The organism is Thermogemmatispora onikobensis, assembly GCF_001748285.1.
In the GTDB taxonomy this organism is placed as follows: Bacteria; Chloroflexota; Ktedonobacteria; order Ktedonobacterales; family Ktedonobacteraceae; genus Thermogemmatispora; species Thermogemmatispora onikobensis.
This window is the reverse complement of the sequence record NZ_BDGT01000049.1, coordinates 1-52,654: the sequence shown is the minus strand read 5'-3', so window position 1 is coordinate 52,654 and position 52,654 is coordinate 1. Positions and strand designations below refer to the sequence as shown.

Here is a 52,654-nt window from a genome sequence, read left to right as displayed (position 1 = left end):
TCTCTTATCTATCTCAGCTCTGCCAGATTACGCTGTCTACGGCCCCTCTCGGCAAAATTGAGACAAGAATTGCTGCAGTTGTTAAGTGTGCTTCGAGAAGAGTGTATTGTTTGACTTATCGTACAAGACGAGGGGCCTACTGGTCGTCTTAGCTGGTAGGCCCCTCTCTTTGTTGGTATATCGCTGATCATCTCCTTCAGTGGGGGAAGATCAACCAAAGCCTGTTGGGAGTCATTCGATCACTTAGCGTAAGCGACGCGCCAGCCAGTAGCCGATCGCAGCGCCAGCGCTGGCCCCCATGCCAGCCAGCAGTGCGCGCTGGCGCCGTCTACGCTGACGAGCTACCGCTACCGCGGCGAGCTGGCGGTAAAGACCAGCGGCTCGATATGCCTGGTCGAGTAGCTCAACTGGGTGCAGAACCTGCATTTTCAAACCACGCTCGCGAATACCTAGCGCAATCTGCATCATGCAGCCAGGGTTACCGGTAACTACCGCCTCTGCTCCCGTGGCTGCGATATTGTTCATTTTTCTCTCCAGCAGCTTGCTAGCCAGATCCTGGTTCGTGATATTGTAGATACCCGCGCTGCCGCAGCACCAATCGGCCTCTTTCAGCTCCGCCAGTCGCAGCCCCGGAATGCTCTGCAACAGGCGGCGCGGCTGCTGCTTAATCTTTTGACCGTGGATGAGGTGGCAGGCATCATGGTAGGTGACAGTGAGCGGTACCTCGCCCATCTCCCGATTGAGATCGATCGAGGTCAAAAACTCACTGATGTCTTTTACCTTAGCGCTAAAAGCGGCAGCGCGCTCGGCATAGAGAGGATCATCTGCCAGCAAGTGACCATATTCCTTCAGATTGGAGCCACAGCCTGCCGAGTTAATGATGATCGCATCGCACTGATAAGCCTCGAAAACATCGATATTGTAGCGCGCCAACTCCCGCCCACGTCTTGCTTCACCGGCGTGGACATGTAAAGCGCCACAGCAGCGCTGCTGGGGTGGCGTAATGACCTCGCAGCCGTTAGCAGCCAACACGCGGATAGTAGCCTCATTCACATCGCGGAATACCTGATCCATAATGCAACCGCTGATGAAACCGACGCGATAGCGGCGCTGGCCCAGGGCCGGTGTAACCTCTGGCAGGGGACGAGAGAAAAGAGGGCCGCGCGCCGGAGCCATTAAGGCTTCCGGGGTCTTCAGCCGACCCCGAAAGGGCGTCGGTAGCGCATTCACCATGTCCAGTAAGCCAGTAGCATGGACCAGGGCCTGTAGACCACTGCGCTGGTAAAGCTTAAGAGCAGCGAAGAAGAGCGTCGTCATCAAACGCGAAGGTAACAATACATCGAAGAAAGCCTGACGCAGGAAGCGGGTAGTACCTGACTCCAGGACTGCTGTGGCAGTCCTCGCGGCTGGTAGACCTGCCGGCTCCTGCTCGACTCGCTCGATCTCTAGCTGAATCTGCTCGCGCGCAGCCTCGATGAGCTTCCCGAACTGCACGCCAGAAGGACAGGCGGTCTCACAGGCACGGCAGCCCAGGCAGCAGTACATATGCTCCACAAACTCTGGACTGATGGCAATCCGGCCCTCTGCCACCGCCTGCATCTGATAGATGCGCCCACGCGGCGAATCCATCTCAACCCCGAGCAGCGCATAGGTGGGACAGGTGGGCAGGCAGAAGCCGCAGTGGATGCACTGGCGCATTAATTGATAGGTATGCGTATGACGGCGAAGTGGGCCTTCAGTAGGCGCAGTGACAGCCAGCGTCGTTTCCAGCGCCGTGGAGTGACTGGACATAGTTTCCTCCCAGAGTAGTTTTGCTTGCAGAGGACCGACCGATGAAGATGGTTATAGGGTCGGGAGCACTTCTTCCGTGGCAGGGGCGCCTCTCCTCCTTGATAGGGCGGCCAGCCCTGCCGTCTTTCGGCCTCGGTAAAGGTTGTATCTACTGCTCTCAGGCTAACCGGCCCAGCAGGGCCAAGTCGAGTCAAGAGCGGAAGACCACATTGCGCGTCCTAGACTCGGCTCGCGATAGCCGACGACCCGCGAAAAGTCGGCTCTGACGAGGGGAGGCGGCCACAACAGTGACCTCCTGGCGATTGTGAAAGAGCTGACGAGCCTTCACAATCGCGTATGTCTCCTGCAGAATTCCCAGCGCCTCGCGCAGGACGGGTAGCGGCTGGATGCGCTTCGTGGCATGGGGCAGCTTGAGCACGCTGAGGACAAAGCCATCTCCTCTGAGCAGTTCTGCGGCTCGTACCAGTAGACGAGCTGCATCGCGAGCATCCATCCGCATATCATTGGTAATGACAGCGAAGCGCTGCGATCGATGTAGAGCCTCAGCGAGATAAACCTCGGCGGAGCAACGCTTATGCTCAAGGCGCGACCGAGCCTCCTCGCGCAGAGCCGGGGCAAGCATGGCGGGATCAACGGCCACCACGTGCAAGCCAGCCTGAAGCAGAAGGCGAGTCCAACCGCCAGGAGCGGCCCCCAAGTCGAGGGCCTCGCCCTCCGTTGGCAACGTCAGGTTAAAAACCTCGAGCGCCTCTAACAGCTTCAATTCCGCACGACTGATCTGCTCAGGCAAGCGCGCGAAATGTCGCTCACCTCCGGGCCACGAACTGAGATTCTCCTCCGCCAGTGAGATCCCGACGAAGCCCCGTTCAGCGGTCAAGGCTATTGACAGCACGATACGAGGCTTACGAATGGACTCAATGGCTCTCGTTTCCTCGCTGATCACGCTTGCCAGCTTCTGATTAAGCTGACCACTGGTATAGGCGAATGGACGGACTGGCGACTGTTTGGCGGGAGGCAGCAGGCGCGCCTGGACCGCGAAGTACTGTCCTGGTCCCAGCCAGGCGAACTCCGGCAAAGCGGCCAGAGCCAGAGCAAGGCGGGCGCAATCGTCTTCTATCGCCCCCCTCAGTTCAACAACGGCCTGTGCTGGTGCCAGATGGCGCACAAACACGGGCGGATGCTCCATTGCCTGACGCAATAATCTCCGCGTCTCGGGAACAGCGCACAAAGCAATTCCTGGACCCAGCTCCTCCTCCACTGTCAGCGCGCTACAGAGCGACTCCAGCTCTGCCAAGGCAGGCTGAAGGAACTCCGGCTGAGCCGTGGCAATCACCCGCTCCCCATCGTCAACATAAGCGCTGAAAAGTATTGCCTTCACTGCTGGCTAGAGACCTCCCACAAAGCGACCCTTGACAAAGACTCCGCTAGGATCGAAGCGCTGCTTCAGCCGCTGCATCAGCGGGAAATCAGAGCCGACTGGTCCCCAGACATCGATCTGGCGCTTTAAGGCTGTTGAAGCGCGTTCGATGACCAGGCTCCCTTTGCCCTCCTGAGCCTGCTGCCGTAAAAGTCTGAGTGCTTCTAGCAGTTCGCTGCTCACCTCCAGGGGGCGCAGTTCGAGATAAACGATGCCGCTGCCAGCATGGGCCACAGCAGCCATTTCCAGATTCAGGCGCCGACAGAGCTGCTCAGCGAACTCCAGGTAAGGGGCAATGGCAGTAATCAGCATGGTTGCCTTACAGGTCAACTCGCCGCTTGTCTGGACCCGCACGGCTTCCCAAAACGCCTCTTGCTCCGCTCCCTGCAAATCCTCTCCCATCAGAGCCCCATGCTGGCGAGCCAACAGGCGTGTCTCATCCATTTGACGATGAATAGCGCTGAGACTCCCCTCAAAATCGAAAGCCAGCGTATAACCGTTGGCTGGCAAGGCAAGGCCGGCCCTGGCTGCAATTGCCCTGGCGGCGTTCCCATCCAGCAGCTCAATGGCTGTTGGAGTCAAGACAGAGCCGAGCACTGCGCACACCAGGCGCATCGCATCGGCTACGGCTGGGAAGGTGAGCAAGAGCGTGCGCTCTGCCGCCGGCAAAGGATGGAGCTTCAAATTTGCCTCAACGATGAGCGCCAGCGTTCCCAGCGAGCCAATATAGAGCTTATTCAGATCATAGCCTGCCACATTTTTCACAACCCGGCCCCCACTACGGGCGATTTCACCATCGGCCTGGATGGTGCGCAACCCAATGACCAGGTCGCGAGCGGTCCCGTAGCGAAAGCGACGGGGGCCACTAGCATTGGTAGCCAGAATGCCGCCGATGGTGGCCTGCTCGGCGTGAGGGGGGTCCAAAGCCAAACGCTGACCACGGGTGGCCAATTGACTCTGGAGGGCTGCCAGCGTTATCCCGGCTTCGGTCTGGCAAGTCAGATCGGCGGCCTCGTGCTCCAGCAAGCGTGACAGGCGAGTAAGCTCGATCACAGCATCCAGACTCGTAGGAAGACCTCCCAGACCGAGATGACTGCCTCCACCACGCGGCAGCAGGCTCACCTGATACTGATGAGCTAAAGCCACTGCTCGCGCGGCCTCCTCCGTACTCGATGGCACGATTACAGCGCGGGGCAGGATCTCATCGACAGCATAGCGCTGCAATGTTGCGGAATCAAGAAGGACCTCGGTCTGGGGTACCTGCTCTTGAAGGGCGGCAATGAAGCTGGCGAAGTCACCCATCAGGCTCTGCTCCTCCAGAAAGAAAAAGTTAGCGCCAAACCAGTGGGCGGCGGCGAAACCACCAGCCTAGTCACCAGACCAATTGAACAGCCAGGCTGCAGGGCTGCCCGAAGCGAACTGGCCGGCTGGCTTCGTGTGGCGCCGTCGCCGACATTATAGCATAATTACTATTTATCTCTCTTCTTCCCTGCAGTTGCGCTCGCTCTGGGAGAAGGCGCAGCGAGACTGCCAACAGCAAAGCAACAACTGTGCGCAAGCGAGCCATCTAGCGGCCATACTTGCTCTCCATTACCTTGCCTGGTTTGCTAGCCTCTGAGGCCAAGAGCGTTTATAATGAAAGCTATGACGAACGAGGCCCGGCAATTTTCTAGCGAGTTTGATCACATTGCGCATGAAGTGCTTCAAATGCTGCAACAGGTCCCAGCGGCACTGCTCGACCATCCTTTCCCGACACCTGAAAGCTACTCCATCTTCATGCTCGCCACGTACTTAGTAGAAGTCGGGGAATTTTGGATCGTCGGTCAAATTGGCAAGAAGCCATATCCGTCCCCAAGCCTGGCCGAATTTTGCGCTGGGGGAACCCTACCGGCGCTAATCGCTCGCTATCAGCGCTGGCTCAGAGAAGTGCACGACATACTCGACAGGCTTCCGGACGAAGCGCTTGATGAGCCGCTAGCTTTCGCCCTGGCGCCGGGGGGGCTTGCGCACATTGCCTCAATGACTGCACGAGCCTGTTTGCAGCAAGCGATCCGTCACTGCGGGCTGATCCTGGAGCATATGCGCACTCTTTCCCGTTCGCTTCTCAGCAGTGCCGAAGGGGAAGCATCGGTCAACATCCCGGGAGCCCCAGCGGCAGCTGAAGAGCGACAAAATCAGGACGGGCAAACCTGAGTCTGGAGGCGAAGGCCGAGTCAGCGCTTCAGGCCAGCTTGCCGGCCCATCTCTGGCTCCTGCCTTGCACTCTAACACAGCTTGCTTGCTATAGGGCAAGCAGGCGGATGAGGGCGCCAGGCGCCTCTATGCAAGTGCGTGAAAGCAGAAGACAAGCGAGCCAGTTGGCCAGGGTGCCAAAGAGGCTGTTGGGTTCGACGGAGATATCGAGCTCGAACAGGCTCTGTACTCAAAGCTGCTTCACCTCGGCACAGCGTCCTGGGCGAGGGAAGAGCTTACCTGGATTCAAGAGCTGCTCCGGATTCCATGCTTCGCGAACCTGCTGCATCACACGCAGATCGACGGCACTGAAAATCAGGGCCATCTCCTCCTGTTTTTCCACCCCTACGCCATGCTCGCCGGTGATTGACCCGCCGACCTCTGCACAAACCGCCAGGATCTCATGACCGGCCTGACGCACTCGTTCAACCTCGCCGGGCACCTGCGAATCAAAGAGAATCAGCGGATGGAGGTTACCATCTCCGGCATGGAAGACATTCCCTACGCGCAAGCCATAGCGTGTGCAAATCTCACTCACGCGGCGCAGCACATAGGGCAGCTTCGTGCGCGGTACGACCCCATCCTGCACATAAAACTCTGGACTGATGCGACCAACAGCTCCGAAGGCATTCTTGCGCCCTGCCCACAACAGCTGCCGTTCTGTCTCATGAGCGGCAATGCGTACAGAGCGGGCATGATTGCGCTGGCAGATCGCGACGATGCGCTCTGTCTGGTCTTCTACCTCCTCGCGCAGGCCCTCAGCCTCCAACAGCAGCACGGCGGCGGCATCCAGCGGATAGCCAGCGTGCATATCTGCCTCCACAGCCTGCAGAATCATCTGATCCATCATCTCAATGGCGGCGGGGATCATCCCGCTGGCAATAATTTCAGAGACTGTATTTGAGGCATCGTCAATACTATTGAAGACTGCCAGCATTGTTTTCACCTGCTCTGGCAGGTGGACGATGCGTGTAATGATCCTTGTCACCACGCACAGAGTGCCCTCAGAGCCCGTAATCAGGCCCGTCAGATCGTAGCCTGGCTGATCCGGGGTCCAGCCACCGACCTCCACCACCTCGCCATCGGCGGTCACAACTTCAAGGCCCAGAACGTGATTAGTGGTTACCCCATAGAGCAGCGTATGCGGCCCGCCGGCGTTCTCTCCCACATTGCCGCCGATCGTACACGAGCGCTGACTGCTCGGATCGGGCACATAGTAAAAACCGCGCGGATTCAGCGCATTGCTCAAGTGGAGGTTGACCAGGCCCGGCTGTACCACAGCGCGCATGTTCTCATAGTCAAGCTCCAGAATGCGATTCATCCGGGCGAAGGCGATCACAATGCCTCCATAGATGGGAATTGCCCCGCCACTCAGACCTGTGCCGGCGCCGCGTGGTACCACCGGAACGCGATGGCGCGCAGCGATCTTGACAATGCCTGCGACCTCTTCGGTTGATGAAGGGAGCACGACGATATCTGGCCGGCTCCGATCGATCGAGGCATCATACTCGTACAGCATCAAATCGTAAGGATCGTGGAGTACATAGCGCTCGCCCAGTAAAGCGCTTAGTTCGCGCACCAATTGAGCCTTACGCTCCTCTGAGAGGCGCTCGAAGGGAGGGGCTGCCGAATCCTGGGCGGTAGTAGTCGCTGGCAACTCTCTAATGCTCATAAGCCAGGCCCTTCTTCCAGAGGCGCAGCTGCGCAGCTGCGCCTTTGCTTCTGTGTCTCGCTCAAGCTCCGTGCTTGCTCTAGCCTGCGAGGAGGCTGCGGGAAGGATGAGGAGCACCTGCTTCCTCATCCTTCCAAGAGAATGATATCACCTTGGTGGGCAATCTGGAAGAGAAGCTGAGTGGGGACACTGGCCCGCCCTCCCTGTCAGCGGCGGCAGGTGGCTGCTGCTGGCCGGCCACGGGCGGTGGAGCCGGCTTATCCTCCCGTGCGAGGAGGAGAGCGAAAGAGGCGCCAGCACCAGAAGCAACTCGCGGCAAGAGCCAGCACCAGGCCCGCCACTACCGCCAGGTGCACGAAGCCTGCTCCACTGCTTGACTCTGCCTCCTGTGGAGGCAGAGTAGACGAGGAAGAGGAAGAGGAAAGCGCAGGGCGGTTAGCATCGCTCAAGCCGGTAGCCGTGGCAGAGGATGAGGGCAGCCGCAACGTGTCCCAGGCTGGCTGCGTACCGGTAATGGCCGGTGTGGGAGTAGCCTGGCTCGAAGAGGCTGCTGTCTCTCCTCCTGGCCTGGTTCTTTGGGAAGCGCTTGAAGAGGCCGTTGGGCTGGCCGTTTTGGGAGTTGATGGTGGTGAGGACTGAAGCGATGGGGCATTACTGCTGCCGAGCGTGGGGGCGGTCGTTGAATGCCAGACAGGTGCGCCATCGCTAGTGCGAGCGAATGACTCATCGCTGTTCAATAGCGGGACATTCACCTCATCGATGAGGACCGAGCCGTTGAAGAGCAATCGGAGCGTAAAGGGAGCATTGGGAAAGAAGAACTGCGAATCTGGGAAAACTACCAGAAAGCCGTGAGCCGGCAAGGCTGAGGAGAGCGGCAAGAGAAACGGCGGGGTTTGAGGGCCAGTATCAAGCGCAGCATGAACTGCGTACAGATCAACCGGCTGGTCAAGAGGGTTATACAGCTCCACCCAGGCATCGCGATTCTGGGTCGTCATACTGGCTGTAGAGCAGTTCCAGGAGCTGGCGGGCCTGGTCAGGACCTCATTCAGCAGAATGGCGTGAGTACGAAGCGGTGGGGGAAGAGCGCCGGATACCACTGGGGGGAGAGGGGAGGCGCAACCATGAACGGTGGCAGCCTCACCTCCTTTCGCGCTCAAAGCAGACAAAAAAAGAAAAAAAGCCAAGGTAAGTAAGACTACCGTATACCGCACATGTGCCTCCCTACTATCCTTCTTCGCTATCCTTCTTTGTTGTACTTATGGGTGGATATGGATCAGTCAACGTATTGAAGAAGACGACGATCGAACAACTGACCAGGGCTGGCCTCCAAAGCCATCTTTGCGGAGGCAATGAGCTAGCGAGCTAATGCTAGCTGGGAGAGCCTGGTAGGCTCGATCTCCTTCGTCAGCCGCGGTGCAGTGGCGCGAGCACTACGCTCTTGAAATCACTGATACAGGTACTCAAACGGGATAGTGCGTCGTCGGTGCAGCAGCTTACGCAGGGCTTCAACGCTGCTTTCGCCGAGTGTAAAAGCGATCACTGAGCCGATGATGAAGCCGCAGATGCCGCCGAAGGCCACCCCTTCGAGGAAGATGCGATTGCGCAGAAACGTCATCATTGACCACCTTTTCTAGAGTAGAGTCTGTTATTGCAGGTAGACTACCGTTTTCGCATCGCTCCACAGGCGTTCGAGCCGGTAGTACTCCCGCTCTCTTGGCCCGAAGATATGGACGATCAGGGCACCGAAATCCAAGAGGACCCAGCCGGTGGCGGCATTGCCCTCTTGATGGAGCAGGCTAGCGCCCTGTTTCTCCAGCTCCTCCTCCAGGGCGTCAGCGATCGCCTGGATCTGGCGCTCATTGCTTCCGCTACAAATGACAAAGTAGTCGGCGATACTGCTCAGGCCCTGAAGGTCGAGCAAGACGACATCTGACGCCTTTTTATCAGACGCCACGTCGACCGCCGTCCGTGCTAGCTTACCTGGGTTTAGAAGCACTTGTTCCACAGTGACTCTTACAGGACCTCCGTCTTGTCTGTAGCCAAGGGAGAGACAGACCCTCTCAGACTGATTCGAATGCATTGTGCGCTCTATTGTAACGGCATTATAACACGTTGGAGAGGAGTTGTTAAGGGTCTGGCCCTGAGAAAAAGAAAACTCAACCGATTGGGGGATAAGGGAGCCAGCCCGAAGATAACCGGGCTGGCTGGTGGACTGGTGAGCTACTGGTGGGTGGATGAAAGCCGCCAGCAACTCCCCGGAAGGGATCTCTGCAAGTTGCTGGCGGATGGGAACCACAAGGATGGGCCTATTCGATGCTCCTGAGCCACTCCTCGCGGGTGGTGTGGTGTTCGAGAGTGGTTTGCTCACGGATCTCCGCTCGTAGTTCTGCCAGGGTGCCCCAGCCCTCGGCCACTACATCATATTTGTGGATGGTCTCCTCGTTGCGTTGGCTGGCCCAGACAAAGGTCTCAGGAGGAAGATGCTCATAGCGCTCAACAACCGAGCGTAGCATCTCGCGCACAACATCCTCGACGAAGCGCGGATTAGCGTGGGCTTTGTTGACCACGTACAGCTCGTCAGGCCGTTTCAGTAGTGCATAGTTCTCCGAACTCATGGCGTTTTCTGCGATACTGATCAGCTCTTGGGCATCGATCAGGGCTTGAGTCCCGACCATGAGCATTGCTCGTCCGCGCTGATTGTGGGTAGCAAGCGGCGTGACATCGAGCATCTTCTCGATGGCCTCATCCGGGAAGCCCTCCTCACGCAGGCGCACGCGGGCGAGGGAATGCACCATATCCTGGGCGCAGGGGCAGGCAACCATGCCTTCGACCTCGACGCCTATCAGACGACGTGCCCCTTTGCGTGTGGCCACGGCCTGAGCCAGCAGACCATAGACCTCCTGGGTAGGGCGTCCCGAAATGGGGGTCCACTTCTGGAGTGGGTAAGTCGTTCGCAGGTGGGCCTCAGCCCGTAGCACCTGTTGTCGCTCGACAATGCGGCGAGCCAGGTGTTCGGCTAACAGTTCGACTCGTGGCCAGGTCGTCTGGCTGATCTCGTCCAGGACCTCCTCCAGAGCCTCACTGAAGCGCGACATATGCACGCCCGCCTTGACGGGACCAAGGTCGGCGTAGAGGTCAAAGGCAACTTGAAACCACTGGGCTCGCTCGTCTCCGCCAACCAGAATGGCCTTCTGGAGGCCAGTCACACCTACCCGTCCCAGGCGTACGTGTACTGCTGGCCTGCTATTCTGAATATCGTGCTCCAATGGAACACGCAGGCTTTCCGCCAGCTTTTTGACGCCTTCCTGAGGCACTGCATCCCGCAATGCACTGATGCTGTGCCCGCTAACTGGGTCAGTGAGCTCGGGGGCAATCTCCGCTAGCGGTACCAGCACAAAGGCGCGCTCTCTCATTCTTGGATGAGGAATAATCAGATGCTCTTCGTGCATCTGCAGATCATCGTAGAGAAGAATATCGATATCTATTGGTCGCGGTCCATTGCGCACGGTTGGACGGCGTCCCAGGGCGGTCTCGATGCTTTTGGCATAGGCCAGCAGCTGCTCAGCGGAGAGGGCGGTGCGCCCGGCACAGACCATATTAAAAAAGCGGGGCTGCTCAGCGTACCCCACCGGCTCTGTCTCGTAAACCGAGGAGACCCTGCTGATCTCCACTACCTCGCGCAGTCGTTGGAGTGCCGCAGCCAAATTCGCCCGTCGGTCTCCTAAATTCGAGCCGAGTGCCAGATAGACGGTATGTGTTTTGACTGGAGTTTTGCCATTCGACGAATACCCGGCTGAGGCAGTCAGGTCTAAGCTCATAAAAAAAGTGATCCTCCTGGAAGCCCCTTCCATTGTTGAACGGATAGCATCCTCATCGTATTGTAACACCGGGCGGAAGGTTTTCCTTCCACCCGGGCAAGCTGGCGACGCTTGGGGAACGGTACGCTGGCCTGAACCCGGCCAGGGAGGGCGTGCTGTGGAGCAGGAGCAGAACGTGAGTGAAGAGAGTGAGACTAGCTCTGATATGCGAAGACCCAGATGTCGCTAAAAACGGCTTCGCTACCGCTATTGCTGTCGCCTCCCACGAGTAGCCCGATTAGCCCTTCGCTGTAGGCCGAGTCAGAGTAACTGTTAATGACAAGCTGATTGTTGATGTAAAAGCGGAACGAGGAGCCGTGAGCCAGTATCATGAGCATATTAGGAACGTTATAGCCAGTCTGAATGGCGTTGGTGTGGGTCCAATCGATGAGCGTCAGCCAGGCCTGGGGATTCGTTCCCGTGGCGCGTACAAAGCGGTACTGCCCCTGGCTGTTGATTTCAAAGACATAAAAGCTAGGAGTAGTTGGGTCGAGACGGAAGACCAGGCCGCAGAAGTCGCCGCGTAGCAGGCGGGCCTGAACTTTGATGACGGCATCTGTCATATGCTCCTGGCTCGAAAAGCACCAGGCGGCCTCGTGTGGTCCCAATGTCTGCACATGGTAGCCCTGAGTCGAGAAGAAGCATTGGCTGCCGGAGCTGGCCCAACCGCCACCAGGGCTTCGCAAGTCATACTGATAGAGCAGGTTTCCTGCTCCGACCGAGGAGGAGATACCAGCGGTGGCCTGGGCCCGTGAGCGTGCCAGCTGGGTGGCCATCGAGTTGTTCTGGGCAATGGCGGTCTGCGTGGCCTGGATCTGTTGAGGGCTGAGTGTGCTGCTGCCAGGATTGATTCCTTTGCTGGAGGACGACGAACCCCGCCAAAGGCTAACCAGCGGCACAAGGAGCAAGGCTAATAGCAAGCAGGCAGCGATGAGAGAGAGCAGGCGAAAGCGACGGCTGGGCAAACGCCTGATGGTGGCGCTCGCTGCCAGCAAGGTGCTTTCGCTGGCAACCACCTCCTGGGGAGGGGGTGCGGCTGAAGCCCTCTCGCTCTCGCTTTCCTCGATCGGGCTAGCAAGCTCGGGCTGTTCTGGCAGGTCGGTGAGCGGAAAAAGCTGAGGGGTGGCTGGAGGGCGCACCATTTCCCGCTCTTCGTCGGGGACAATAAAGGTCTCTTGCTCAGCCAGGCGGGAAGGGCTGGGAGTGGCCTCGGCCTGGCTCTCTTCAGCGATCAAGGTGGAGTCATCGTTGCCTGACGTGGTTGTGGCAACGTTCTGATCTTTCAGTGTCAGTGGTCCGGGCCGGGATCGCGGACTGCGACCGCGCTCCTGCTGGAGGGCGCGCCAGTAAGCAGCGGCCAGCTCCTGGGCCTCCTGAAAGCGCTCGTTCGGGTCTTTGGCGAGGGCTTTGAAGATCACTTCTTCAACGGCGGGAGGAATCTCGCTATTGAATTCGCGTGGCGAGGGCGGTGGCGTTTGGATATGGCGCAAGAAAATCGCGACTGGCGACTCGGCGGTAAAAGGTACGCGCCCGGTGAGCATCTGGAAGAGCACGACCCCCAGTGAGTAGATATCGCTGCGATAGTCGCTGATACCGTTTGACTGCTCTGGGGCCATGTACTCCGGTGTGCCGACGATGGTGCCGTCGCTAGTCAGCGATTCGGCCCCCATGATGGCCTTGGCCAGGCCGAAGTCAGCCAGATAGGCATAGCCGTCGGGGCGCAGCAGAATATTCGACGGCTTGACGTCGCGATGGAGAACGCCGTGATCGTGGGCGTACTGCAGTGCTGAAGCGATCTGATCGAGAAAACTCGCAGCCTCTTCCAGAGTCAGACGCTTACGCCGGTGTAAATAGTCCCGTAGCGTTCCTCCCTCGACATAGGGCATCACCAGATAATACCAGGGACTCTGCTCCCCAAAGTCATAGAGCGGCAAAATGTGATCATGCGAGAGAGCGCCAACAGCCAGCGCCTCCCGCTCAAAACGGCGAATAAACGACTCATCTCGTCCGTAAAGGACTTTGATGGCGACCTGTCGTTTGACACGGCGGTCGTAAGCCACGTAGACTTCGGCCATGCCTCCTTGGGCGATGCGGCGGCGTAGCTCATAGCGCCCAAGCGTGAGTCCTTCGATCCCCTTCATCCTATGACTCCTGATCCGTTGCCTCGCTCCGGTAAAATGATGGCTACCTCCAAGCTGGCCGTTCTATTCTTGCTCTTTTCAGGCTAGAAAGCCCCTCTGGCCTATAACGCACTTGTTGATGACCGGGCCTTATTATATCTATTTTTCGGAACAAGTATGGATCATTTTATGACCATCATACCATATGAAAGGCCCCCGGCAGGTGGTTCGCACCACCTGCCTGCAGGAAAGTACCGCTCTACTGGTCTAGCGGTAGCGAGGGGTCCAGTAACGTTCGAGATGGACGGTCTCCACCGGGCGAATGTTGTGGGTATACTCGTCCATCAATTTGGACATAGATTCTTTATCGCCGAAAATCGCGGCGATCTGAGAGGCGTACATCTGGGAGGCTTCCTGGCGCAGAGGAAGCAGCTCAGACATCTCGACGTAGGCCGGTTCCAGCGTATCGCCGAACTCATGCAGGCGCCGCTCCAGCTCGCCCAGGCGGGTGACGTACGGGAAATCTTCATAGAACTTGACATTGGCGTGGCGCTGTACCAGACGGTCGGCTGCCGAGCAGACCAGCTGATGGTCGACATGGTGACCCACGCCAAGAGGGGCATACCAGACGGTATCGGGGAGCTGCTCGCTCAGGCTGACAAGCAGCTGGCCGAGCTGCTGATCGATACTCAGATCGGTGGGATGAATGGCGCCAAACAGTTCCTCCTCGCGGGTATAATGGGGAGGATTCCCGCGATAAATGGCGTCGGGGTAGTCCAACCAGAGATAGTCTGCTCCGAGGTAGTCGAGGGCGCGAGCGTCCTCGCGCCGGCGGGCCTCAACTGCCTCTCGCGCATTGTGGCCGAAGCCCATGTTCTGGTGGACGGCGGTGGCCAGCGTACTGAGAGGCTGGTTCGCCGGTGGCAGGCCGGCGAAGACGGTAATGACCAGAGGGTGCAGGCCACAACTGGCCTGCAGGGCGATCGTTCCACCGCAGGAGAAGACGACGTCATCGAAATGAGGAGAGAGAAATATATGTCGATGCTTTTTGGCGATATCGGCAATACTTTGTAACTGCAAGGGTAAGCCCTCCCGTGAGTAGTTCGATCAAGACCACTGGATGCAGGTGGCCCCGCGGGATGCTGATGGGGCCGCGGTCTCCACGCAACATATCATACACTATGTTGCAATGCAATGGAGACGGGTATTGCCTCAGCAGGAGGGCCAACCGACTGGAGCTGATGATGCGGCGAGACCAGCGCCTCTGGCGGCCCTCATGAGCGTCAAGCGGGTGGGAACGAGACTATGGCAGTCGTACCCCCTCTTCCTCCTGGTAATCGACCAGGCCGTCGCGGGCCAGGCGACTGACGAGCCGTTGGAGCCAAGGGAGATCGGCCTCGGTGTAGGATGGCTTGATGCGTGGCCCTAGCTCGGCCAGGGGAAGACGCTGCTCTGGTGGCAAGGTTCGCAGCAGGGCGACAATGCGGCCCCGGAAATAGCGATCGCTTTGCGTGAATGGCTGGGCCTGATAGCTGCCCTTCTTCTCGGCCACTTTGCGCAGGGTGCGCAGAACGGTTCCCGAAGGAAAGAGGCTCTGAGCACTCAGCTCACGGTAGGCCGCGCAGGCCTCGCGAACTGGACAGCGCTCGCACTGTGGGCTGGCGCTCGTACAGATCGTGGCCCCCAGGTCCATGAGGGCCTGATTCCACTCATAGGCCCGACCAGGAGGCAAGACCTGCTCTGCCAGGGTCAGTGTCTCGGCATCGCTCAGGCGTGGCTCAGGGTGCTCCAGGCCGATGAAGAGTCGATGTAGCACGCGGCGGATGTTCGTGTCAACAGTGGCGACCTGCTGATGGTAAGCGAAGCAGGCAATGGCCCCGGCAGTGTAGCGTCCGATCCCTTTGAGCTTGAGCAACTCCTCCAGGCGGTCGGGAATGCGCCCCTGGTAGTCGCTGACCACCTGGCGAGCAATGGCCTGCAGACGCACGGCGCGCTGGTTGTAGCCCAGGGGCACCCAGGTTGAGATGACTGCTGCCGTTGGCGCAGCGGCAAGGTCCGCAAGAGTGGGAAAGCGGCTCAGAAACTCGTGATATTTGGGAATGACTCGCTCTACCTGTGTCTGCTGGAGCATGATTTCGGAGACCAGGATGGCGTAGGCGTCGCTTGTCGCGCGCCAGGGCAGCGGCCGCTGCTCGCGGGCGTACCACTCTAACAGAAGATGATGAACCCGCGCGAGCTGCTCGGGCGCGGGTTGCACAACGGTCGAGGATGACGGTGAGCTTCGACGCATAGTCCCCTACCTGCTTCCTCCCTGGCGGATCAGCCTCTGATGCTGACTTCCGCTGGCTTCCTAGCCGCGTTGCACGACGGTGTCGTCAGATCTTCCCCGCCCATCGGTGCCGCTGGGGGAGCTTGTTGAACTGCCTCCACGGCGACCCGCCAGCGAGAAGAGGGTTTCTCCGCCCTCCTGCCAGCAGCGGGCATTGGGGGCAGGCAGGTTTTCACAAAGAATCCAGTCGTTGGCATCTCTGAGGACATGCCCCTTGATGCACTTGGCGTACTCGATATGCTCGTTCAGCGCAGGATCATCGGGCCTGATCCCGGCAGTGGCGATCTTAGGCACAAAAAATTTACACCAGGGCACGGTATGGTACCTTCCTTGTTGCGCATGTGATGAGATGAAAACATGGCTGAGCGGCTAGACTGCGCCCAGGCTGTTTGCATTATACCCTATCTGCCGGCTCTGAATCTAGAGGAGAGGACCCTCGCCCGGCTGCCGGCTAGCCGGCTGGCTCACCAATCCCGCCAGCGCCAAGGACGTCGCCCGCCGGAAGAGATGATGATATGATAAGGAAGTCAGATCTATTCTCCTTGGAGAGGTGTGCTCTGTGTTAGCGCAAGAGCTAGCTGTAATTGATGGGGATTCGCCCCTCTGGGAACGTGCCAGGGGCCTCTTGAATGCCGCTCTCTTGCTAGAGCAGCAGGATGAGGGCTATGTCTGGCATGGCTGGACCAAAGGGCAGATCGAGGCCTTTCTGCGTGGATTGCCCTCGCCCTGCTGCCTGGTGGTGGCTGTATGGCAGGCCGCCTTGCCAGAGCAGCTCTCTGCTCATACGCTGGAGGGGGAGGCCGCTGAACGGCTGATGCTGGGCCTGGTTTGTGAAGTGGTGGAGGGCGAGGTCCGCTCGCTGCGTACGTTTGAGGCCCTCCGGGCGGCGGGCCTGAAAGCGGTGGAGGAGTTGGAGCCGGGCTATGAGGATGGCCTGGCTATTCTGCGCGCTGCTCATGCTCTCGTCGCTCCTGTGGCCTGGGCCTTGTTCACTGACTGGCGGACCTGGAACGAGTGGCTGCTTGGCTCGGATGAGGGGCTACCACCGCAGCGCGCGGTCGATAAAGGCGCGTTGCTGACTGCCCTGGCCCAGGCCGGTCGCTGCGTGTTGCTGGGAACGCAAACGGCCCATCGCTATCTGTGAACGCTATCTTCTCAGGATGCAGGCAGGGATGATATGTACGACGATGCGAAGGCTCTGGTATGGAATCCTATTTTGCGTCACTATGTGGTGAACGCACCGCATCGAATGCATCGCCGGGAGGGGACAGATCAATGTCCTTTCTGTGCTGATGTGCTCGAAGGACGAGTTGGGCCTGAAACTCAGGTATGGCTTCATCCCAACGACTACCCCCCCTTTCGTCCGCCGGTCGGAGAGGCTTATGTGGTAATCTACCACCGCGATCACGAGCGAACGTTTACCCGCCTGACTGTGCCGGAGGTCTGTGCGGTGATGCGGCTCTGGCGCGAGCTGTATTGCGAGTTGAGTCAGCGCTATGCCGCGGTGATGATCTTCGAGAACAGTGGCACGAGTATCGGCCAGACGCAGTTGCATCCGCATGGTCAGGCTTATGGGGTCTCGGTGGTGCCGCCGCTACTGGAGCGAGAGCTGGAAACGGTCCGGTTGGAGCTGGAGGCGGGACACGGCTGCCCCTTCTGCCGGGTGCGAGCCGAGCTGGAAAACGGCCCTTATGAAATAGTCTCTAACGCAAGCTGGCAGGTTTTTCTCCCTCCCTATGTGCGCTATCCCTACGAAACCCATCTCTATCCGCGACGCCATATGGCCGATCTGGCGGCGGCTAGCGATGAGGAGCTGGCCGACCTGGCAGCCTTGCTGTTGCAGGTGGTGCGAGCCTACAATGCCCTCAATGATGGCCTTATGGCCCCCATGCCCTATATGCTCGGTGTTCATCAATTAGACGATGAGCGCTTCCACCTCCATATTGAAATTCTGGCGGTTGGCAGGGCGCCGGGCAAGCTAAAGTATGCAGCTTCCTCTGAGATGCTCTGGTCGCTGTGGACCAACGATTCATCTCCCGTTCAGAAAGCGCAGGAATTGCGAGAAGCGATCGAGAGGGTTGCTCATGATGGCGCATGATCCAAAAGAGTTACCGTCTGCCGCGCGGCTAGCGCTGGAGCTTTTTTCGACGGTCTTTGGCGTGGACGAGGAGCAGACTGGCGAGCGGGCGGTCCTGGGTGTGGCCTGGGCGCCTGGGCGAGTCAATCTGATAGGTGAGCATACCGACTATAATGAGGGCTTTGTGCTGCCACTGGCGGTTGACCGCGTGGCTGCCTTTGCCGGGCGAGCGCGGGGCGATGGGCGAGTGCGCCTCTGGTCGCGGCAGTTTCAGGAGCTGGCTGAGATCGAGTTAGAGGGTCTGCCAGCCACCTTCAGCGCTCAGGCCACGCGGCTTCCGTCCTGGGCCCGCTATGTGCTGGCGGTCTTGAGCGAGCTCAAGGCGGCTGGTCTGGACCTGCAGGGATTCAGCGCTGTGCTTCATGGTGATGTTCCCCTGGGAGGGGGAATGAGTTCCTCTGCGGCTCTGGAAGTAGCGACGGCCTGGGCGGCCTCTTTGTTTTCAGGTGGCCGCTTTGTGATTGGAGAAGGGGCGGCGGCGCCAACGAGCCTGTCCCCCCTGGAGGTCGCTCGTCTCTGTCAGCGGGCCGAACATCTGGCCTCGGGAGTACGCTGTGGCATTCTCGATCAGGCCGCCTCGTGCCTTGGGCGTCCCGGTCAGGCGCTGCTGCTTGATTGCCGCTCACTAGACTTCCGCTATCTGCCCTTTGAGAGCGAGCGAGTGGCTCTGCTAGTGGCCGATACCCAGGTGCGGCGTGAGTTGGCGGCTTCGGCTTACAATGAGCGGCGGCAGCAGTGCGAGGAAGCGGCGCGTTTGCTCGCAGCGCTGGTGCAGGCTGAGACGGAGCAGGAATCTACCAGCAAAGCTGCCGGGCCGCAGATCGCCTCTCTCCGTGATGTAACGCCGGAGTTGTTCGCACGCTATGCCTCTCGGCTGCCCGAGGTGCTCCGGAGACGAGCTGGCTATGTCGTGGCTGAAAATGAGCGGGTGCTGGCGGTAGCGCGTCTGCTAGAGCGTGGCGAGGTGGAGGCCGTTGGCTCTTACCTCTGGCAGACGCATGTGGGGCTACGTGATGAGTACGAGGTGAGCTGTCTGGAGCTTGACACGCTTGTCGAGATTGCGCGTGGAGTTGAGGGGGTGCTGGGGGCGCGTATGATGGGGGGAGGGTTTGGTGGCTGCACCATCAATCTGGTGCGTAGCGCGGCAGTGGAGCCATTGAAGGAGGCGATCCTGAGCGAATACCCGCGTCAGACCGGGCGGCAGGCGAGTGTCGAGATCTGTCGGGCGGCTGCTGGTCCGGGTGCTTTCTCCTTGCCGGCGTAAGTTGGACAGTCTAAGGAGCCAATTGGCGATGAAGCTCTTTCTCTCGACTGATTTTGAAGGTACCAGTGGCATTGTGGCCTGGGAACAGATCATCGAAGGGCAGCAGGAATACGCGCAAGGGCGTCTACTCTTAACTCGTGAGGTCAATGCTGTCATCGGTGGGGCCCAGGAGGCGGGAGCCGGCGAATTCGTGGTCAATGATGCTCATCATGTTATGCGCAATCTTCACCCGCAGGAGCTGGCTGGAGAGGCCACCTTAATCAGCGGTCGCCATAAACCTCTCTACATGATGGAGGGACTCGACAGTAGTTTCGCGGGCGTCTGCTTTGTCAGCTATCATGGCTCGATTGGGGCGGAGCGAGCTGTCCTCTGCCATACCTATAGCCCGGCTGCCATTTGGGAGGTACGTCTCAACGGGCAGGTCGTAGGTGAGGCGGGCATCAACGCCCTGGTAGCAGCCCATTATGGGGTTCCGATCGTTCTTGTCAGTGGCGACGACGTGACGGTCCAGGAGGCTGAAGTTGTGGCGCCTGCCGCCGAAAAGATCGTCGTCAAGCACTCCCTGGGACGTTTTGCTGCTGCCCACCTCCATCCAGACAAAGCCTGCGAGCTGCTGCGCGCGGGAGCGCACCGTGCCGTTGAACGCCTGGCGCGCGGTGATGAGCGTCTGGCTCCTCCCAGTTTTGCGTTGCCGGTGCGGCTGGAGGTCACTTTCTTAGTGGCTGACATGGCTGAGATGGCCTGCAGTGTGCGAGGTGTTGAGCGGACAGCAGCGCGTACGGTCTCTCTGAGTGGCGAGAATCTGCTCGACATCTACCGCCAGTTTGTAGCGGTTGTCATTCTGGCGCGGGCCCTCGCTGATCGCTAGCTAGGGCAAAGCAAAGTGGGGTGCCCGTCCGGCAAAGGCTATTCCCGATGCGCTCTTCTCTCTTCTGGAAACGCGAGGTCATCGATGGTTGAGTCTGTGTATCGCTACTGTCCTTTCTGTGCTACGCCCTTGCGGGAGCAGATGGTAGGGGCGGTGGTGCGACCGAGCTGTCCGGCCTGTGACTTTGTGCTCTATCTTGGTCCGAAGGTGGTGACTGTCGTTGTCATTGAGCATGAGGGGCAACTCCTGCTAGGCCGGCGTGCTATTGAGCCTGGGAGGGGGAAGTGGAGTTTCTGCAGTGGCTATGTTGATCGCGGGGAAGAGCTGGAAGAGGCGGCGCTGCGCGAAGTGAAAGAAGAGACCAATTTGAGCGTCGAGCTGCTGAACCTGCTCGGTCTCTATAGTCGGAAGGGCAGCCCCCATCTGCTTGTCGCTTATCGAGCGCGCCCGTTGGCCGGCTCGCTGGAGGAGCTGGCTCCCCAGCCGAGCGAAGTCAGCGAACTGGCCTTTTTCCATCCTGGGGCAGTTCCTGAGCTGGCTTTCCCTTTTGACTCTGTCATTTTGCGTGATTGGCAAGCGCTGATCAATAGAACCAGGTTGTCAGGTTCGCAGAGTCTGTAAGCCGGCGCGCTCCCTGACCCGCTCCAAAAAGCCAGGACCAGGGAGCAGCAGGTCGATGGCGATGAGGAGGGAGACGCCTCATGCTCGTTCCCTTGTCCCTGGCCCTATGAGACGTGGAGAGGTCAGAGTTGACTTGGCCGGTACTCTTGCGACTCGGCTCCGGCGCCAGCTCCGGCCTCCGTTGGGGCTGGCAGCGAGCGCTCGATACGCTCTACAACCTGGATCAAAGTATTCAGGTGCTGTTCTAGCTCTGCTGACTGCTGATGAAGAGTACGGAGCTGGGTCGCCAGAGCATGCAGCTCCGGGTTCAACAGAGCCAGTTCTTGGCTCCGGTAGTGCTCATGGTGATCCTCGCCGACGGGGAGCGCCTCCCGCTCCTCAGATTCGAGGGCGGGAGCCACTTCAACGCGCGGCGCTGCCGAGGTCGGACCTCGTGCTGGAAGCTCCTCGGCTGCTGTGCTCCTGATTACCCAGATCAGGGCCACAATGGCCAGCAGACCAAGGACGAGTAAGCCTCCTGAGATGAGCAAGACCACTGCTTTGCTCCTTTTCTTGCGCGCTTCAAATCGTTGATGGGTAAGCTTCTTCTACCTCTTGTCTTTTGCTTCCCGGTTCCCTTCCAGCATCACCATCTCGGACTGGGCTGGACTGCTTTGACAGAGGCGGGGCCAATCCCCTTGGCGGGCTGGAGTTGCGACAGACGACTGTCAATAGCACCCTCAGTTACTGCGGTGTGGAGTGCTTCCCCTGGCCCAGCCTGGCCTTGGCTGTCGGCGTCTTGCCGCTGAAACCAGGCTGCTGGGGCTGGCCTCGCATCGGCAGTGGGCGAGTGTCCGCCTCTATCATCGCCCTGCTCCCGTGGACGGGGCTGGTGAGCCAATGATGGGCGGCAGCAGCTCGCCGGTGGGATCTCCTTTAGTGAAGATGGATGGTCACTTCAGCGCTCATACCTGGCATCAAGGTCTTGCCGGCGGTGCCATCCAGGCTAATAATCACCGGGATGCGCTGACCGACCTTGGTGAAATTGCCGCTAGCGTTATCTTGCACCGGCAGGAGCGAGAACTCCGAAGCGGCTGCCTGGACAATCTGCTTCACATGGCCCGTGAACTTTGTGTCTTTATATGCATCGATTGTTATATCGACACTCTGGCCAGTTTGGATATTGTTGATAGCATTCTCATCGACGTAGGCTGTTACCGTCAAGTGGCTGGGATCATAGATTTCCAGCAGTGGAGAACCAGCGACCACCTGCTGGCCGGGGACAGCCGCGACCTGGATCACCGTCCCGCTGATAGGGCTGGTCAGAGGAACAGCCCGGGCTGCGTTTGCGCGGGATGCTGCTGTAGACGCAGATGCGTTCTGTGCTGGGGCGGCAGCGCTGGTGCTCGCGCTGGTGGTCGCGGTCGCCACTGGTGTCAGCTGGGCTACAGCCTGACCGGCATTCACATGGTCACCCAGGTTAGTGCTCAGGGTAGTCAGCGTGCCGCTGGTGGGCGCGTTGATCGTTACAATCGGAGCAGTTACCTGAGCATCGTCGGTGCTGTAGTATGTGTAGTTATAGTAAATCCAGTAAGCGATCCCGCCAGCAATCGCAAATAAAGCGACCACCGTCAGGACGGGGACCAGAATCAGGCGTCTCATCTGAATCACACTCCTCCAATGAAGCCTTCTTGATTGTGCGAGGCGGAGTAGGCAAGCTCAAACTCCGTGCGGATTGTTTTGGTCATAGAGTCATGGAAGAACCAGGTTGCCAATAGGGCGAGCGAGGCTAGCCGGCAAACATGGTCTCCATGGCGGCAGTTGTGCGCTCCTCACTGGCCGCGGGCGCCCCACGACGGCGTGCCCAGCGAGGGCGAACACCCGAGCGTACGAAGAGCGTCGCCACCATAGCCAGCACTGTGGCCAGCAGGGTCACGCGGAAAGCATCCTGCATGGCCAGCACGTAGCTGCGCTGCTGCAGCAGTTGAGCGATCAGCTGCAGCGCCGCGTTATAGGCAGAGCGAGCATCAGCTCCGTGCAGGATGAAGAGCGCCTGGATGCGCGGGATCAGCTGTCCCAGGGGAGAGCTGGGCGTGACCATCTCTGCCAGATGGCCGAAATGGATCTGATTCTGTGTCTGGACCAGCGTTGCCAGCACGGCGATGCCCAGGGAGCTAGAGACCGAGCGGGTGACGGTGCTGATCGAAGAGGCCTGGGCCAGCTTCTCGGGCCGAATTGTCGAGAGACTGGCCACGGCCAGCGGCTGCACCGAGAGACCGAGGGCCACACCGCGCAGGACTAGAATCCACTGGAACCAGCCGAAAGGCGAGTGGACCGTGATGGTCGTCAGCTCCCAGTTTGCCAGCGCCAGGGCCAGCAGGCCCGGAATCATTACCGGGCGCACTCCAAGTCGGTCGACCAGCACCCCGCCTAACACTGAGCTCACCATCGAGGCCAGGGCCTGGGGCAGGAGCAGCAAGCCGGCCTGGAAGGCGCTCAGTCCACGCAGATCCTGCAGGTAGATTGGGAAGAGGAACAGACCCCCAAACATGCCGAAGATGATGAAGACCTGGGCAATGGTACTGGTTGTAAAGGGGCCATTGGTGAAGATGCGTAAATCGAGCAGTGGCTCGCCGCCGCGCGCTGCGAGCATCAGCTCGATGGCCGTGAAGATGGCCAGCGCCAGCACGCCGGCGAGCAAGAAGCCGCGTACCAGCGTCGAGCCCCAGCCGTAAGTACTGGCCTCTGAGAGGGCGTAGAGCAGGGAGGCCAGGCCAGCAGCGGCAAAGACAAAACCCGCTGCATCGAAGCGCGGCCTGCGCTCCACCGGCTGCTCGCGCAACAGGAAGATCGCCAGCAGTACGGCTACAATACCGACCGGGACATTGATGTAAAAGATCAGCTGCCAGCCGGCGTACGTTACCAGGTAGCCGCCCAGGGTTGGGCCGATGGCGGGTGCCAGCAGAGCCGGCACTCCGAAGAGGCCCATGCTCATCCCGCGCTCCTCGGGCGGGAACTCCCTAAAGGCCAGGGCCATTGAGAGCGGGAAGAGCGAGGCGCCGCCGATGCCCTGCAGGATGCGGAAGAAGATCAGGGCTGGCAAGCTCCAGGACAGGCCGCAGAGGGCCGAGCCAAGTGTAAAGGCTGCCAGGGAGATGATATAAAAGCGTTTGATCCCCAACGTATCGGCGAAGAAGGCCGCCGTTGGCGTGACCACGCCCTGGGTTAGAATATAGGCTGTCAGCACCCACTGGACGGTGTGCAGATCGGCCCCAAAGGCCGCTTGCAGGTGGGGAATGGCAATATTGACGATGGTCTGGTCCAGAATGGACATGAAGACGCCGATGATCACCACAATAGCCACAATCCACTTATAGGCCAGACCACCCCCACGCCTCCTTGTTTGCTCGCTTGCTTGCATATAGCAAAGCTCCTCTTCTCTATCGCGAAACTCACTCACTCACTCACTCACGCAGAGCGGGAACCAGTCTCGGCTTGCAGGGCTCCTCTTTAGCTAGACTCGCTTGTCTGGATCGCAGGGTACCATGCCGTAAAAGAGCAGATCGACCACCTGCTCGATCAGCTCTTCGCGAGAAAATTGTCTCACAGACAGCTGGCTGAGCAGGCCCCGCGCCACGACCCGTGTGACGAAGATCGAAGCCAGGATCTGCACGATCAGCTCCGGCGCAAAGGTGCGGCGAAAGCGACCCTGCTCCTGCCGCGTGCGCACGAAGTTGATCAGGACCTTGCGATTCTCCGTCAGCACCCTTGCCAGAATCTGGGCCGCGTCAGGGTGGCTATGGATCAGCAGCATGGCCAGGCGCAGCAAATCGCCCTGGGGAGTAGCCATTAGCGTATCGTGGAAAGCCGCCACAATGCGGTAGAGCGCCGTGCGATCGTCGATCTGGCCTTCCTCGGCCTGCTGCACGGCTTCGGCAATAGTGGACTGCAGCGTCCCATGCGGGATGTAATGCCTGATCAAGGCTGTGAGCAGCTCCTCTTTGCTGTGGAAGTGCCAGCAGAGGGTGCCGCGTGAGACCCCGGCCTCAGCGGCGATCTCATCCAGCGTGGTGGCCGAGATCCCCGAGCGCGCAAAGGCTCGCAACGCTGCCTCCAGGATCAGCTCGCGCGTATCCTGGGCTGGCCTCTCGCGTAGTAGCCCGCGCTCTACCAGCGTCGCCCGCAGCTGCTCCTTGCCGCCGGCGAAGTGGTAGTAAAAAGCCGGACGCGACAGCCTGGCCTCTTTGGCGATCTCCTCAACGGTCACTTCCTCAAAGGGACGGCTGCGCAGCAAGCTCTCCGTTGCCTGAATCAGGCGCTCTTTGCCCCTGGCTCTGGCGTCGCCAGGATCAGGATCACGCTCAGCCATGATGAGTCGACTCCCTGGAAGCAAGCAGACTGTACTATCCAATAACAGTGACTGTACTGTTTAGTCCAGACGTCTGTCTAATATAGATAAGATAGTTGGGAGTGTCAAGAGGCAAGCGCTGATTGCGGGCCGGGGAAAGGAAGAATGGGTCAGGCAGAGGGGCGCTGGACATGGTATATAATGGCCAAAGGCAGGGCCTGCCAGATGGGAGCCGAGGCTGGAGGCTGGCAATGTCGAGGCCCTGCTGGGGAAGTGAGTCGTTCCCCTGACTTGCTCGACGGAGAGACGCCTGTGAGGAGAGAGCTATCATGGCATTACGATTTGGTCTGCTGGTTCCCCAGGGCTGGCGCCTCGACCTGGTAGGTATTGCCGATCCAATTGAAGCTTATGAGACGATGACGCATGTGGCCCGTGAGGCCGAGAACCTGGGCTTTGATTCGATCTGGCTCTTTGACCACTTCCATACGGTGCCGCAGCCGCTGCAGGAAGTGACCTTTGAATGCTGGACGAGCACAGCGGCCCTGGCCCGCGATACGCGGCGGGTGCGTATCGGGCAGATGGTGACCTGCAGCGCCTATCGCAATCCGGCCTTGTTGGCCAAGATGGCGAGTACGGTTGATGTGCTGAGCCACGGACGGCTGGACTTTGGCATTGGGGCTGGCTGGTACGAGCATGAGTGGCGCGCCTATGGCTACGGTTTCCCAGAGGCTCCGGAGCGCCTGCGCATGTTACGTGAGGCCGTGCAGATTCTTCTGAAGATGTGGACTGAGGAGGAGGCCTATTTTGAGGGGCGCTATTATCAGGTGCATGGCGCCATTAATCAGCCCAAGGGGGTGCAGCAGCCGCATATTCCCTTGCTGATCGGTGGTGGGGGGGAGCAGGTGACCTTGAAGCTGGTGGCTCAGTATGCCGATGCCTGCAATGTCGGTCATCTCGATCTGGCGGGAATTGCCCACAAATTCGCGGTGCTGCAGCAGCATTGCGAGGCTATTGGGAGGGATTATCAGACGATCAAGAGGACAGTGCTCTTTAATTGTGCTATTGCGGAGACCGATGAGGAGGCCATGCGCAAGGCTCAGCAGTCCTACATGGGGCGCAATGTATCGCCTGAGCAGCTGCGCGAGCGCGAGCTGGTGGGAAGTCCCGAGACGATCCGCCAGCGTTTGGCAGCCTACGAGGAGGTCGGGGCTCAGGAAGTGATTGTCTATCTCCCTGATGCGGCTCAGCTTGAATCGGTGCGCCTCTTTGCTCACGAGTGCATGGCCAGGCTGCGCTGAGAAAGTGTCTCCGTAGGGGCGGACACGGGCGCTATGCCTGCTGTATACTAGCAGCAGCAGAGCAGGCGCGAGCTGACAGAGCGGAGGCTCTCTCGATGGGCCTCCCGTTCTGCTCAGTGGCGAGCTGTGTTCAGAACCAGCAAGGAGGGTCCCTATGGATATCAGCGATGTGGTGCGTCAGGCGCGGGCGGCCAATGTGCGTCTGGTGCGTTTCCTCTATTGTGATAATGGGGGGATCATCCGGGGCAAGGCGACGCATGTGGAGAAGCTGGCGACGCGCATGCGCGAAGGCATCGGGCAGACCCTGGCGATGCAGGCTTTCACCTCGGTCGAGACCCTGGCGGCAGTCGAGGGGATGGGGCCGGTGGGAGAGTTCCGCCTGATTCCTGATCCGCAGACCTTTGTGGTGCTGCCCTATGTCCCGGCCAGCGCCAGCATGCTGTGCGACTTGGTGCGTCTGGATGGCCAGCCCTGGGAAGCCTGTCCGCGCACCTTTCTGAAGCGGATGGTGGCGCGCCTGTCTGAACAGGGTATGCGGGCCGAGGCGGCCATCGAGCATGAGTTTTATCTGGCGCGTGATGTGGGAGGCCGCTTTGTGCCGGCGGACCAGAGCCTCTGCTACAGTAGCATCGGCCTGGATGAGCAAGCAGAGGTGATCGATGCCATTCTTGCCGCGCTGGAGGCGGTCGGGCTCTCGGTGGAGCTGTTTCATACGGAGCTGGGACCGGCCCAGCAAGAGCTGTCAATCCGCCATGCCGAGGTCCTGACGGCGGCTGATCACGTTTGCCTGGTGCGTGAGGTTGTGCGTGGGACGGCGCGTCACTATGGCCTCTATGCGACCTTTGCCCCCAAGCCGTTTCTGGATCAGGCTGGCAGCGGCGCCCACATTCACCTCAGTCTGTGGGGCGCCGAGGGGAGTCCCCAGGCCGGCAGGAATCTCTTCCATGATCCGCAGCAGCGTGGTGGCCTGAGCCAGACCGGCAAATATTTCATCGGTGGGGTGCTCCGTCACTTGCCGGCGCTGGTGGCGCTGACCTGTGGCAGCCCCAACTCGTATAGCCGCTTGCTGCCGCACTTCTGGAGTTCGGCGTATACGGCCTGGGGCTACGATAACCGTGAGGGAGCGATTCGCGTGCCGTCGCCTTTCTGGGGACGGGAGGCCGAATCGATCAATCTGGAGCTGAAGCCCTCTGATCATAGTGGCAATCCCTATCTGGCGCTGGGGGCTTTGATCGCTGCAGGTCTGGATGGCATCCAGCAGCAGATCGATCCGGGGGAGCCGGTTGAGGTTGATCCGGGCAACCTCAGCGATGAGGAGCGCGAGCGGCGGGGCATTCGGCGGCTACCAACGACGCTGGATGAGGCCCTGGATGAGCTGGAGCGCGATACGGTCCTGCTGGAGGCCCTGGGGCCGTTGCTGGCAGATTCCTATGTGGCTGTGAAACGGGCCGAGGCCGATTTCTTCCGCGAGAAGACGCCGGAGGAGGTGGCCAGCCAGCATTTCTATAAGTACTAGCCGAAAGTACTGGTAGCGCCAGGTGGCCAGAGCAGGGCTGAAGATCCACTTGATCGTGGAGGACTGCGGCGACTGCCTCTTGCCCGCCCTGGCTGGAAAAAGCGATAGCCTGCGCAGGGATGATACAATGATGTGCAGGCTGTCGCATTTTTCTGCCTCTGTTAAGCTGTTACAAGAACATGTGCAGGGAAGAATGAGCTGAGGACAAGCTGTTCTCAGCGGAAGTGTGTGCTACTGGGATGATGATGCCTATGCCCAACGCTTTAGGAACACCACAGCAGACAACCTATGCCTATCGCATTGAGGGCGGCTATCCTGTCGTGGGCGAGATTACCTGTCTGGGCGCCAAGAACTTTGCGACGAAGGCGATGGTGGCGGCCCTGCTAGGAGAGACGCCAACAGTACTCACCAATGTGCCGCCCATTGGCGATGTCCAGATCACGGCGGAGATGCTGATGGGGATTGGGGCACGGGTGGAACAGCTCGATGAAACGACACTGCTCATTGATCCGACAACGGTCAATGCTTCGACAGTCCCCTTGGCTCAGTCTGGCAGCAACCGGGCGCCGATCTTGCTCCTGGGGGCCTTGCTACACCGATTCGAGCGGGTCGCGGTGCCGGTTGTGGGTGGCTGCCAGATTGGGGCGCGCAAGGTGGATTTCCACCTCGATGCCATTCAGCGCTTCGGTGGTCTGGTCGAGGAGACGCCCGAGGGCTACGTGGCGCAGCGTGTGCAGCCGTTGCGGGGGACCCATATCCATCTGCCCTATCCGAGTGTGGGGGCGACCGAGACTTGCCTTTTCTTGAGTGTACTGGCCGAGGGGCGAACGCTGATTTCGAACGCGGCGATCGAGCCGGAGATCTTTGAGCTGATTACGATGCTGCGCTCGATGGGGGCGATTATCTTCACCTCCCCGGGTCGAGATATTCGGGTGGAGGGGGTTAAGCGTCTGACGGGAACGCGCATGACAGTGCTGGGCGACCGCATCGAGGCGGCTTCTTGGGCTTCGCTGGCCTGCGCCTCCGATGGCGATGTGACGGTGCATGGGATTCGCCCGGATAGCCTCGGCAATTTTCTCTCCTATTACCAGCAGGTGGGTGGCGGCTTCGAATTTGTCGACGCCAACAGTATCCGCTTTTTCCGCCGGCGCACGCTCAGTCCAGCGATCATCGAGACCGATGTCTATCCGGGCTTCTCGACGGACTGGCAGCAGCCGTTTGCCGTACTGCTGACGCAGGCCGATGGCATCTCGATTATTCACGAGACCGTCTATGAGAAGCGCTTTGGCTATCTTAAGGCGCTCAATCGGCTGGGGGCACGGACGCAGCTGACGACGCATTGTTTGGGCAGCGTGCCGTGTCGCTATCGCGATATGAATTATGAGCATAGTGCCATTATTATTGGCCCGACGCCCTTTACGGCGGTCGATGAGGAGATTGTCATTCCCGACCTGCGCGCTGGCCTGGCCTATGTGATCGCGGCGGCTATTGCACGCGGCACCTCGGTCATTACAGGAATCCATTTCCTGGAGCGGGGCTACGGGAATATTGTGCCGCGACTGGCGGCCATGAATCTGAAGATTGAGCGGATTCCTTATCGGATGCCGGCGGTGGCAGAGGCATGAGCTGGAAGGCCGGGCCCGGTACAGAGCCGCCTGCCCCTCGAAAGAGGCAGGCGCTACCGGGATAAGACTTCGCTTGGGCCGCAAGCTGACCTGGGTTGGGCATGCTCGACCCAGGTGCAGATGCGGCGCTGCCGGACCGACTCCAGAACGATCAGGTTGGGCTAACTTGGATTGGATGGTTTGAGGGAGCGTGCGGTCTCGCTGACATCCTGCGCCGACTTCTGGGCCAGACTGCCCAGTTCCTCGGCAGTGTCGCGCACGCGCGTGGCGGCCTGGCGCGCGTATTCCTTGACGTTGCCAGCGGTCTGCGAAACGCGGCTAGAGACCTGCTGCATGTATTCGTTCAGTTGCTCGTTGTCGGGGAGATAGCCGCGCAACTGCTGCAGCCGCTCGCCGAGTAGGCGGCGCATCTCTTCGCCGCGCATAGGAGCAATCAACAGGCCGATACCAACGCCGACCAGGACTCCTCGAAAGAAGTTGTTCATCCTGCCCTCCTTCCTTCCTGCCAGATAGAGAAGGCGTGGCCAGTCCAAGCCGGGCCATTACTGCTGATGGGCACGACTGTCCGACTGCTGCCTTTCTTCTCTGTCAACACGCCTGAGTATGGCAAACGGTTTCAACGGTGAGTTTGGGCGAGCGTTACTAACATTTCGATGTAGCGGACGAAGGCAGCGTAAGGTCCGACGAAAGGGATCTCCTGCGTCACTTCACGCAAGCGTGCGGGCGGAAAACCCTGCCTGGCCAACTGTCTCAGCCAGGAGCAGGCGCGAGCGACGCGCTGGCGGTCCGCCTCCCGCACCGGCTGCTCAGGGGTGCCTCGCCCATAGTTATAGCGACGCAGCAGGTCGGGATCGCTGCGATAGGCCCGCAGCAGGGGACGTAGCACGCGCTGGATCATCTCAGCACTAACTGTATTATAGAGATAAGCTGCAAGAAGATCCTCATCAACGCTGTCGGCAAAGGTCATCAGATGGCGGAGACGCAGGCGGCGCTCGTGCTCGAGGCGCAGCGGGTGATTGATCGTGCCCTCTTCATTGAGGCGCAACTCGCCCAGGGTGGTGCTTAAGGTCATGCCATAGCCCAGGCGCCCGACCCAGCCGCCGGTGCTCAGGCTGGGGGCCTGGGCGGAGCTGGGCCTCTCCTCCTGCCAGGCCTGCAGAGCCTGGGCGCTCAGGGGCCAGCGCAGCCAGGCGCGGGCGGGAGTAAGCAGGGGATCGAGAAAGACGAGGGTGCCGCTGACCTCAAGAATGGCCTCTTGAAAAGCCTCTTGCTTGTCGCGCCGATTGCTGCCGATGATCCAGAGATCGGTGATGCCGGCCTGCTGATAGGCCAGGTGGCGGCGCTGCCACTCTTCGAGTTCCAGAGGAGCGCACTGGAACTCAACGGCCAGCTGGCGGCCATCGGCATGTTTCACGAAGACGTCGGCGATGCGATTCGGCTCAGGGAGCCGTTCCTCCAGGGTGACGCGAGCGGCGGGAAATTGCTGGCTCAGCCAGGCGGCCAGCGTAGCCTTGCCGCGCATGTGCCGCTCCGATTCTTCTTCGGTGCTCCAGGGGCATTCTCCTTTGCGATGAGCGAAATGGAGCTGGGTCCGTCGTGCTGGTCCGCCGCGTAGATGCAGCACGGCGCGGCAGTTGGGACAGAACAGCTGGCGCTGCTGCGACCATTCCTGCAGCTGACTCAAGGCCCGCTCATCGGCTACCACGGGCTGACCGTCTGGTCCGTAAGCAACGAGCATGGTCCGCATCCTTCCCTCAGTGAGACAAGACCTGACCCTGGTGCAGGGAGAGACAGACGAATGCTCTCCCTCCTCCTGATTCTATTCTGCTGCGCTGGCGCTGGGGAGGTGATAAGCTGCGTCCTTCTCAACCGGTCTGGCTGCCGCGGGTGGGCGGGCGCTTGACGGATAGCTCTGCTTATGGCTTGCGCCGGGGGCGGGAACGTGGTAGCCTATGAACACAGCCCCCGGTCGTGCTGGCTGGGCGGGGCGCCCTGGTGGCGGGAGACTGGGCTGAACGAAGAAGATTGTTGCTCTGTTATTTGAGGAGGATTAGCTCAACCGTGGCCTGCAATTTGAGCAAGCGGCACTTGCTAAAATTGGAGGACCTCAGCGCTGAGGAGATTCGCGCCCTGTTGGCGCTGGCCAGCCGTCTGAAGGCGGCCAAGTCTGCCGGGAAGGAAGAGCAGTACTTGCGCGGCAAGAATATTGTCCTGCTGTTCGAACAGGACTCGACGCGCACGCGCACGAGCTTTGAAGTGGCGGCCTTTGATCAGGGGGCCCATGTCACCTATATTGGCCCCAGTGGCTCACATGTCGGGCAGAAGGAGAGCATCAAGGATACGGCGCGTGTGCTGGGGCGGCTCTACGATGGCATCGCCTACCGTGGTCCAGCTCAGGAGACGGTCGAGGAGCTGGCCCGCTATGCCGGGGTGCCGGTCTGGAATGCCATGACTGCCCACTCGCATCCGACGCAAGTTCTGGCCGATCTGCTCACGATGCAGGAGCATGTGGCGAAGCCGCTGGAGGCGGTGAGCTTCTGCTTTGTGGGGAATGTGAGCTATAACATGGCCGATACGCTGCTGGTGGGCGGGGCCTTGATGGGGATGGATGTCCGCCTGGCTGGTCCGCGCCAGCTCTGGCCCAGTGAGACGCGCCTGCAGGAGGTGCAGGCCCTGGCGGCCACCAGTGGCGCCCGCCTCACGGTGACCGAGGATGTCGCCGAGGCTGTGCGTGGCTGCGACGTCATCTACACTGATGTCTGGGTGTCGATGGGTGAGGACCCGGCCCTGTGGGGGGAGCGCATCCAGCTCCTCGCACCCTATCAAGTGACGTCCCAGCTCATGGCCCTTACCCACAACCCGCAGGTCCTCTTTATGCATTGTCTGCCAGCTCTCCACAATACTGAGACGGGTCTGGGCCGCTCGATCGCGGCGCGCTATGGCTTGGAGGCTCTGGAGGTCACCGACGAGGTCTTTGAGTCGCCAGCCTCCATTGTCTTCGAGCAGTCCGAAAATCGCATGCACACTATCAAAGCCCTGATGGTGGCCACCCTGGCAGCCCTATCGCTCGATAGTTAGCTGGCGGGCGCTCGCTTCTGAGCGCCCGCTGACCCTTCCCCCCCTCCTTCTCATCTGCTGGCTCGCCGCCATTCTTCTCGCCGGCCACCCTTGACTTTCTTCGCATTTTGCTTATACTCAATTATTGAGTACTCAATCGATGAGCAAGATACTGCCGCCCACTTCGCGCTTCGTCGTCACGGCAGTCTTCACCAGCAGAGCGAGTTTCAGCGTGGTTAACGCTCATCGCATTGGGACTCTTCTTTTGTGTGGCGTTTTTTGGGGACGGCCCTGAAGAACGGGCTGTGTGCAAGGCGTTACGGACGGCGCGGTCAACCAGCAGCAATGAAGAAGGAGAACGATCATGACGCTGGCCGAAAGCAATGTCGCTGTCTTACCGGAAGTCCAGACCTTCATTGGAAGTGGGCCGAAGAAGCTCTTTATTGGGGGGAGATGGGAGGAGGCCGCTTCGGGCAAGACCTTTCCCGTCTACAATCCGGCCACTGGCGAAGTGTTGGCGCAGGTTGCCGAGGGAGACAAAGAGGACATTGAGCGGGCGGTGCAGGCGGCGCGGCGCAGCTTCGAGAGCGGTCCCTGGCGCAAGATGAAGCCCTCTGAGCGTGGGCGCCTGATCTGGAAGCTGGCCGACCTCATTGAGCAGCATAGCGAGGAGTTTGCTCAGCTTGAATCGTTGGACAACGGCAAGCCTCTGCGCATTGCGCGCATCGGCGATGTGGCGCTGACCGTCGACATGTTCCGCTATGTCAACGGCCCCAGGCTCAAGCCAGGGGCTTGCCCGCAGCCTTGTCGGCCCGGGCTTCAGGGCTGGTTGACAGCAGCCCACTGCCCCGCAGGGCAGTACAGCGATCACGGATATTCCGAGCGGCATTGATGTCGGCATGCTCCTGGTACCCGCACTGCGGACAAGTGAACGCATGTCGACGGCGGTTCCCCCGCTGTCCACACTGCGAACAGATCTGACTGGTGTAAGCCGGGTTCACCTCCACCACGCACAGCCCCCGCTCCTGGGCCTGCTGCTCTGTCCAGCGCCGGACTAGGCCGCGTTGCCACAGCGCAAGCCGCCGCCGCAGCGCTCGCCCCCGGACCTGCTCTTGCTGGGGCGGCGGCACCTGGAGCTGTTCGAAGACCAGCACCGCGTGTGGGGGCACCCACTCCACCAGGCGCTTTGCTACGGTCTGGGCAAAGGTCTGGGTGCGGTGTCGTTGCCGGCGACCAAGCCGTTTCAGCACCCGTCGGACACTGCGGGTGTCCCGATGCTGTGCCTTGTGGGCCGCCAGCTTCCGCTGCAGTCTCGCCCGTGTCTTCGCGGTCCGTCGATTGCGCACCTTCACCGCCTTCCCACTCACAAAGAGCACCCGCTCCTGTCCATCTACGGCCACCACCGCATTCGTCTCATTCAGATCGATCCCCACGACCCGGCTCGCTCCTGCTGCCTCATCCGAGGGTGGGAGGGGCTGCGGGTCTGGCACCTCCAGCGTGATGGTCAGTCGCCCCAGCAGCCGCCCATTGCGTTCCAGCACCGTGAGGCTGTCTATCGTCTTCGCCTGCGCCAGCCGCGGCTGAAAGGCCTCCGGCACCTGGGAGGGCAGGCGTTTACGCCCGGCCACGGTCCAGATGGAGAGGATGCCGTCGGACTGCAGGCTGGCGTCCCGCCCACGTGCTCCGATCAGAAACAGCGCCCGTCTGCGCCGGAACTGGAACGGGCACTGTGGCGGGCGGCGGTTGCTCTGGGCACTCTGGTAGGCGGCGGCCACCAGCCGGATGGCGGTGCAGGTCATCTGCGCGTTGAGCTGGCCCTTGACCTCGTGATAGCAGGCCCGATGCAGCCCCATGGCAGAGAGGGGCTTGCCCCCGTTGAAGCAGGGGGCTGAGAGCTGCTGCTGCACCCGCTGGAAGACGGCCAGGGTCTCACGCAGGTCTTCATCGGCTGGCAGCAGCAGCGGGATCGTTCGCTGCACCTGGGCCATCGGCCTCCTCCTTCCTCTTCGTATTCCTTCTCACAAGACGTGTTCCCACGCTCGTTTTCCTTTCCGGTCATCTGATGGAGAGAGAGGCACCTTCTCCTGGAGGGAAGGAGCGCCTGGGAAACGCCTGGTCTCTTGGGCGATCTCCTTCCCCCAGAAGCAGATGAGCGATCTTCCTCTTCCTCCTCCTGGCTGAGTACAGGCTCCGGCTGCATGGTCCCTGGTCACCAGGCACTGGAGGAGCCTGCCATCAGTGACCATCCAGCTCGGTCTGAAGCTGCTGGAGCAGGCGCTCCAGTGCCTGCTCCCAGCGGTGCACCACTGCCTGGGCCTCCTCTTCCAGGAGCACCCGCTTCTTGGAAGGGAGGGAGCGCTGGATCAGATCGACTGCCGCCAGGGTACTTCCCCATCCTTGCTCGAAGCCATACCCTAACAGGATCAACCCGGCCTGCTTGAGCCGGACCTCCCTTGCCCTGGACTCGGGGGTGATTGGCCACTCCTGGATCATGAGCGCGGCCTTGACCCGACTGTAGAGTCGGATGCAGTCCTCTCGTTTGAGCAGCCTCAAGACCTCGGTCAGCAGCTCCGAGGCAGAAGGTTCAGGTACCTTGTCGGGAAAAGAATCCGGTTGGATCATCGCAGATCACTCCTTTCTCTTCTGGTGTCTGGTGCTGGCAGTAAGCCTGCCAGGCGGTTCGCAGCCGTGCCAGGGCGGCCTCGCGCACCTGTCGGACGCGCTCGGGGGGCAGGCCCAGCGCGCGGGCAATCTCCACCAGGGTGGCTGGACGCCAGCGGTCCCCCCAACCCAGCAGGGCTTCCATCACGATGCGCTGCCGGGGAGTCAACTGGTGCCGCAGCGCCTCTGCCAGCCAGCGTCGTTGCTCCTCTGCCCCGTCGGGACTGCAGACGGCCTCAGCGGGATCAGGCGCTCGGGGATCGCACTGCTCCTCTATCTGCCAGCGCTCTTGCTGTGTCAGGGCGTCCAGGGAGACCGTCCGGGGCACAGGCTGTGAGCCGGGGAGAGCAGGCTGTGCGCCCTCCTCTGTCCCCCCTGGGGCTGAGGTGTGAAGACGGACCTGGACATACTCAGGCAACCGGATGGTATCCGCTGCCCGGATCGCCCGGAGGATCGCCTGCCTGATCCACCAGGTGGCATACGTGCTGAACCGGGTGCCTCGCTCCGGGTCATAGTGGCTGGCTGCCTCAATCAGCCCCAGATTGCCCTCCTGGATCAGATCAGCCAGGTCCAGGGCTGCCTGTTCCCGGAGCAGGGGCGCATAGGTCCGCGCCACGCTGACCACCAGGCGCAGGTTTCTCTCTACCAAAGCCATGATCGTCTGCGTCTGCTGAGCACGGGGAGCCGTTCCTGTCTCTGCGCTCCCTGCACCGTCCTGGGGGCAGACGGACAGATCGTTCAGGTACAGGGTGACTAGAGTCAGGTCGGTCCGGTAGGCACGCAGGCGCCGGGGGGTCAGATGGGGAGAGGGAGCAGGCGAGCGGGGCCTGCTCCCGGAAGACAGGCGGCTAGTCGCGCAGGGCATGCCGACCTCCTGGGGAGACACGAGCGGGCTGGCCTGCCCCCGCCGGATGCCGCTGGCGCCGCCTCCAGGTAAGCTGGAGGGCAAGGTGTTGTGCACACAACTGCTGGATCGTGGCCTCCAGGCGCATCTGACGGGCCTGATAGGCGGCGATCTGGCGTTCCAGCCGGCGCAGGGAACGCTCTGGGTGGGTAGCTGTCCGATGGAACAGTCCTTTCATCCACTGCATAACCTTTCCTCCTGGATGGGGAGCGGTCCCCACCCACATCTGTAGGCAGATGAGGGAACGAACAACGTGAGGGCCTGAACAGGGGAAGAACCGGGAACTGGCACAAGCAGCGCGTTCAGGCTTACTCGTCTGAACCAGGCTGGCAAGAAGGAGAACGCGCCTCGTCGACGGAGAAGAAGGCCCGAGTCCTGGCGGGACCGGCTGGCAGCCATTCGGGAAAGGGGGCCAGCCCGAGCAGGCGGATCAGGGCCTCGACCTCCTGATCGGACAGCCCATCCAGGACCAGGGCCGCCTGGAAATCCTCACCAGGCCGCTGTTGTGGCTGTTGGACAATGGCCGCCGCCTTCAGCCCGTCGGGACGCGCATAGAGCAGCCAGGTCCCTGCTGGGAACCGGCCCGTTCTGGCACGGATCACCGATGCTCACCTCCTCCCTCTGTCGGGCAGGGAAACAGGACCGTCCTGCTGATCGCTCTGGGACCCCGGCTAGCCTCCAGGCGGCCTAGAGTAACCTGCAGGAGCAGGAGCTGCTGCCGGACCTGCTGGCGCAGGCGATCCGGGCTGTTGACCCCTGGCCGGCGCCAGGGGGGCAGGCCCTCCGCCTCCTCGCTACTGATCCGCCGGGCCAGGGTGCCGGCCAGCAGGCGGGTCTCATCACACTGCTGGCAGGCATCCGTGAGCAGATGCTGCTGGTGGATCAAGGCCGCTTCCACTGCACTGGCAGACACGTGTGGGGGTCCGCCATGCGCGCGCGCGGTCTCAGCCTCCAGCCGTAGACAGAGCTGTCTCAGTCCACGGGTCAGGCGATCCAGATCCGCCAGCGAGAGGGCGATCTCGTAGGCACCGACCTGGTGGCTGGCCCAGGAGAGCCAGGCCAGCCAGTGGGGCCAGGGAGCATCAGGAGCGGGCGGCTCACAACTGGGGAAAGGCTCCAGGGGACCGGACTTAGCCATTGCCCACCCCCGAGGACCCTGCTGGAACGTCACTCAGCCGCGCATCAGGAACCTGCACAGCAGGAGCCAGCTCGTCAGGAACTCGTGCGGTTAGATGACACACGAGCTGAAAGGGGACACCGTCGACCCGGACCAGGATCACAGGCGCCTGTCCCGATCTCGACGGTTGCACCTGCAGGGTCACTACGCGCGGGAGATCACCGGGAGCCTCCTGCACCACCTGGGGGAAAGTACACAGGCGCACTGCCCCCACCCCAGCGACAGCCGAGCCAGGACCCGAGGCTGAAGCCGGGGCAGTGATCTCCACGACCAGGATCGTGCCGTGCCAGTCCTGCCCCAGGAAATGGTGGACCTGGCCATGCACTACGACATCAAGCTGACTGACCCGGGCTGTGCCATAGGCATACTGGGCTTGCTGCTGCTGCCACCATGCCCCCAGGGTGGGACCAAGCCACCCGAGCCAGCACAGGGCCAGCAGCATTCCTGTCCCCAGACTCAGAGCAGCCCGTACCCGTCCCCGGCGCGGCGTCTGAGGCGTGCGCGAGCGACCGGAGCCAGGGGAACCATCCGCAGGCATCTCCGGCTCTGTCAGAGGGACCCGGTCCGCGGTCACAGGAGCCGCTGCCGCAGGGTGCAGGCGACTGGCTCGCAGCGGAATGCCTGTGGAGAAAGACTGGGAAGGGGATGGAGCGGTCATGACGAGAGAAAACCTCCTCTCAGGTTTGGCGACAAAAGCACGACAGGAGCAACGCAGACAGACGGAGGGGAGAAAACAGCACTGCTGAACGTGGCATGTACGGGGCTGTGGCGTAGACTGGCCTATGGGGTGCTGGAAGGATCAGCCCCCCGTGACCGGCCTGCTCGTGAGGAGCGGACAGGCCCATCCCAGGGCGGCCAGGTTGGTCCTGGGCGGATCTCATACCAGGTGAGCCGCTCCTGCAGTTCCGCCCGTAGGTGCTCAGCGAGCCAGAAAGCCTGGCCCTGTCGGGCAGGATCAGGCACCCGGCGCAGCCGCTCAATGCGACACAGCACCTCCCGAAGGGCCTCCAGGTACGCCCGGCGGGTTTCCAGGAAGCGGCCCCGCCGATCCGGGGCGAACCAGGGAGGCCAGAAGAACCAGAGGGTAGGCAGCGCCGGCGATGCCCCGACCCAGAAGAGTCGACCCGGACGTCGCAGCAAGGTCTCTACCTGGGCCAGCAGGATCTCCAGGGGAACAGGAGAGGCAGCAGCGTCCTCTGGCTCCTCCTGACCCACCCGCTCTGTAGCTGCTGGGATCACGAATGCCCCCTTTCCAGGTGTGCATGCTAACAGAAGGAGCAGTGCGAGGTGCACCTGGGAAAGCCCGGCAGAGAAGCGAGACACCTCCCCAGAAACACCTCGCTGGCGGTGTATCTCACCACCAGGGATAGGGGCGGTTCAACCCACGCTCGTCAATCTGGACGGACCCAGGAGCTGGGGCTGGGAAACATACCACATAGGGGGAGCGTTTCCCAGGCTGCAGCAACAACCAGCCGGTGGAACCTGAGGAAGCTTCCGTCGGTTCCTGGTCCATGCGTGTGGGTGGAGTCCCCTCCGAACGCACAGGCACCACCTCCAGGAACACCCCCTGAGGGACCAGCAAGGGACAGTATTGGGGAGGGAGGCATTGGTCTTCCAGAAAACGTTGCACGAACCCAGTCAGGAAAGCAGTGATCAGTTTCTCTCGCTCCGGCTGCTGACCCACCAGCGTCCGAGCGCGCTGCTGAGTCAGCAGCAGCGCATGCGGCCCACGCTCTCCCCCAAGGTCATAGTGAAGTCGTCCCGCGAGGTACCAGTCTTCCTCGGTATTCTGGGGATGGAAGAAGAGCAGAGCATCTTTAGTCCCCAGGGCGGTGGCAATCGTCAAGAGAATGTTCTGAAACGTGTCGCAAATGACCTCGTCCTCCAAGTCAGGATCAATCACGACCGCTGCGGGTTCCTGTAGGATTGCAGGGTCACGTCCACACAGCCGCAGGAGTTCCTCCAGCTCATTGGGATACCATACCCGTCCGCGCCAGCGAACCCGCCACGAGAGAGAAGACAGAGGGGACATAGAACACCTCCTTGATCAGAATAGGGGGCTAGGAAGAGAGCACCCGAAACTGCTGCAGGGCAAAGGAGACGCCAAAACACTGTTTGTGGCTCCTGCCCGACTCGAAGAACACCACGCAGACACTTCCGTCGTCAGCGACGGAAGTCACGACTCCCCGACCCCAACGGAAGGCCGGGGTCCCGTCAGGATGAAGACCGACAGGAGAGGGAACCAGCACCGTGTGCCCACAGAACAGACGACGCGCCTGCGCCACCAGACGTGCATAAGGCACTGCCCAGGGTGTACGCGCAGCTCTCCGAGCGCGTCGCCGACGCAATCGAGAGGGAACGACAGGAGGGAAAGACGGGAAGGCAGACACGAGGACCTCCTTAGGGAGAACGAGACACCGATGTAAACCGAAAAGACAGACAAGAGAGGCAGAAAGGGCCGGGCAACCACTGCTGTGTGGCATGCTCTCCCAGGAGAGAGGCAGACCCCCAGGAACTACTGTCCCCACAAGGCATAGGCATATACAGGGAAGATGCCGCACACCTCCGAGCGAGCCAGCCCCTTCTCAACCTGAGAACAGTCACCTCCAGCTCGCCGGCCTTGCCTCCTCTCCTTGCCACATGTCACCCAGGTGCTTGGCTCCCCTGCAGAACACCCCCAAGCTGCATATAGTTGTCAAAGTACTTCTGCCAACAACCGTGCCATGTCACTGACACATTTTCCATAAAGTGACAAAATGGTTTCCAAATGTCGGCAGCAACAGTATATCTAGTGACAAACGGCACATCTGTCAGTAATTATAGCAGCTAAAAGTGACATTGTCAATACTACAAGACAACTGACTGACGCACTTAGCCTGCTTGCCTTGAGCCACTTCTGTGCTATAATTACTGACAAAGCTCCTGACAAAACCAGATAAGGAAATCTATGAGTAAGCAAGAGAAACAATGGTTGGAAGCGAAGGAAGCCATTCCCCTCTTCGTCGAAGTAACGGGCCTCTCGGGGAGGTCTTTTTACCGCCACGCGGAGCATATTCGAAAGCAACTCCCCCCAGGGAAAGACAGAGGCGCACTATATCTGCGCTCGGATATTGAGAAACTCTCTTCCTCTCAAACCAAAGGCAAGACGAAGACAAAGGGTAAGGAACAGCAGCCTCCCATTACCGTCGCCACCGACTGGATCAGAGAGGGAGATCTTCCCTACGTACTAGCACTCGACTTCGAGATGTATGGACCGGAAGGAACAGTTGATCCCAAGATCACATACCGGTGGTGGCAGAAAAACCCATACATGTGCAGGATCTTATTCGACGCACAGGACCGCAGGAGCGTCCTTGGGGCTATTACCATCATGCCCCTAGAGATGGACACCATCTTGAAACTATTGCGGCGTGAAATCCAGGAGCAGGATATCCCCCCTGAAGCTATCCTGACCTATGAGCCAGGCGAGTATGACGCATTTGTACTTTCAACTGTAGTCCGTCCCCAGGCTCGAATTCACCTCCGTCAACTACTCTACAGCTTGGTGCAGTTCTGGTGTGATCAATATCCGCAGGTTAGACTCCGACGGCTGTACACATTCCCGTGGAGCCGAGAAGGCTGGCTGCTAATCAAACACCTGTACTTTGCCCCCCGACGTGACCTGGCGCCTGATGCCTTTGAGCTTGACCCTTGGGAGCCCAACCCGTCACGGCTGATCCAGGAATTCCAGCAATGTATTGAACAGAAGCGAGCTAATGACAGGGGAGAAAGCTCCAGAGAGAACTAAGGGGAAGCCTTTCAGGGTAAAAAAGCCTACTAACAGTGTAACCTTCACAGCATTCTGTAAAAGCGTGCAACAGTAGCCTAAGATCGAGAAGCCATTTGCCTTCCCGTGCCAAAGACAAGCTATACCGCTACTTAGCGCTGCAGAGCGGCAGGCGGGCTGGGCGACCAAGATCGAAGGCCATACCATTCCGATCTCCACGCCGGGCGACTATTTCGCCTATACCTTGCGCGAGCCGATAGGCGTTGTTGGGCAGATTATCCCCTGGAATTTCCCCCTTTTGATGGCGGCCTGGAAGCTGGCCCCGGCTCTGGCTGCTGGCTGTACCATTGTCCTCAAGCCGGCTGAGCAAACCCCGCTTTCGGCCCTGCGCCTGGGCGAGCTGATCCAGGAGGCGGGTTTCCCCGATGGGGTCGTCAACATCGTGCCCGGTTTTGGCGAGACCGCGGGCGCGGCCCTGGCGGCCCATCCCGACGTCGATAAGATCGCCTTCACTGGTTCGACGGAGGTTGGCAAGCTTATCGTCCACGCTGCTGCGGGCAATCTCAAAAAGGTGACGCTGGAGTTGGGCGGCAAATCGCCGAATATCGTGCTCAAGGATAGCGACCTTGACCGTGCTATCAAGGGGGCGGCCCATGCCATCTTTTTCAACCACGGGCAGTGTTGCTGCGCCGGGTCGCGCCTCTATGTCGAGCAGGCGGTCTTTGATCGCGTTGTCGAGGGCGTGGCCGAAGAGGCCAAGAAGATTCGCCTGGGGCCAGGTTTTGATCCGGCGACGCAGATGGGGCCGCTGGTTTCTGAGGAGCAGCTGCAGCGTGTCTCCGGCTACATTGAGGCCGGCCTGGCCGATGGGGCTACCCCGCTTTGTGGGGCCAGGCGTTACGGCGACCAGGGGTACTTCGTCGAGCCGACGGTCCTGGTCAATGTGCGCCAGGATATGAAGGTGGTGCAGGAGGAGATCTTTGGGCCGGTGGTCACGGCCATGCCCATCAAGGAGCTGGATGAGATCCCGCCGGTGGCTAACGATACGGTCTACGGGCTGGCGGCGGGCATCTGGACGCGCGATATCAGTAAGGCTCATCGCCTGGCGCAGCAGCTGCGAGCCGGTACGGTTTATGTCAACTGCTATAATGTCTTTGATGCCGCATTGCCCTTCGGTGGTTACAAGCAATCCGGGTGGGGGCGCGAGATGGGCCACGAGGTCCTGGAGAACTATACCGAGCTGAAATCGGTCTGTATTGGACTCTGAAGCCTCGGGCGCACTGGCGCCGTATTGTGTAGTGTAAGCGCAACGTAACGACGAGCGAGCATGGCGGAACTCCTCGTGAGCAAGGAGGCGCTGCCATGCTCGCGGTTTGTATGAGCCACGGAACGGGCAGGCAACACGTTGGAGCGTGCTCGCCGCCCGGCTGAACCGGGCGAAAGGGGGACGATGCATCATGGCTCTGCAGTTTAGTGCACGCAATCGTTTGCAGGCCACGGTCAAGGCCGTCAAGCTTGGCGATGTGATGGCTGAAGTGACGGTCGCTCTGCCTGATGGTCAGGAGCTGGTTGCAGCTATCACGCGCACCTCAGCGGAGACGCTGCAGCTGCAGCCAGGCGATCAGGTGGTGGCGATCATCAAGTCGACCGAGGTCATGGTCGGCAAGGACGTCTGAAGAGCAAGAGGCTTGCAGAGAGCCTCTGCTGGTCGAGCGAGTGGTCAGAGCAGGGACGGCGTGGTCGGGCGCCAGCAAGACCAGCTTGCCGACAAGCCCGCTCGGCCCGCTCGCGGGTGCGCCTCATCGTGCAGGGGTGCTGCTCGCGGGCGGGCGCTGGCCCGGTAGGGCTTGATTGTTGACCCCTGGGGCTGCTATCATGAGCGGGACGACCTCAGTTCATATGATAGCGCGCGAGGGTTACCATGCTCGATCTCAGCGATATACCGCTCGTTGATAATCACTGCCATCCGGTCTTGCTCGATCAGCAAATGGATCTGGTACGTTTCCGCAGCTATTTTACTGAAGCCGCTGATCCCAGCTTTGCCCAGCGTCATGTAGGCGAGTCGGTCTACTACCTCTGGCTGGTGCGCCAGGCGACGGCCTTCTATGGCTGTTCGGCGAGCGAAGAGGAGCTGATCGCAGCTCGCAATGCTCTGGAGAGCGATGCCCTGCTAGCGCGCCTCTTGCAAGCGGCGAATTTTGCCGCCCTGGTCATCGACACGGGCTTCCCTGAAGGCCCGCATGTCTATTCCCCGGAGCGGATGGGCGCCTTGGGTCACTGTCGCGCAGCCAGGCTCTTCCGCCTGGAGCCGCTCATGCAGCGCCTCGTCATGGCCTATAGCGACTTCGATGAGATGGTTGCTCACTATGAGCAGGAGGTGAGCACCATCCGCGAGCGCGGCTACTGCGGCTTCAAAAGCATTGCGGCCTATCGCACGGGCCTCAATATTCTGGAGTGGACCAAGGATGAGGCAGTGGCAGCCTTCGCTCAGGCGCGAGCCGAGGGGTTGCGTCAGGGCACGCTGCGCATCAATCATAAGCCGTTGCTCGACTACTTGCTCCATATTGCGTTTCACTATGCCTCTCAGCAAAGACTGCCGGTGCAGTTCCATACAGGCTATGGCGATAGTGATACGAATCTCCTGCTGGGTAACCCGCTACATCTGCGCAACATTATGGAGCGCGGTGATTATCGTGGGATGGCTATTGTCTTGCTGCATGAAAGCTATCCCTATGTTCAATTAGGCGCCTATCTGGCGGCAATCTATCCCCATGTCTATTTCGATCTTTCGTATTGTATTCCCTTTGTCGATCGGCTGGAAATGCTGGCCTTTACGCGCCAGGCCCTTGGAGTAGCCCCTGCCAGCAAACTCGTCTACAGCTCTGATGGCGTTCATCTGCCAGAAATGCACTGGGCAGCCGCCCTGCGCGGACGCGCCATTCTGGCCCAGGTTCTCCAGGAGATGATCGATGCGGAAGAGCTAGACTACGAGCAGGCCCGGCATATGGCCCAGCTCATTCTGCACGATAATGCCTGGCGGCTCTATGGCCTCAGCGACTGAGCCAGAGCGGAAAAGAGGCTGGAGATCGGATGATGGTATGGGCACAGGCCACGCACGCTCACTCAGGGAGGAAAGGAATGCAGAACGCCGAGATCGGGGCAGAGGCGCTGGCGGGTGGCTCTGCCCACTTCCGTGTGGGGGTCTTTGCTCTCATTTTCGATGACGAGGGACGAGTTTTGCTCGTGCATCGCAACGATATCGATTGGTGGAACCTTCCCGGGGGAGGGATGGAGCTGGGGGAGACGGTCGACGAGGCGGTACAGCGTGAGGTGCGCGAGGAGACCGGCCTTGAGGTAGTTGTCGAGCGGCTGGTGGGCGTCTACTCCAAGCCCCAGAAGCAGGAAGTGGTTTTGACCTTCCGCTGTCGCGTCGTAGGTGGCGCGCTCACTCCTACCGAAGAGGCGCGCGACTGTCGCTATTTCCCGCCCCAGGACCTGCCGGCGAACACTCTGCCCAAACATCGGCAGCGCATCGAGGACGCGCTGCTCAACCAGGCCGAGGCTGTGCTGCGGGCCCAGCGCAGCAGCACCGCCGAGGATCAGGGATTGACCTAGGGCACAAGAGCGCGGCGCGGCGGCGGCCTGGAGAGTGGCGGCGGCAGCAGGGAGGGCGAGAGCCAGGGGGCAGAGGCCAGACCCTGATGAGCGAGACCGCGCGCCGGGCTGGCTAGCTTTCCTCCTGCAGGACCGCTACGTCATATGGGGTCAGGCGCACCTGTCCGCTGAGCGTTTCTCCCTGGGGCAGCCGTCGGAAATGGCCATCGGGCAGGGAGAGCGTGACCTCCTGCTGGTTATGGTTCAAAAGGAAGTAGATGTTGCGTGCATCTGGGGTCAGGCGGCGCGAGACCTCGACGCCGGGAGGGGCCTCCAGCAAGGGGGTCAGGCCCGCCTCCTGGCAAAGCCGGGTCAGGAGCCGTTGCCGAAAAGCCTCTTCCGGCTGAGTTGCCAGGTAGTAGGCGTGGCCCTGGCCAAAGTGGTGAACGGTCAGCGCGGGGCCGCCGGCATAGTAGTCGCTGGCGAAATGCCCGAGGGCCTGGGCGCCTTCCAGCTCCAGCACCTCGCCCCACAGACTGCAGGCGTAGCGTCCCTGCAGTGGACCCTCTTCGATGACCAGCGTGTTCCTCATCTCCGCGGTCCAGGGATCGAACTCGGCCACACGCAGGCCCAGCAAACGCCGCAGTTCAGCCGGATAGCCGCCGGTCACCACGCGGTCGTTGGCATCGACGATGCCGCTAAAGAAGGTCGTCAGCAAGATTCCGCCTTCCGCTACGAACATCTCCAGCTTCTGGGCCAGGCCCGGACGCAGCAGATAGAGCAAGGGGGCGATCAAGAGCCGGTAGCCTTGCCAGTTGCTCTCTGGTGAGACCACCGCTACGGGGATATTCGCGGCGTAGAGCGGCTGATGGTAGGCCAGGAGCAGATCCCAGTAGCGAAGGCGATCGCTGGGGCCTGGCTGATATTCCACAGCCCACCAGTTTTCCCAGTCCATCAGCAAGGCCGCCTGAGCCGGTAGGCGGCTGCCGGCGACGATGGGGGCGAGCTGCTTGAGTTCGGCGCCGATCGCTTCGACCTCGCGGAAGATGCGTGCGCGCTCGCTGCCATCGTGGGAGACGATGGCACTGTGGAACTTCTCCGCGCCAGCGCGCGACTGGCGCCACTGGAAGTAGAGGACGCCATTGGCGCCGCGTGCCACGGCCTGCAGGCTTTGCAGGCGCAGCTCGCCAGGGCGGCGCTGGGGATTCTGCGGGCGCCAGTTGACGGGACCAGGGGCCTGCTCCATCACCAGATGTGGCTGACCGCTCTTGAGCGAACGCATCAGGTCATGGACGAAAGCCACCTCGTTGGGTGGTGTGGTGCGTGCTGGATAGTTATCGAAGGCGATCACATCCAGGTGGGGAGCCCAGGCGAAATAGTCCAGCGGCTTAAAAGCCCCCATCAGGTTAGTTGTCACCGGTACATGGGGCGTGATCTCGCGCAGAATGCGGGCCTCGTTCAAAAAGCATTCCAGCAAGGAGGCGGACATAAAGCGCTGGTAATCCAGGCAGAGGCTGGGAGAGGGCTGAGCTGGCGTCAGGCGTGGGGGGAGGATTTCCTCCCAGTGGTAATAGCGCTGGCCCCAGAAGGTGGTCCCCCAGGCTTCATTGAGGGCCTCCAGCGAGCCGTAGCGCTGCTGGAGCCAGGAGCGGAAAGCCTCGGCACAGTTATCGCAGTAGCAGGCCGGGACGTGGCAGCCGTATTCATTGTTGACGTGCCAGAGGCGCAGCGCGGGATGCTTGCGGTAGCGCAGGGCCAGCTGACGGACCAGCTCAGCGGCCTCGCGGCGGTAGTTTCTGCTGTTGGGGCAGAAGTGCTGCCGTGAGCCGTGGGAGAAGCGCAGGCCCTCGCGGGTCACCGGCAGGATGTCGGGATAGTGGCGACTCATCCAGGGAGGAGGGGCGGCGGTGGCCGTGCCCAGATCGGCGGCGATGCCGTGCTCGGCCAGCAGATCCATCACGCGGTCGAGCTGCGAGAAATCGTACTGATCCAGGGCTGGCTCAAGCAAGGCCCAGGAGAAAATATTGATCGAGACCATATTAAGGCCCGCCAGCTTCATTAAGCGCATATCCTCTGGCCAGAGCGAGGCGGGCCACTGCTCGGGGTTGTAGTCGGCCCCGTAGAGCAGAGTTTCAAAGAGCGCGCTAGGACGGCTATTCTGGCGTGGCAAGGCGTATCATCCTCCTTCGCGGTCGCGGCGCTGGGGTGCGGGATTGGCGGGCTGGCTCTCAGCCGACTCGCTCAGGTGACTGTCGCGCAGTGCATCCTCTAGGGCCTGCTCAACCTCGGCGCGCAGGCGAGCTGTCAGCTGAGCATGCCATACCTCGTCCCAGGCTCCGCTGTTCTCTAGCAGGCGCCGGCAATGGGAAAGCGGATCACACTCGGCCTCAGCCTGCTCGGGGGAGCCGCGCGTCACCAGCATCTCCAGCAGGATCGGCCCCTGGCCGGTGCGAGCCAGTTCCAGCGCCTCGCTTGTGAAAGCGTAGACCTCGCGGATATCACTGCCGTCGACGCAGCGATAGGTGAGGCCGGAGGGGAGGCGGGCGGGGGAGAGGCGGAAAACCTGGGCGTCGAGTGAGCAATCCTGCTCGCAGATGAAGAGGACAGGCAGGCGTTGCTGGGCGGCAAAGGTGAGTCCTTCCAGGAAATCCGGCTCGGCGGTGGCGCCGTCGCCGCAGTAGGCGATTGCCACGGCTGAGCTTTTACGCAGCTTGCAGGCGAAGGCGATGCCTGCGGCGTGCAGAATCTGGGTCGCCACGGGGACGGGGCCGCTAATCATATTGTGTTTATGATAGCCCCAGTGCTGGATCGGGCGATGGAGGCGTTGGTCGGGGTCGGTCAGGCTGCCTGGCCAGCCCTGCAGGTAGGTGCGGAAGATCTCGTAGGGAGTCATCCCGAGAGTGAGGACGACCCCCAGGTCGCGGTAGTAGGGCAGGGTAAAGTCGAAGCTCGGGCGAATGCAGGCGGCGCTGCCAACCTGGGCCGCCTCGTGGCCGCGACAGCTGGCCACGAAGCCAATGCGCCCACTCTGGTGGAGTTGCCAACAGTGGCCGTCAACCAGGCGCGTCAGTAACATGCGCTGATAGAGGTCGCGTAGCTGCGTCGTGGATAGTGAAGGCTGAGTAGTCGCTAGCTCCACGTCGACACCACCAGATGCGTTTTCATACGATTCACGCCTTGATCTTCTTTTGCAGGGTCGTAGAAGGAAGCCGGTGCATCGCCAGATGCACTGCTCATTATACGCCCTCGGTGCGCGGGCTAGCAATAGCGCGGCCAGAGAAGGGGAGGATCAAAGGGGGCCGGGCCGGCCTGCTGAGGGCTATCAGCCGATTAGCAGACGAGCGAAGGAGGGGCTAGGCTGCTGCCTGTTTTGCCCACTCTGGCCTATTTTTCAGGTTGGGCTTGTGGCTCTAGTGGTTGCTTTTCGCAAAAGTCGATTCTATAATGCCAGTGAAAAAAACCCTGGACAATGGAGCCGGGTCGAGATGTCAGCGTAGACGATTGGAGGCAGTAGCAATGACTCTGGAAGTGCAGGCAGCGGAATCCAAAACGGGCGCGCGGCCTGAAGATCCCGTTGCGCTTTACCGCACCATGCTGATGGCGCGCAGCATCAACGAGCTGCTGAAAGTGCGCAAGACGCAAGGGAAGTTTCCCTTCTATATTGGGTGCGGTGGGCACGAGAGCATGGCCGCCGTAGTAGCTGCCGTTGATCCGCAAGACTGGCTCTCCCTCTACTATCGTGACCTGGCGGCATGGCTGCAGCGGACGGGCGACATTTATGGTCCGCTGCGGGAAGCCTACTCGCGCACGACGGGACCGATGTGTGCCGGTCGCAATATGCCCTCGCACTACAGCAGCCGACGCCATCGCATTCTGCCGACCTTCAGCGAGGTGGCGGCGCTGGCCCCCTTTGCCGGCGGGGTGGCCTTCTCGCTCAAGCGGCACGGGAGCAAGGAGATCGTGGTCTTCACGACCGGCGATGGCGGCGTAGCGACCAACGATTTCAATGTGCTCTTCCGCCTGGCCTCGGTGCACCGCCTGCCGATTCTCATGATTGTTGAGGATAACGGGTGGGCCATCACCACTGAGTCGGCGCTTCAGTGGGCTGGCTCGCTGGTCGAGTGGGCGCGCGCTGCCGGAATCTCTGCCGAGGAGGTCGATGGCACAAACGCGATCCCAGTTTTTGAGGCGACAGCGCGCCTGGCTGAGTATGTGCGCTCGGGGCAAGGCCCGGCCTTGATGCATCTGAAGCTCGGCCTGCTCGATCCTCACTCCAGCAGTACGGATATCTATTCGTACCGCAAGCGGGAGGAGGTCGAGTTTACCAAGGCGACCAAAGATCCGGTGGCTAACTATGGTCGCTGGCTGGTGGAGCATGGCTATCTGCAGGAGGCTGATCTTGAGCGCCTGCGCCGTGAGGTACGAGCCGAGCTGCAACAGGCCGAGGAGCGTGTGCTGCAGGAGCCGGAACCGACGCCCGAGCGAGTTCTGCAGCATGTGGTTTATGTTCCGCAGTGGCAGGAAAATACGCCGCGTGGGGCCAGGCGCCCGACAACGATGTTGGGCGCGATTAATGAGGCGCTGGCTGAGCTGGCGCAGCGCGACCCTGATTTCTTCGTCTATGGTCAGGATGTGGGGAGTCCAAAAGGGGGCGTTTTCGGCGCCACTGCCTCGCTGGTTACGCATTTCCCTGGGAGAGCCATCAGTAGCCCCCTCAATGAGCAGTTGATCATTGGAGTCGCCGCCGGGGCGGCCATGACTGACGGGCGTGCGCGCTGTGCCGAGATTCAGTTTGTGGATTATCATCAGTCGGCGGCGCAGACGATTCGCCTGGCGGCGCGTATCTCCTACCAGAACTTTGGCGATTGGCGGGTGCCGTTGCTGATCCGCACGAAGTCGGGCAGTGGAGGAGGCGGTCCCATTTCGAGTAGTGCCGCTGGTGGTGGGGCCTTTGGTCATTCGAATGCGGGCGAGCAGTGGTTTACGAATGTGCCAGGGATGATCACGCTCTGCCCGGCGACGCCGTTCGATGCCAAAGGGCTGCTCTTGGAGGCGGCGCGCTCGCAGTCGCCGGTGGTTTTTCTGGAGCGTGGGCGTCTCTATCGCTCGGAGCCGCCGAAGGATCGCCACGGGCGCCCGCTTGAGGCGATGGCCCAGTACTGGCAGGTGCCCGAGGGCTATTATACGCTGCCGATCGGCAAGGCCCGCCGGCTGTGCCTGGGCGAGGGAACGCCGCAGGTGGCGATCGTGAGCTGGGGGACGATGGTGCTGGAAGCCTGTATTGCTGCTTCCAGTGTGATCGAGCGGCATGGCGGGGCTATCGAGATTGTGGATCTACGGACGCTGATGCCGTTCGATGAGGAGGCGCTGCGGGCGGCGGTGCGCGAGGCGAATCGGGTGGTGGTGGTGACGGAAGAGCCGGATCTGACGAGCTTCGCGCGCCATGTGCATTCATGGATTGTAGAGCATTGTTTCTATGATCTGGATGCGACGCCGCGCCTGATCTCGGCCCTGCCGGCGCCGGCGGCCCCCTATAACGAGCCGGAGGAGACGGCTTACTATCCTTCGGCCAGCACCATTGAGCGCTGCCTGGAGGAGTTGCTGATCGAGTAGGAGAAGAGACAGGGCGCGCGCCGGCAAACAAACTGGCGTGAGCCTGATGCTGACCGGCAGGGATCAGGCGCTTCGCTCTCGCTAGAGGGCAAGGTGAGCCGGAACGAGGAGCTATCTGCTCACGAGGGCCTCGGCTTGGGTTGAGGCTCGCTGAGGCTCGTACGTGGCGGGTAGCTCCTTTGTTGTGACGCTGGCTCGGCGCCTGCCTGGGGCAGCCATGAAAAGGGAGAAGGCGTTATCCCAGGGGCAGAGGGTCAGGCTGAGGAAGAGGCCAGAGTTCTGGGTGGAGGCTGCTTGAATTGCTTGCAGCTGATAGGGCTTGGCGTCATCTCCATCGCTGCCAGCAAGCGTCAGGTGAAAGCCTGGTAGCTGTGGATGTTGCCAATTGTATGGCTCTCCTAAAGTATTACCCCCTTTACGATCATCCAGCACCCTGGCCCACGCACGAGGACCTCGCTCGGCGGCTTAATTAAGGTGCTCGCGACGGGGATGGTCGCGCAAGGTGCGGGAGAGGTAGCGGATGAGCCGCTGACCAAGCTTCATCTGCAGGGTAGCCGATTCGGGACTCGCGCTATGCACCTCCTGCAGCATGCGGTCTGTCAGGCTCAGCAGCCGGCGCAGGCGCGGGATCTCGCTGGTGTGGAAATAGATGGGTTGGTCGGGATCGCGCGCGATGGTTTCCTGGCAGCGGGCCTGGAGCAGGTCCAGACCTTGTTGTAGCTCGACCAGGAGTCGGAGCAGGTGACGGTCGCCCTTGCCCAGGCGTCCGCTGGTGGACGTGGGAAAGCGTGGGTCGCGCTCCTCTTGCCAGTGCTGCCAGAGTTGTTGAGCGCGTGGCGAGAGGAGGGTGATGGTAAGGAGCTGGAGATCTTCGATGGTGCGCCCGGTCAAGGCCCACTCTAGTGGGCCGGGGATGAGCACGGGCGAGAGACCGGCCAGCAGGTCGTTGGTGGGACGCCTGGAGCGCTGACGACGGTGGCGATGGCGGCTCATGGCTTGCACCCCCAGACGGTCAGGAGGCCGCAGCAGGTGCGCTGGCGCTCCCATTCGGCGGGTAGGGCGCTCAAGGTCTCCTCGACCAGGCTCAGGGGAACCTGGTTGACGCTGGCCAGAATGGGGGCGACGCTCTGCAGGGAGGCGAGCAGGTCGCGGCGGAAGAGGGGAGCGCCGTAGGCTTTGCCAAAGAGGGGGGTCTCGTAGGCGCGGACGGTGGGATGGAGGCCAAGGGAGCGCAGCCAGTCGGGGATTTGGAGCGGTGCGGTCAGATGGAGGCCGCGACGGGCGGCCAGGGTTTCGAACCAGGCGCGGACGCGGGCCTGGTGTGGTCCCTCGTGGAAGACCTGGCCGGTGGCCTCGACGAATTCGAGCCAGCCACCTGGGGCGGTGACGCGCAGGAGGTCGCTGAGAACGCCGGGCCAGGCGGTGAGGGGGATGGCGGCGACGAGGAGGCGCTGATGGATGTAGTCGAAGGAGGCGTCAGGGAAGGGGAGGCCGCTGAGCAGGTCGGCCTGGACGGGCTGGCAGTGTGGCGGCAAAGGGGTGCGCAGGAGGGAGAGGTCTTTGTCGAGGGCGATGAGGCGAGCCTGGGGCCAGCAGCGGGCGGCCTCGCGGAGCCAGATGCCGCTGCCGGTACCGACGTCGAGGATGGCGCGCGGGTCGCGGACGGGAGCCAGGAAGTGGCTGCCAAGGAACTGGCGCAGGGCGAAGTGTTGCAGGTCGAGGCGGTCCTGTTCCTGGCGGGTGCGTGGCAGCACGTAGGTGTCGCCGGGACCGGTTGGGGTCAGGGCGCCGGGAGCTGCCGGAGGCGGCGCGGCTGAGTCTGCAGCGGTGGAGGGGTGAGGCGAGGCCTGCAAGAGGTGCCTGAGCCAGTGGCGGATCATGCGCGGGCCTCCTCTTGCTCGGGAGAGAGCAGACGGCGTAGTTGCTGGAACCAGTGTGGCGAGGGAAGCCGCGGCGAGAGGATCAGGAGCGGCTGGCCGCGGTCGGTGGCCTCCTGCAGGAGCAGGCGCTGATGCTGACGGCAGCGCGGACAGGAATATGGGGATCGCTCATGCGCATCTGTTAATGGCTGGGGTGACGTAGCCATAGGTTGTATATCTCCTTTCCTTTCAAGCTCCTGGAACAGGATAGTCAAGGGAGGAAAGGAAGGCTCTCAGAAGCTGTTCGAACTTTTTCCAGAGGATGGGAGAGGTGAGAAAAAAACGCCTGTGCTATTCCTGTCTGAGCTGTTACTGCCAGGGGGAGATGCCTGGTCCAGGAGCATCCCGCCGCTGAGCAGATCAGCACCGCTCAGGAAGGCACAAGCGCATTTTCGGTGCATATCGGGCGTGTCTGTCGAGCTGAATCGGTCACGCCAGCAGCAGAGAGATCGCGGTCGATCAGACGCCGGAGAACGGGGCGTTAGCGGTAGACCCCTCTCCGGTGCTGCCTGGTCTGAAGTACCATCCCCTGCCGGCGATGGCAGGCCGGGCGGTCGCTGCCCCCTATCGGTTGATGAACAAATCGGCTAGCTCGACCAGAGAACGTTCGTTGTGCCAGGGGTGGTCTTCGGCACGCACCCGGCGATACAGGGCCAAGGTTTCTCTCTGCAGACTTAGACTTTTCAGCTCGGTCGCTTTGTGCATGCACTCTATCAGCAGGTAGGTAAAAGTCTCTCGCTCCTGCTGGATGAGCGCTGTCTTGGTTTCATCTAGGAGAATCTCCACCTGCAGGCGGGCAGGGGTCATTACCCTCACAGGCGTGGTTTTTAGCTGGCTGTAGGTCTCCCATGCTCGCCGACTGTAGCCCTTCTCAGGAAAGCGCATAGCG

Annotated in this window: 49 protein-coding genes and 1 pseudogene; 17 read left to right on the top strand and 33 right to left on the bottom strand. The window is 61.0% G+C overall.

The features are described 5' to 3' along the window. Nucleotides 1–243: 243 nt before the first annotated feature. The 3 genes from BGC09_RS17940 to BGC09_RS17930 form a co-directional block, all read right to left on the bottom strand. Nucleotides 244–1,791: a (Fe-S)-binding protein gene (locus tag BGC09_RS17940; RefSeq protein WP_069805602.1), complete on the bottom strand. Its 1,548-nt coding sequence runs from the start codon at nt 1,789–1,791 to the stop codon at nt 244–246. A gap of 190 nt (nt 1,792–1,981) precedes the next feature. Then, nucleotides 1,982–3,169, bottom strand: a complete 1,188-nt coding sequence (locus tag BGC09_RS17935; protein WP_141727845.1) for an SAM-dependent methyltransferase — start codon at nt 3,167–3,169, stop codon at nt 1,982–1,984. Nucleotides 3,170–3,175: 6 nt separating this feature from the next. Continuing rightward, entirely contained in the window at nt 3,176–4,510 is a 1,335-nt protein-coding gene (locus tag BGC09_RS17930) for an FAD-binding oxidoreductase (RefSeq protein WP_069805600.1), read from the bottom strand. Between the two features lie 333 nt (nt 4,511–4,843). On the opposite strand from BGC09_RS17930, the gene BGC09_RS17925 reads away from it, so the two are divergent. Beyond that, nucleotides 4,844–5,401, top strand: coding sequence for a DinB family protein (locus BGC09_RS17925; protein ID WP_069805599.1), 558 nt, complete (start codon nt 4,844–4,846; stop codon nt 5,399–5,401). A gap of 229 nt (nt 5,402–5,630) precedes the next feature. Here the strand turns inward: BGC09_RS17925 and BGC09_RS17920 are convergent, their stop codons facing one another. The 9 genes from BGC09_RS17920 to BGC09_RS17885 form a co-directional block, all read right to left on the bottom strand. Continuing rightward, nucleotides 5,631–7,112 (bottom strand): FAD-linked oxidase C-terminal domain-containing protein, encoded by a 1,482-nt coding sequence (locus BGC09_RS17920; RefSeq protein WP_084659070.1) that lies wholly within the window; start codon nt 7,110–7,112, stop codon nt 5,631–5,633. A gap of 257 nt (nt 7,113–7,369) precedes the next feature. After that, nucleotides 7,370–8,107, bottom strand: coding sequence for a lamin tail domain-containing protein (locus BGC09_RS17915; RefSeq protein ID WP_069805598.1), 738 nt, complete (start codon nt 8,105–8,107; stop codon nt 7,370–7,372). Between the two features lie 449 nt (nt 8,108–8,556). Continuing rightward, nucleotides 8,557–8,730 carry a hypothetical protein gene (locus tag BGC09_RS22975; RefSeq protein WP_176728969.1) on the bottom strand — a complete coding sequence of 58 codons (174 nt, stop codon included), beginning with the start codon at nt 8,728–8,730 and terminating at the stop codon, nt 8,557–8,559. Between the two features lie 27 nt (nt 8,731–8,757). Then, entirely contained in the window at nt 8,758–9,117 is a 360-nt protein-coding gene (gene rsfS, locus BGC09_RS17910; RefSeq protein ID WP_218104093.1) for a ribosome silencing factor, read from the bottom strand. 301 nt (nt 9,118–9,418) lie between these two features. Then, nucleotides 9,419–10,930, bottom strand: a complete 1,512-nt coding sequence (gene mptA / locus BGC09_RS17905) for a GTP cyclohydrolase MptA (protein WP_069805597.1) — start codon at nt 10,928–10,930, stop codon at nt 9,419–9,421. A 194-nt stretch (nt 10,931–11,124) separates the two neighbouring features. Continuing rightward, a complete protein-coding gene (locus BGC09_RS17900) occupies nt 11,125–13,110 on the bottom strand; it encodes a protein kinase domain-containing protein (RefSeq protein ID WP_069805596.1) in 1,986 nt (661 codons plus the stop codon). Nucleotides 13,111–13,356: 246 nt separating this feature from the next. Further along, on the bottom strand, nt 13,357–14,169 hold the full coding sequence (locus BGC09_RS17895) for a PIG-L deacetylase family protein (RefSeq protein WP_069805595.1): 813 nt from the start codon (nt 14,167–14,169) through the stop codon (nt 13,357–13,359). A 223-nt stretch (nt 14,170–14,392) separates the two neighbouring features. After that, complete coding sequence (locus BGC09_RS17890; protein WP_069805594.1) at nt 14,393–15,379, bottom strand: HhH-GPD family protein; 987 nt, start codon at nt 15,377–15,379, stop codon at nt 14,393–14,395. A gap of 60 nt (nt 15,380–15,439) precedes the next feature. Next, the gene (locus BGC09_RS17885) at nt 15,440–15,733 is read right to left on the bottom strand and encodes a hypothetical protein (protein WP_069805593.1); all 294 of its coding nucleotides are present in this window, start codon (nt 15,731–15,733) and stop codon (nt 15,440–15,442) included. A 244-nt stretch (nt 15,734–15,977) separates the two neighbouring features. Between BGC09_RS17885 and BGC09_RS17880 the strand changes: the two genes are divergently transcribed. The 5 genes from BGC09_RS17880 to BGC09_RS17860 all read left to right on the top strand — a co-directional run bounded on the left by BGC09_RS17880 (nt 15,978) and on the right by BGC09_RS17860 (nt 20,308). Further along, the gene (locus BGC09_RS17880; RefSeq protein WP_069805592.1) at nt 15,978–16,562 is read left to right on the top strand and encodes a hypothetical protein; all 585 of its coding nucleotides are present in this window, start codon (nt 15,978–15,980) and stop codon (nt 16,560–16,562) included. Nucleotides 16,563–16,595: 33 nt separating this feature from the next. Further along, nucleotides 16,596–17,516, top strand: a complete 921-nt coding sequence (gene galT / locus BGC09_RS17875) for a galactose-1-phosphate uridylyltransferase (RefSeq protein ID WP_069805591.1) — start codon at nt 16,596–16,598, stop codon at nt 17,514–17,516. Next, entirely contained in the window at nt 17,503–18,819 is a 1,317-nt protein-coding gene (gene galK / locus BGC09_RS17870; protein WP_176728968.1) for a galactokinase, read from the top strand. The genes galT and galK overlap by 14 nt, the downstream gene beginning before the upstream one ends. A 28-nt stretch (nt 18,820–18,847) precedes the next feature. Then, complete coding sequence (locus BGC09_RS17865) at nt 18,848–19,687, top strand: M55 family metallopeptidase (RefSeq protein ID WP_069805590.1); 840 nt, start codon at nt 18,848–18,850, stop codon at nt 19,685–19,687. Between the two features lie 84 nt (nt 19,688–19,771). Further along, nucleotides 19,772–20,308 (top strand): NUDIX domain-containing protein, encoded by a 537-nt coding sequence (locus BGC09_RS17860; protein WP_069805589.1) that lies wholly within the window; start codon nt 19,772–19,774, stop codon nt 20,306–20,308. 122 nt (nt 20,309–20,430) lie between these two features. Here the strand turns inward: BGC09_RS17860 and BGC09_RS17855 are convergent, their stop codons facing one another. The 4 genes from BGC09_RS17855 to BGC09_RS17840 all read right to left on the bottom strand — a co-directional run bounded on the left by BGC09_RS17855 (nt 20,431) and on the right by BGC09_RS17840 (nt 24,656). After that, on the bottom strand, nt 20,431–20,844 hold the full coding sequence (locus tag BGC09_RS17855) for a hypothetical protein (protein ID WP_069805588.1): 414 nt from the start codon (nt 20,842–20,844) through the stop codon (nt 20,431–20,433). Between the two features lie 379 nt (nt 20,845–21,223). Beyond that, nucleotides 21,224–21,949 carry an HlyD family secretion protein gene (locus tag BGC09_RS17850; protein WP_084659068.1) on the bottom strand — a complete coding sequence of 242 codons (726 nt, stop codon included), beginning with the start codon at nt 21,947–21,949 and terminating at the stop codon, nt 21,224–21,226. A 127-nt stretch (nt 21,950–22,076) separates the two neighbouring features. Then, nucleotides 22,077–23,708 (bottom strand): MDR family MFS transporter, encoded by a 1,632-nt coding sequence (locus BGC09_RS17845; protein WP_069805587.1) that lies wholly within the window; start codon nt 23,706–23,708, stop codon nt 22,077–22,079. Between the two features lie 93 nt (nt 23,709–23,801). Then, nucleotides 23,802–24,656 (bottom strand): TetR/AcrR family transcriptional regulator, encoded by an 855-nt coding sequence (locus BGC09_RS17840; RefSeq protein ID WP_069805586.1) that lies wholly within the window; start codon nt 24,654–24,656, stop codon nt 23,802–23,804. Between the two features lie 308 nt (nt 24,657–24,964). Here BGC09_RS17840 and BGC09_RS17835 point away from each other — a divergent pair, with 308 nt between their 5' ends. The 3 genes from BGC09_RS17835 (at nt 24,965) to murA (ending at nt 29,074) form a co-directional block, all read left to right on the top strand. Further along, nucleotides 24,965–25,933, top strand: a complete 969-nt coding sequence (locus BGC09_RS17835; protein WP_069805585.1) for an LLM class F420-dependent oxidoreductase — start codon at nt 24,965–24,967, stop codon at nt 25,931–25,933. Nucleotides 25,934–26,087: 154 nt separating this feature from the next. Continuing rightward, complete coding sequence (locus BGC09_RS17830) at nt 26,088–27,449, top strand: glutamine synthetase family protein (RefSeq protein WP_069805584.1); 1,362 nt, start codon at nt 26,088–26,090, stop codon at nt 27,447–27,449. A 239-nt stretch (nt 27,450–27,688) separates the two neighbouring features. Further along, nucleotides 27,689–29,074, top strand: a complete 1,386-nt coding sequence (murA, locus tag BGC09_RS17825; protein WP_218104092.1) for a UDP-N-acetylglucosamine 1-carboxyvinyltransferase — start codon at nt 27,689–27,691, stop codon at nt 29,072–29,074. Between the two features lie 161 nt (nt 29,075–29,235). Here the strand turns inward: murA and BGC09_RS17820 are convergent, their stop codons facing one another. Both BGC09_RS17820 and BGC09_RS17815 read right to left on the bottom strand, forming a co-directional pair. After that, nucleotides 29,236–29,559 carry a YtxH domain-containing protein gene (locus tag BGC09_RS17820; protein ID WP_069805583.1) on the bottom strand — a complete coding sequence of 108 codons (324 nt, stop codon included), beginning with the start codon at nt 29,557–29,559 and terminating at the stop codon, nt 29,236–29,238. A 131-nt stretch (nt 29,560–29,690) separates the two neighbouring features. Continuing rightward, a complete protein-coding gene (locus BGC09_RS17815; RefSeq protein ID WP_069805582.1) occupies nt 29,691–30,812 on the bottom strand; it encodes a competence protein CoiA in 1,122 nt (373 codons plus the stop codon). Between the two features lie 323 nt (nt 30,813–31,135). On the opposite strand from BGC09_RS17815, the gene argF reads away from it, so the two are divergent. Next, nucleotides 31,136–32,152, top strand: a complete 1,017-nt coding sequence (gene argF / locus BGC09_RS17810; protein ID WP_069805581.1) for an ornithine carbamoyltransferase — start codon at nt 31,136–31,138, stop codon at nt 32,150–32,152. A 343-nt stretch (nt 32,153–32,495) separates the two neighbouring features. After that, entirely contained in the window at nt 32,496–33,023 is a 528-nt protein-coding gene (locus tag BGC09_RS22295; RefSeq protein WP_084659066.1) for an aldehyde dehydrogenase family protein, read from the top strand. Here BGC09_RS22295 and BGC09_RS17800 read toward each other — a convergent pair. The 9 genes from BGC09_RS17800 to BGC09_RS17760 all read right to left on the bottom strand — a co-directional run bounded on the left by BGC09_RS17800 (nt 32,911) and on the right by BGC09_RS17760 (nt 38,905). After that, the gene (locus BGC09_RS17800) at nt 32,911–34,119 is read right to left on the bottom strand and encodes an RNA-guided endonuclease InsQ/TnpB family protein (protein WP_069805579.1); all 1,209 of its coding nucleotides are present in this window, start codon (nt 34,117–34,119) and stop codon (nt 32,911–32,913) included. The two genes, BGC09_RS22295 and BGC09_RS17800, sit on opposite strands and share 113 nt — an antisense overlap. Before the next feature lie 247 nt (nt 34,120–34,366). Continuing rightward, nucleotides 34,367–34,753, bottom strand: coding sequence for a hypothetical protein (locus BGC09_RS17795; protein ID WP_069805578.1), 387 nt, complete (start codon nt 34,751–34,753; stop codon nt 34,367–34,369). Then, nucleotides 34,716–35,657: a sigma-70 family RNA polymerase sigma factor gene (locus tag BGC09_RS17790; RefSeq protein ID WP_069805577.1), complete on the bottom strand. Its 942-nt coding sequence runs from the start codon at nt 35,655–35,657 to the stop codon at nt 34,716–34,718. The genes BGC09_RS17795 and BGC09_RS17790 overlap by 38 nt, the downstream gene beginning before the upstream one ends. Next, the gene (locus BGC09_RS17785) at nt 35,641–35,883 is read right to left on the bottom strand and encodes a hypothetical protein (protein WP_069805576.1); all 243 of its coding nucleotides are present in this window, start codon (nt 35,881–35,883) and stop codon (nt 35,641–35,643) included. Before BGC09_RS17785 ends, BGC09_RS17790 begins: the two co-directional genes overlap by 17 nt. A 121-nt stretch (nt 35,884–36,004) precedes the next feature. Further along, the gene (locus BGC09_RS17780) at nt 36,005–36,298 is read right to left on the bottom strand and encodes a hypothetical protein (protein ID WP_069805575.1); all 294 of its coding nucleotides are present in this window, start codon (nt 36,296–36,298) and stop codon (nt 36,005–36,007) included. Then, the gene (locus BGC09_RS17775) at nt 36,295–36,834 is read right to left on the bottom strand and encodes a hypothetical protein (protein ID WP_069805574.1); all 540 of its coding nucleotides are present in this window, start codon (nt 36,832–36,834) and stop codon (nt 36,295–36,297) included. Before BGC09_RS17775 ends, BGC09_RS17780 begins: the two co-directional genes overlap by 4 nt. Next, nucleotides 36,827–37,531 carry a hypothetical protein gene (locus tag BGC09_RS17770; RefSeq protein WP_069805573.1) on the bottom strand — a complete coding sequence of 235 codons (705 nt, stop codon included), beginning with the start codon at nt 37,529–37,531 and terminating at the stop codon, nt 36,827–36,829. Before BGC09_RS17770 ends, BGC09_RS17775 begins: the two co-directional genes overlap by 8 nt. Before the next feature lie 122 nt (nt 37,532–37,653). After that, nucleotides 37,654–38,112 (bottom strand): hypothetical protein, encoded by a 459-nt coding sequence (locus BGC09_RS17765; protein ID WP_141727844.1) that lies wholly within the window; start codon nt 38,110–38,112, stop codon nt 37,654–37,656. Nucleotides 38,113–38,227: 115 nt separating this feature from the next. Further along, nucleotides 38,228–38,905 carry a hypothetical protein gene (locus BGC09_RS17760; protein WP_069805571.1) on the bottom strand — a complete coding sequence of 226 codons (678 nt, stop codon included), beginning with the start codon at nt 38,903–38,905 and terminating at the stop codon, nt 38,228–38,230. A gap of 915 nt (nt 38,906–39,820) precedes the next feature. On the opposite strand from BGC09_RS17760, the gene BGC09_RS17755 reads away from it, so the two are divergent. The 5 genes and pseudogenes from BGC09_RS17755 (at nt 39,821) to BGC09_RS17735 (ending at nt 44,254) form a co-directional block, all read left to right on the top strand. Then, nucleotides 39,821–40,660 (top strand): hypothetical protein, encoded by an 840-nt coding sequence (locus BGC09_RS17755; protein ID WP_069805570.1) that lies wholly within the window; start codon nt 39,821–39,823, stop codon nt 40,658–40,660. 88 nt (nt 40,661–40,748) lie between these two features. Next, a pseudogene (locus tag BGC09_RS17750) lies at nt 40,749–41,906 on the top strand (aldehyde dehydrogenase family protein); the annotation flags it as partial. Nucleotides 41,907–42,096: 190 nt separating this feature from the next. Beyond that, nucleotides 42,097–42,315 carry a TOBE domain-containing protein gene (locus tag BGC09_RS17745; protein WP_218104091.1) on the top strand — a complete coding sequence of 73 codons (219 nt, stop codon included), beginning with the start codon at nt 42,097–42,099 and terminating at the stop codon, nt 42,313–42,315. 245 nt (nt 42,316–42,560) lie between these two features. After that, nucleotides 42,561–43,700, top strand: a complete 1,140-nt coding sequence (locus BGC09_RS17740; protein ID WP_069805569.1) for an amidohydrolase family protein — start codon at nt 42,561–42,563, stop codon at nt 43,698–43,700. Between the two features lie 77 nt (nt 43,701–43,777). Next, nucleotides 43,778–44,254, top strand: coding sequence for an NUDIX domain-containing protein (locus BGC09_RS17735; protein WP_069805568.1), 477 nt, complete (start codon nt 43,778–43,780; stop codon nt 44,252–44,254). A gap of 112 nt (nt 44,255–44,366) precedes the next feature. On the opposite strand, the gene BGC09_RS17730 is transcribed toward BGC09_RS17735, so the two are convergent. Both BGC09_RS17730 and BGC09_RS17725 read right to left on the bottom strand, forming a co-directional pair. Further along, nucleotides 44,367–46,403, bottom strand: a complete 2,037-nt coding sequence (locus BGC09_RS17730; RefSeq protein ID WP_069805567.1) for a beta-galactosidase — start codon at nt 46,401–46,403, stop codon at nt 44,367–44,369. A 6-nt stretch (nt 46,404–46,409) separates the two neighbouring features. Then, nucleotides 46,410–47,372 (bottom strand): thiamine pyrophosphate-dependent dehydrogenase E1 component subunit alpha, encoded by a 963-nt coding sequence (locus tag BGC09_RS17725; protein WP_141727843.1) that lies wholly within the window; start codon nt 47,370–47,372, stop codon nt 46,410–46,412. A 377-nt stretch (nt 47,373–47,749) separates the two neighbouring features. On the opposite strand from BGC09_RS17725, the gene BGC09_RS17720 reads away from it, so the two are divergent. Beyond that, the gene (locus tag BGC09_RS17720) at nt 47,750–49,846 is read left to right on the top strand and encodes an alpha-ketoacid dehydrogenase subunit alpha/beta (protein WP_069805565.1); all 2,097 of its coding nucleotides are present in this window, start codon (nt 47,750–47,752) and stop codon (nt 49,844–49,846) included. 465 nt (nt 49,847–50,311) lie between these two features. Here BGC09_RS17720 and BGC09_RS17710 read toward each other — a convergent pair whose 3' ends face one another. The 4 genes from BGC09_RS17710 to BGC09_RS23150 form a co-directional block, all read right to left on the bottom strand. Beyond that, nucleotides 50,312–50,839 carry a hypothetical protein gene (locus tag BGC09_RS17710; protein ID WP_141727842.1) on the bottom strand — a complete coding sequence of 176 codons (528 nt, stop codon included), beginning with the start codon at nt 50,837–50,839 and terminating at the stop codon, nt 50,312–50,314. Then, nucleotides 50,836–51,726 (bottom strand): class I SAM-dependent methyltransferase, encoded by an 891-nt coding sequence (locus tag BGC09_RS17705; RefSeq protein WP_069805562.1) that lies wholly within the window; start codon nt 51,724–51,726, stop codon nt 50,836–50,838. The genes BGC09_RS17710 and BGC09_RS17705 overlap by 4 nt, the downstream gene beginning before the upstream one ends. Beyond that, nucleotides 51,723–51,932, bottom strand: a complete 210-nt coding sequence (locus tag BGC09_RS17700; RefSeq protein ID WP_069805561.1) for a hypothetical protein — start codon at nt 51,930–51,932, stop codon at nt 51,723–51,725. The genes BGC09_RS17705 and BGC09_RS17700 overlap by 4 nt, the downstream gene beginning before the upstream one ends. Nucleotides 51,933–52,329: 397 nt before the next feature. Then, nucleotides 52,330–52,654 (bottom strand): hypothetical protein (locus tag BGC09_RS23150; RefSeq protein WP_218104090.1); only part of this gene is annotated, 325 nt, incomplete at its 5' end.

Coding starts and splice junctions, on each gene's coding strand:
- BGC09_RS17940 (WP_069805602.1), bottom strand. CDS start 1,791: ATGTCCAGTCACTCCACGGCGCTGGAAACGACGCTGGCTGTCACTGCG.
- BGC09_RS17930 (WP_069805600.1), bottom strand. CDS start 4,510: ATGGGTGACTTCGCCAGCTTCATTGCCGCCCTTCAAGAGCAGGTACCC.
- BGC09_RS17925 (WP_069805599.1), top strand. CDS start 4,844: ATGAAAGCTATGACGAACGAGGCCCGGCAATTTTCTAGCGAGTTTGAT.
- BGC09_RS17920 (WP_084659070.1), bottom strand. CDS start 7,112: ATGAGCATTAGAGAGTTGCCAGCGACTACTACCGCCCAGGATTCGGCA.
- BGC09_RS17915 (WP_069805598.1), bottom strand. CDS start 8,107: ATGACGACCCAGAATCGCGATGCCTGGGTGGAGCTGTATAACCCTCTT.
- BGC09_RS22975 (WP_176728969.1), bottom strand. CDS start 8,730: ATGATGACGTTTCTGCGCAATCGCATCTTCCTCGAAGGGGTGGCCTTC.
- mptA (WP_069805597.1), bottom strand. CDS start 10,930: ATGAGCTTAGACCTGACTGCCTCAGCCGGGTATTCGTCGAATGGCAAA.
- BGC09_RS17900 (WP_069805596.1), bottom strand. CDS start 13,110: ATGAAGGGGATCGAAGGACTCACGCTTGGGCGCTATGAGCTACGCCGC.
- BGC09_RS17890 (WP_069805594.1), bottom strand. CDS start 15,379: ATGCGTCGAAGCTCACCGTCATCCTCGACCGTTGTGCAACCCGCGCCC.
- galT (WP_069805591.1), top strand. CDS start 16,596: ATGTACGACGATGCGAAGGCTCTGGTATGGAATCCTATTTTGCGTCAC.
- galK (WP_176728968.1), top strand. CDS start 17,503: ATGATGGCGCATGATCCAAAAGAGTTACCGTCTGCCGCGCGGCTAGCG.
- BGC09_RS17865 (WP_069805590.1), top strand. CDS start 18,848: ATGAAGCTCTTTCTCTCGACTGATTTTGAAGGTACCAGTGGCATTGTG.
- BGC09_RS17860 (WP_069805589.1), top strand. CDS start 19,772: ATGGTTGAGTCTGTGTATCGCTACTGTCCTTTCTGTGCTACGCCCTTG.
- BGC09_RS17850 (WP_084659068.1), bottom strand. CDS start 21,949: ATGAGACGCCTGATTCTGGTCCCCGTCCTGACGGTGGTCGCTTTATTT.
- BGC09_RS17845 (WP_069805587.1), bottom strand. CDS start 23,708: ATGCAAGCAAGCGAGCAAACAAGGAGGCGTGGGGGTGGTCTGGCCTAT.
- BGC09_RS17840 (WP_069805586.1), bottom strand. CDS start 24,656: ATGGCTGAGCGTGATCCTGATCCTGGCGACGCCAGAGCCAGGGGCAAA.
- BGC09_RS17835 (WP_069805585.1), top strand. CDS start 24,965: ATGGCATTACGATTTGGTCTGCTGGTTCCCCAGGGCTGGCGCCTCGAC.
- BGC09_RS17830 (WP_069805584.1), top strand. CDS start 26,088: ATGGATATCAGCGATGTGGTGCGTCAGGCGCGGGCGGCCAATGTGCGT.
- murA (WP_218104092.1), top strand. CDS start 27,689: ATGATGATGCCTATGCCCAACGCTTTAGGAACACCACAGCAGACAACC.
- BGC09_RS17820 (WP_069805583.1), bottom strand. CDS start 29,559: ATGAACAACTTCTTTCGAGGAGTCCTGGTCGGCGTTGGTATCGGCCTG.
- BGC09_RS17815 (WP_069805582.1), bottom strand. CDS start 30,812: ATGCTCGTTGCTTACGGACCAGACGGTCAGCCCGTGGTAGCCGATGAG.
- BGC09_RS22295 (WP_084659066.1), top strand. CDS start 32,496: ATGACGCTGGCCGAAAGCAATGTCGCTGTCTTACCGGAAGTCCAGACC.
- BGC09_RS17800 (WP_069805579.1), bottom strand. CDS start 34,119: ATGGCCCAGGTGCAGCGAACGATCCCGCTGCTGCTGCCAGCCGATGAA.
- BGC09_RS17795 (WP_069805578.1), bottom strand. CDS start 34,753: ATGATCCAACCGGATTCTTTTCCCGACAAGGTACCTGAACCTTCTGCC.
- BGC09_RS17790 (WP_069805577.1), bottom strand. CDS start 35,657: ATGCCCTGCGCGACTAGCCGCCTGTCTTCCGGGAGCAGGCCCCGCTCG.
- BGC09_RS17785 (WP_069805576.1), bottom strand. CDS start 35,883: ATGCAGTGGATGAAAGGACTGTTCCATCGGACAGCTACCCACCCAGAG.
- BGC09_RS17775 (WP_069805574.1), bottom strand. CDS start 36,834: ATGGCTAAGTCCGGTCCCCTGGAGCCTTTCCCCAGTTGTGAGCCGCCC.
- BGC09_RS17770 (WP_069805573.1), bottom strand. CDS start 37,531: ATGACCGCTCCATCCCCTTCCCAGTCTTTCTCCACAGGCATTCCGCTG.
- BGC09_RS17760 (WP_069805571.1), bottom strand. CDS start 38,905: ATGTCCCCTCTGTCTTCTCTCTCGTGGCGGGTTCGCTGGCGCGGACGG.
- BGC09_RS17755 (WP_069805570.1), top strand. CDS start 39,821: ATGAGTAAGCAAGAGAAACAATGGTTGGAAGCGAAGGAAGCCATTCCC.
- BGC09_RS17745 (WP_218104091.1), top strand. CDS start 42,097: ATGGCTCTGCAGTTTAGTGCACGCAATCGTTTGCAGGCCACGGTCAAG.
- BGC09_RS17740 (WP_069805569.1), top strand. CDS start 42,561: ATGCTCGATCTCAGCGATATACCGCTCGTTGATAATCACTGCCATCCG.
- BGC09_RS17735 (WP_069805568.1), top strand. CDS start 43,778: ATGCAGAACGCCGAGATCGGGGCAGAGGCGCTGGCGGGTGGCTCTGCC.
- BGC09_RS17720 (WP_069805565.1), top strand. CDS start 47,750: ATGACTCTGGAAGTGCAGGCAGCGGAATCCAAAACGGGCGCGCGGCCT.
- BGC09_RS17710 (WP_141727842.1), bottom strand. CDS start 50,839: ATGAGCCGCCATCGCCACCGTCGTCAGCGCTCCAGGCGTCCCACCAAC.
- BGC09_RS17705 (WP_069805562.1), bottom strand. CDS start 51,726: ATGATCCGCCACTGGCTCAGGCACCTCTTGCAGGCCTCGCCTCACCCC.
- BGC09_RS17700 (WP_069805561.1), bottom strand. CDS start 51,932: ATGGCTACGTCACCCCAGCCATTAACAGATGCGCATGAGCGATCCCCA.